The sequence below is a fragment of the Klebsiella sp. M041 genome (genome assembly GCF_059759695.1).
Genome location: NZ_JCAXWU010000009.1, coordinates 1 through 55832, shown reverse-complemented (window position 1 = coordinate 55832; position 55832 = coordinate 1). Strand labels below are relative to the sequence as shown.

Genomic DNA, 55832 nt, shown 5'->3' with positions numbered 1-55832 from the left:
ACGAGGCGGGGAACTCCCTGGCCGGCGTGGCGCTGCTGGAGAAACTGACTCAGCGGATGGGGAGGTCGGTGTTCTGATGGTCGATCAGGATCGATTATTTGCTCGCCTGGCGCGTTCGACGTTTCGTTCACGCTTCCGGCTGGGAATGAAAGAGCGGCAATACTGCCTCGATAAAGGGCCGGAGGTCATCGACCAGCATGCCGCCGATTTTATCCGTCAGCGGCTGGCGTCCGCCGCGCCGGCCAATGATGGCAAGCAGACGCCGATGCGCGGTCACCCGGTGTTTATCGCCCAGCACGCGACCGCCACCTGCTGTCGCGGCTGCCTGGAAAAATGGCACGCCATTCCCCATGGCCGCGCGCTGAGCGAGCAGGAGCAGCGCTATATTGTGCAGGTGATCCACCGCTGGCTGGTGCTGCAGATGAATGGCCCGTCTGTGCGCTAATTTGCATTTGATCGGCGCCGGAGTATGCCTGATAAATATTCTCATGTTATGAGAATCCGCTAACTAACTATTAACATAATAATTGCCTGAAACAATTAGACGGATAATTACTGAATGTCTTCACTGTCGATTCGGTCATTTACGCTGTTTCGTGAAGAACAACCCGTGCGCGATGCACTGGTCTTATTTACGTTAACGCTATTGCTGCATTTTCTGGGCGCGATGCTGCGTCTGGTGCAGGAGCTCTCTTTCTTCTGGCCGCTCAACGCAGTGATGGCCGGGATCTTTGCGCGCTACGTATGGCTTAATCGCAGCTATTTTTATGCCGTCTGCTTTGCGGCAATGCTGGTCTATGACGGATTAACTTCGCGCTGGGGAATGGGCTTTGCCTCATTGCTGATTAACTTCTCCAATATTGTCTTTATTGTGACCCTGGCGCAGCTGGTGCTGTGGGATAAACGACGCGCCGACTCGATGCCCGGCCCGATTAACGCGCTTAATTTATTCTGTTTCTGTCTGTTAGCCGCGCTGCTGTGCGCAGCGGTCGGCGCGTTGGGGTCGGTGGACGTCGAGCGCGCCACCTTTATTCCCCAGCTGGCGGACTGGTTTAGCGAGCAGTTCTCGACGGCGGTGCTTATTCTGCCGTTTATTCTGACCCTGACGCTGCCCTCCGCGTTAAGCGGTTTTCGCTTTCGCCAGCTGCTGCCCGCGCTGGCGCTGGTGCTGTCGATTGCCCTCGGCGTGGCGGTGGGCGGCGCCGGCAGCATTACCTTCCCGTTACCGGCCCTGATCTGGTGCGCCGTGCGCTATCCGCTGCCGCTGACCTGCCTGTTGACCTTTCTCACCGGCATCGGCGAGATACTGCTGGTGGCCAACTCGTTAATTCACTTTGCGCCGGATACGCGAATGCAGCCGTGGCAGCTGTTCTCCACTCGCCTGGGGATCGCGGCGATGCTGATAAGTCCGGTGATCGTCGCCTCCAGCGTCGAGGCGATTAACATGCTGGTGAAACAGCTGGCCCTGCGCGCCGATTTTGATTTCCAGACCCGGGTCTATTCCCGTTCCGGGCTGAGCGAGGCGCTGAAGCGTCAGGCCTTGCCGGCCGATAAACTGCTGACGGTGATGGTGCTGGATATCGATGGCTTCAAAAGGGTGAACGATGCCCTGGGCCATGAGGGCGGAGATTGCGTACTGACTCAGTTTGCCCAGCAGGTCAGGCAACTGGTGGGCGAGCAGGGTATGGTCGCCCGTATCGGCGGCGAGGAGTTTGCGGTCGCCGCCGTGGTCGACAGCACCCAGCAGGGTTACCTGCTGGCGGAGAAGATCCGCCACGGCGTAGAGTCGCAAGCTTTCGGTTGGGGACATAACCCGATCCACCTGACCATCAGTATGGGACTGGAGACACGCGAGGTGGGCCAGGCCCGTATTACCGAGCTGTTTAACCAGCTGCTGCTGGCGGCGGACGATGAAATGGTCAAAGCCAAACAGACAGGCCGTAACCGCATCTGTATGCCGACGCTGACGGAAAGCGCACCATAAGAAAATCCTATAGGTGTTATGCTTGTGTTAATGCTTGGTTAAAATATAGTGATGTGGTCAAAAACAAGGAGCTAGTATGATCACATCATTTTCACTGCGCACGCTATCGCGCGACGATATTCTTCATCACCTTCCGGCATTAAGCGATATCCTGGCGAGCTGCGTGAACGGCGGCGCCTCGGTGAGCTTTATGCTGCCTTTCAGTCAGCAGACGGCGACGACCTTCTGGCAACATGTCGCCAACAGCGTGGCGGCCGGGGAGCGCATCGTGCTGGCCGCCCTTGACGCTGAGGAACGTCCCGTCGGCACCGTGCAACTGATCACCAGCCAACCGGAAAACCAGCCCCATCGTGCGGACGTGGCCAAACTTTTGGTTCACCAAAATGCCCGTCGCCTGGGGATTGCCAACGCGCTGATGGCGGAGCTGGAGCAAACCGCCCGGCGGGTAGGCAAGACGGTGCTGGTGCTGGACACGGCGACCGGCAGCGGGGCGGAACAGTTCTATGTCCGCTGTGGCTGGGAAAAAGTGGGCGAAATTCCGCGCTATGCGCTGATGCCTGACGGTGAGATGACCGCCACTTCACTGTTCTATAAGTTTCTTCCCTGACGGCGGTTATTACAGAATCCTTTGATCAAAACAGGGTTTCACTGGTAGTAAAACCTGATAAGTTATTGGACCAATTACTCAGGTTGTATGACTACTCTTAGAGGGAACCCATTGTGAAAACGTTAAACCGTCGTGATTTCCCCGGCGCGCAGTACCCTGACCGTATCATCCAGTTTGGAGAAGGTAACTTCCTGCGCGCATTCGTTGACTGGCAGATTGACCTGCTCAACACGCATACCGACCTGAATGCTGGCATCGTGGTCGTTCGTCCTATCGCCACCGATTTCCCCCCCTCCCTGAATACCCAGGACGGCCTCTATACCACCATCATTCGCGGTCTCAACGAGCAGGGCGAAGCGGTGAGCGACGCGCGGCTGATCCGCTCGGTCAACCGGGAAATCAGCGCTTACGCTGACTACGACGCTTTTTTACGGCTGGCGCATAACCCCCAGATGCGGTTTGTCTTTTCCAATACCACTGAGGCGGGCATCAGCTACCATGCCGGGGATCGGTTTGATGACGCGCCGCCGGTAAGCTATCCGGCAAAACTGACCCGCCTGCTGTTTGAACGCTACCAGCATTTTGCCGGCGCAGCCGATAAGGGATGGGTGATCATCCCCTGCGAACTGATCGATTATAACGGCGAGGCGTTGCAGACGCTGGTGCTGCGCTATGCCTCCGAGTGGCAGCTGCCGCAGGCCTTTATCAACTGGCTGACGTCGGCAAATACCTTCTGTTCCACGCTGGTGGATCGCATTGTGACCGGCTACCCGCGCGATGAAGTGGCGGCTCTGGAGGCGCAAACCGGCTATCAGGACGCTTTCCTCGATACTGCCGAGCACTTTTATCTGTTCGTTATTCAGGGGCCCGCCTCATTAGCCAGCGAGCTGCGACTCGATAAGCTGCCGCTCAATGTGCGCATCGTGGACGATATCAAGCCCTATAAAGAGCGCAAAGTGGCGATCCTCAACGGGGCGCACACCGCCCTGGTGCCGGTGGCCTTCCTGACCGGGATCGACACCGTCGGCGAGGCGATGAACGATGCGGAAATTTGCGCGTTTGTCGAAAAGGCGATTTATGACGAGATTATTCCGGTGCTGGATCTGCCGCGCGATGAGCTGGTGTCATTCGCCAGCGCCGTGACCGGACGCTTCCGTAATCCCTATATCAAACATCAGCTGCTCTCGATCGCTCTCAACGGCATGACCAAATACCGCACCCGTATTCTGCCGCAGCTGCTGGCAGGGCAGAAGGCGCATGGCGCGCTGCCGCCGCGCCTGACCTTCGCCCTGGCGGCGCTGATCGCCTTCTACCGGGGAGAGCGGGAGGGGACAAGCTATCCGGTACAGGATGATGCGGAATGGCTGACGCGCTACCAGACGCTTTGGGCCCGCCATCGTGACGGCCAGATATGCACCCGCGAGCTGGTTTCCGCTGTGCTCAGCGTGGAGTCCCACTGGGAGCAGGATCTCAGCCAAATCCCCGGCCTGGTGGAGCAGGTCGCCGCTGACCTTGACGCTATCCTGACCCGCGGTATGCGCGACGCCGTCAGGCCGCTCTGCTGATAGCGGAGTCTATTCACCCGGCTGCGGCCGGGTTTAATCGCACTCGAATTAGTTACAACATACTTTTTTATTAACCGGATTAAGCCGGTCGGCAGCCTCGCTGCAAAAGGCTTTTTAGTGCCAAATCGCCCTGCACAGGGGGAGAATTGTGGTTAAGCCGCTTGAACAAATACCTGCGCAGGAAAATAATGGCCTTAACACATATTTCCTGCCAATGTTCGCAGGCTAATTCATTCATCTGTAAGGAAACTCGCATGGTCATCGATATCCGGGAAGTTCGGCCGCATGACAAAGCCGAATGGCTTCAGCTCTGGGAAGACTATACCCGCTTCTACGGCAGCCCGCAGCCGGAAGAGGTGACCGAATGCACCTGGCAGCGGATGCTGGAGGTGAACTCACCCGTGCTGGGCAGAGTCGCGGTGGTGGATGATACCGTGGTGGGGTTCGCTATCTGCATTCTGCACGAAGGCACCTGGGTCACCACGCCGATCTGCTATCTGGAGGATCTATTCGTCGATCCTGCCTTCCGCGGACAAGGCATTGCCAGAACGCTGATTAAGTCGCTGCAAACCGAAGGGGCTGAGAAAGGCTGGTCACGTCTGTACTGGCATACTCGCCGTGATAATCCCGCCCGCCACCTGTATGATGAATTCACCCCGGCTGACGATTATGTGCGCTACAGGATCACCCTCGACTCCTGAAGCGATAAGATGTTGTTAAGCTTTTCCCGCTATAACAGGGGAAACAGGCTCAGGAGAAGCAACGATGGAAAAACGTCTCGAAACAGTGGTCAATCTGATAATGTTTCTTTCGCTATTGGCGACGGCCTGGGATCTGTCACTGGTGCATCATCTCGCCTGGTAGCAACAAAATAGCCTGAATCGCGGCGCCCTGCAGGCGCCGCCTGTCTTATTCACCCGCCATTATGCCGGCGCTGAAACTCCAGTCCTCCAGCTGGTTAAACTGGATCACCACCATCACGTCCTGCGGGCTGACCGCCATCTCATCGGCTAACCGCGCGCACAGCCGACGGTAGAGCCCCTGTTTCTGCGCCCGGCGGCGCGGCTTCCCGGCGAAAATATGAAACAGCACGAAACGGGCGCTGCGCCCGCCGCTGAGATAATGCGGGTCGTAAATGCGCTGTCCGTCGGCGGTCTGCTCGATAAACTGAAATTTGTCCGCCGGCGGCACGTCAAACTCCGCCACCAGGCATTCATGGAATAGCGCCGACAGTTGAGCAAACTCCGCGGGGCGCCAGGCCGCGCCAAGCGAAATACGCGTCAGAGGCATGGCGCCTCCTGCGCGTTCAGGCAGGTCAGGGCGCTGGCCGCCGCCGGCCAGCCGGCGTAGAACGCCAGGTGGGTAAACATTTCGACCATCTCCTCCTGGCTCAGGCCATTTTGATAGCCGTAGGCGATATGCCAGGGCAGTTGCTCCGTTTTGCCCAGCGCCGTCAGGGCGGAGAGGGTGATTAAGCTGCGTTCGCGGAGCGACAGCTCGCTACGCGCCCAGATATCGCCAAACAGCACCGTTTCGGTCAGTTCGGCCAGTTTTGGCGCAATGGCAGCCAGCGTGTGGCGATCGACAGGGGGGGTATGCATTGTGACTCCCGTTACAGGTTGAAGTGGTCGTCACTGTCGCACGCTGAGGAATGTGTTGAATATCGCAATGTTCAGGATAGTTAATCCTGAAAATCAGGATGGTCTGCTGGCCCGCTCTTATTTTTGGGTTGGTTATGTTTTACGATTTACTCCTGCCAACCGTCAGGCGGCTCTTTTTCGCGCCACGATAAACAGACGCGGGAAGCGCAGAAGCACCATTCCGTTACACTGTAACGGATAGTGGTCGGCCAGCAATGCCAAATAGCGGGTCAGAAAGGCGCTCCTGGCCGCTTCATCGAGGCCCGTCAGATAAGGTCGCAGTCCGGTGCCCTGCAGCCAGTCGACGATCGCCTGATGCGAAGCGAGCGGATGAAAATAGGTGGTGCGCCAGATATCAACTGCGCAGCCCTGACGGGTGAGCAGATCGTACCAGGCGTTCGGCGGAAGCAAGGGCTGGCGACCACGGTCCGGTAATCCCAGCTCGCCGGCGACCTGACGCATCAGAGTATGGGAGGGCTCCTGCCAGTTATCCGGCATCTGCACCGCCAGCGTACCGTTCTCCGCCAGCTGGTTAACCAGATGCGGAAACAGCGTCTCATGATCCGCCAGCCACTGCAGCGAGGCGTTGGCATAGATGACGTCTGGCGGTTGCGCAGGCCGCCAGCTGGCGATATCGGCCTCGATAAACTCACAGTCAGGTAAGGCCTGCGTCGCCTGGCCCAGCATGGCCGGGGAGTTATCGATACCGACGATCGCCGCCAGCGGCCAGGCGGCACGCAGCAGGCGGGTACTGTTGCCCGGCCCGCAGCCAAGGTCAACGACGCTCTCGACCTGCAGGTGAGCGATACGGGAAAGCAGGTCAGCCGCCGGGCGGGTGCGCTCAGCGTCAAACTGCAGATACAGCGAAGGGTTCCAGTCGGCCATCGGGCGTTGTCCTGTGTAAGGGAGACAGGGCAAAGCATAGAACGCCCGGGGCCGCCTGTCAGGGGGAAATGATCCACTGCAGCATCTGCCTTGCGTGACAGTGTCACCGATAAAATAACCTCAGCAGGCTATCCCGTGCGTGATGGGCACATTGTCAGGGAGTAAGCGGATTGGGCAGCATCTGCGCCCGCAGCGGGCGCAGTGGCTTATTCGGCGTTCTTGAGCGCTTCGGCGCGGCTGGCGGTGGCGTAAACAAAATCCAGCATCGGCTCGAGATCGGTATCGTAGCCGGCCTGAATAATCTTCCCGCGCAGCCATTCGATTTCACTGGTGATATCGGGAGGGAAAATGTTGTTATCCTGCGCCCGGCGCAGCCATTTCAGCAGAAAGTTGTTCTTTCCTCTGATACCGCCCGACTTTTTCGACTTTCCGTGCATCTTCAGCGCGACCAGGACGCAGTAATAGAAATGAACGCGCTGATTAAAACTTTGGTGCATGTCTGTGTTTCCCGCCAGAATCAGGAATTCACCGTGTGGGTCAGTGATTCGGATTGGACTACGGCGGCGGGCCGGATCGTTGCGCGATCTCTGTTGTTTTCCGCCACCGTCCTTGCATCTGTCGCCAGACGCTGAAGGGGATGTTGGCACGGAAGCCGAATCGTCGTCAATTGCCGATTCGTTTTTTGCCGGTGTCGGCGGCCCGCGGCGTTCCGCGAGCCGGGCCTGGCTACGTCCTGACCGCGGCCCGCTGTTGCAGATATACGCGTAAAATCAGCAGGAAAGCGAACACTACGACGATTGCCGCCAGCAGATACAGGGTGGCGAGATCGTAGTAACCGGCGACCCAGCCGGCCAGCGGCCCGGTCAGCCCCAGCGCGAGATCAAGGAACGCCGAGTAGGTGCCAAGGGCGGTCCCCTGGTTTTGCTCTTCCACCTGTTTTACCGCCTCAACCCCCAACGCCGGGAAGACCAGCGAAAAACCCGAGCCGGTGAGAAAGGCGCCGATCCCCGCCACCCAGGCCGACGGCGCCAGCCAGATAAGCAGCAGGCCGAGACATTCGATGACGAAGCAGGCCAGGGATACCGGGACCCCGCCATAGCGAGTGATGGTGTTCCCCAGCACCAGGCGAACACAGATAAAGCCGACGCTGAACAGCGAGAGGGTAAACGCGGCGCCCTGCCAGCTGTGCGCGGCAAAGTAGAGGGTGATAAAGGTGGCAATAACGCCGAAACCGACGGTGCCAAAGGCCAGCCCCAGCCCATAAGGCCAGATTTTGCGCACCACCGCGTGAAAGGGCGCTCTGACGCCGGCGGTCACGCTGACGTCCTGCCGCGTGCGGGCGAACAGCAGTCCGATGGCGGCGACCAGCACCACCACCGTGGCAAAGCCGCTGATGCCGAAATACTGATTAAGGGTGACCCCCAGCGGCGCGCCGACCGCCATCGCCACATAGGTTGCCACGCCGTTCCAGGAGATCACCCGCGACGTATGGATCGCGCCGACGGTTTTGATCCCCCAGAGCGTGGCGCCGGTGGCGGTAAAGCTTTCGCCGACGCCAAGAAACACCCGGCCCGCCAACAGCGCGGCAATCGCCAGCATCGGCATCGCCTGCAACATTACCGCCAGCAGCGTGAAGGCGCCGCTGAGCAGACAGCAGACGATCCCGAGGCTAACCACTTTTTTCGGGCCCCAGATATCGGTGTAGCGCCCGGCGTGCGGCCGGCTTATCAGCGTCGAGATGTACTGCAGGCTGATCACGATCCCGGCGACAAAGGTGCTGTAGCCTAGCTGATAGTGAATATAACCCGGCAGAACGGCCAGCGGCAGACCAATAGAGAGATAACAGATACAGGTAAAAACAACGATCGAAATGATGCGCAGATTAAGTTGCGTGGTGCTGACGGAAGTGCTCATAGGGATAGAGGGTGAATACATAGGGATGTTTAGCATAACGCGCCGCGAAGAGGCTGGCGAGTGGCGAGGGCGTTTTATCCGTGATCGATGGCCTCGCCGCCGTCATTAACGGTGTTGCCGCTGACGCCGGCTTCGGGGCATGATGACGGTATCTTGCCGCCGCCTTGAGGAGAGAATATGTCCCAGGAATTCGCCGATATTGACGTTATGTTCATTGCGGGCTTCGGCCCTATTACCCAAAGCACCTCGCAAAGCCGTGATTTCTATTGTCAGGCATTGGGATTGCCGCTGAAGCCGATGCCGGGTAACGAGGCGTATCTGCTTAGCGAGCAGGATGCCATCGGCGGGGTGAAGCATTTTGCGCTGTGGCCGCTGGCGCAGGCGGCGCAGTCCTGTTTTGGTCAGGAGCAGTGGCCGGAGACGGAGCCGGTGCCGCAGGCGTGGATTGAATTTGAGGTCCGCGACCTTGCCGCGGCGACGGCGCGGCTGCAGCAGCAGGGGTACCATCTCCTTGTTGCCGCGCGCGACGAGCCGTGGGGGCAGACCGTCACCCGTCTGCTCAGTCCGGAAGGTCTGCTGGCCGGGCTTACCGTGACGCCGTGGCTGCGGGCGGAACAGGCTTAACGTCCCCGCCGGGCGCGGTGCGGGTCACCTCGGGGAGGTTATTGAGGCTCCTCGTGATGTGAAACGTTTCGCACTTCCCCCCAGGCGTGATTTTGCAGCACGGTGCGATAGCCGTCGCGGTCGACGAAAGTGACGCCGTTGACCTCCCAGTAGGGGTTGAATGCCGTGACGCGCAGAAACCCGGCGGCGTCCATAGCGCTGCATTGTGCCTTCCAGGCCTCAGGCTGAGAATAGTACAGCACCAGCAGATCTTCATCTCCTGGCGAGGGGGTAACGGGATGGTGGCGGCAGTGGGTGAATTCCAGATGCCAGCTGGCATCCGGCGAACCGATCATCATCCCGCTGAATCCTTCATGATCGGTAAAGCTTCCAAGTTGCTGCAGCCCCAGCCCGGCGCAATACATGCTGGCGGTGCTCTCCAGTTCGCTGACCGGTCTGGCGATGCGCATGTGGCAGAACGACATATTGACTCCCAAAAGGCGTAGGCCGGGTCAGGCGCAGCCGCCACCCGGCAAAAAAGCGGCATCATGGCCGCGACCCGGTGCCCGGCGGCGCTGCGCTTGCGCGGGCCTACGGAGCGGAGGAACCCTTAGCCGGCTAAGCGCCGCCAGTAGGCCGGGTCAGGCGCAGCCGCCACCCGGCAAAAAAGCGGCATCATGGCCGCGACCTGGCGAAAACGATTTTGTCGCTCGGGTGGATACTGTAGCGGCAAAACGCCTCTGCGTTTGTCGGTAAGAGCTCAGGTTCGCCTCCGGCGAATGCGTCGCGGTTTCCTCTTTTAGCTTAGCCGTTCGCGGCGCTTTGCAACAGGATGCGCCACTCGCTGAGGGCGGAGGTGCTGAACCCCTGGCGCCAGATAAGCTGGGTGGTCGCCTCGCACAGCGGTTCGCTTAGGCTGTTTTCGGGAAGCGTCATCAGCGCCAGCACGCTCTGCGGCAACAGGCAGGCGTAGCGCCCGGAGGCCACGCAGGCCAGCATGCTGTGATAGGAGCTCACCTCATGCACCTCGACGGCCGCCTGTTGTTCCGCCAGCCAGCGCTCTCCCAGCGCCCGATAGCTGCAGCCGCTGGCAAATGCCGCGAACCGCAGCGGGCCAGCGCTCTGCGGACGGACCAGCATCAGGGTTTCCTGAAACACCGGGACAGATCCCAGGCCGGGCGGGCATGCCGGTTGGCCATCCGTCCCTGGCGGCAGGCAGACCAGCGCGGCATCAAGGGCAGCGGTTAATACCCCCTCGGTTAACTGGCGGGTGGGCCGGGTGCTGAGCGTGACATCCACCTGCGGGCACCGCTGTTGGAAGCGGGTGAGCAGCGGCGGCAGACGGCTGGCGGCGGTCGCCTCCATCGCGCCCAGCCGCAGGCTGCCGCCGGGCGTGGTTGGATGCAGACTCTGCTTTGCCTCTTCCGCCAGGCTCAGGATCCGCCGGGCATAGCTGAGAAACTGAACGCCTGCCGGCGACAGCACCATTTTTTTGTTGCCGCGGACGAAGAGTTCCACGGCAAGCTCCTCCTCCAGTTGCTGAATACGGGTGGTGATATTGGACTGGGCGCGGCCAAGCCGTTTTGCTGCCAGAGTGACGCTTTGCGTGTCGGCCACCTGGATAAAAATCTGCAGTGTGCTGTGGTTCATATTTTTATTCTCAATATGATAATGATGTTGATCTTATCATCTTTAAAAGAGATGGTAAGCCTCCGGCATCGCTCATGAACGAGGAACCCATGCAAAATTCACTGCTTTCGCTTCTTGATATTGACTACCCCCTGATCCAGGCCCCGATGGCGGGCGTCTCCACCCCCGCGCTGGCTGCCGCGGTGAGTCATGCCGGGGCGCTGGGTTCGCTGGGGCTGGGCGCTTCAACCGTTGCCCAGGCGGAAGCGATGATCGTCGCCACCCGCCAGCTGACGGACCGGCCGTTCAATGTCAATCTGTTTTGCCATGCGCCGCCCCGGCGCGACGCCCGACGGGAGGCGGACTGGGCTGAGACGCTGCGCCCCCATTTTACCCGCTTTGGCAGTCTCCCTCCGGCGTCGCTTAGGGAGATATACCAGACGTTTATCGGCCACACCGCCATGCTGGAGCTGCTTCTCGATCTCTCACCCGCGGTGGTGAGCTTTCATTTCGGCCTTCCTGAGCGCGAGGCGATCCAGCGCCTGCGACAGCAGGGGATCGTCACCATGGCCACGGCGACGTCGCTTAAGGAGGCGCAGGTCATTGAGGAGCAGGGGATTGACGTGGTGGTCGCTCAGGGCTTTGAGGCGGGCGGGCACCGGGGGATCTTCGACCCGCAGGAGCCAGACGCGCAGATGAGCACCTTTACTCTGGTGCAACATCTGCGGCGTCAGCTGACCATCCCGGTGGTCGCCGCCGGGGGCATCATGGATGGCGCGGGGATCGCCAGCGTGATGCAGCTGGGGGCGCAGGGCGCTCAGCTCGGCACGGCGTTTTTACTCTGTCCGGAATCGGCCGCCGACGCCGGCTACCGCGCGGCGATCGCTAACAGCATTGACGGGCGTACGGTACTGACCTCAGCGATATCCGGGCGTCCGGCACGTTGTCTGGCGAATACCTTCTGCGCAGTGGGGGAAGCCTGTCCGGCGAGCGCTGTGCCGGATTATCCGCTGGCATATGATATCGGCAAAGCGCTGGCCGCCGCCGCGAAAGCCCAGGGCGTCCATGAGTATGGCGCACACTGGGCCGGGCAGGGTGTGGGGTTGATCCGCGAGTGTGACGCCGCCAGTCTGGTCCGCCAGCTGGCGGCTGAGTGCGGCTGGAATTAATATCTGACGGTTAGCGGCGGTGTGCCAGGCGGCGCACCAGCCGATCGCCGGCCATTTGTACGCCCTGAACCATCGCCACCAGGATCAGCACCGTGCCAAACATCACCTCATTATTGAACCGCTGATAGCCGTAGCGGATGGCGAGGTCGCCGAGTCCGCCGCCGCCGATCACCCCGGCCATCGACGAAAAGCCAATCAGCATCACGATGGTCAGCGTAATCCCGGCCAGCAGCGTCGGCAGGGCTTCCGGCAGCAGAGATTTAAAAATCACGTGCCAGACGTTGCCGCCCATCGACAGAATGGCTTCGATTCTCCCGTAATCCACCTCGTCGAGCGCGTTTTCCGTCAGGCGGGCAAAGAACGGAAAGGCGCCGATGGTCACCGGCACGATAGCGGCGGTGCTGCCCAGCGTGGTGCCGACGATCAGGCGGGTAAAAGGGATCAGCGCGATCAGCAGCACGATAAACGGTAACGATCTGCCGATGTTGATCGCCGCCCCCAGCAGCGCGTTCAGTTTCGGCATCGGCGCGAGGCCGTTGGCGCGGGAAATAAATAACAACACACCGGTGGGCAGCCCGATCAGCACGGTAAACAGGGCCGCCAGGCCCACCATATAGAGCGTATCCAGCGTGCCGTCGAGTAATAACGGCCACAAATCTTCCCAGCTCATGCTACTCCGCATAATGGCCTCCCCTGAACGCCGTGACGGGTAAGAAAATCCTGTTCAGCCTGCGGGTCGTGCAGCAGCGACTGACGCAGCCGTGACCACGGGGTCACCAGCAGGTCGGCGAGTTTGCCGCTTTCGACAATTTCGCCCTGTTCCAGCAGCGCCGCGTGGTCACAAATGGTTTTCACCACCTCCAGCTGGTGCGTTATCAGCACAATGGTCAGATTGAGCCGCTGGTTAATATCCGCCAGCAGAGCCAGCACCGAGGCGGTGGTCTCGGGATCCAGCGCGCTGGTCGCCTCATCGCACAGCAGCACCTCCGGTCGGGCGGCCAGCGCCCGGGCGATGCCGACGCGCTGTTTTTGCCCGCCGGAAAGCTGAGACGGGAAGGCGGCGGCCTTGTCGCTGAGATCCACCAGCTCCAGCAGTTCGCGCACCCGCGCTTCGCGAGCGGCCCGCGGCACCCCGGCTATCTCCAGCGGCACCGCGATGTTGTCGGCGACGGTGCGGGCATGCAGCAGATTGAAGTGCTGGAAAATCATCCCGGTACGCAGGCGATAATCCCGCAGCGCCGCCTTGTTCAGCTGTGTAATATCCTGTCCGTTCACCAGAATGCGGCCCGAGGTGGGCCGCTCCAGCAAATTGAGACAGCGGATGAGCGTACTTTTGCCGGCGCCGCTGCGCCCGAGAATGCCGTATATCGCCCCTTTCGGGATCTGTAACGCGATATCGTTCAGCGCCGGTCGGCCGGTTCCGGCGTAGGTTTTGCTCAGCCCTTCGATGGTTATCATGACTGAGGGGCCACCGGGATCACCGAGCCGTTGTAGTTTTTACGGATAAACTCCGCTACCTGCGGCGACGTCAGGTCTTTCGCCAGCGCCTTAATGCGCGGGTCATTGGCCAGGGCTGGGGTGGTCACCAGGATATTGGCGTAGGGGTTATGCTCGGCGCTTTCCAGCCCCAGAGCGTCTTTCGCCGGCACCAGCCCGGCTTCGAGGGCGTAGTTACCGTTAATCACCGCCAGGTCGACATCGTCGAGGGAGCGCGGGATCTGCGGCGATTCAATCTCCAGGATCTTCAGGTGTTTCGGGTTCTCGACAATATCCTTCGGCGTCGCCAGAGTGGTGGCCGGGTCGGTAAATTTAGGGGCCAGCTTGATAAGCTTCTGTGCCTGCAGCAGGAACAGCGCACGGCTCAGGTTGGTGGTGTTATTCGGCACCGCCACCGTGGCGTTGTCGGGCAGCGACGAGAAATTTTTATGTTTATGCGAGTAGATCCCCAGCGGCTCAATGTGCACGGTGGCCGCGACGGCAAAAGTTTTACCCAGCGCTTTTTCCTGATCCTTCAGGTAGGGAACATGCTGGAAGTAGTTGGCATCTACGTCGCCACTGGCCAGCAGTTCATTGGCGTTGACCCCGCTGGTCAGCTCCACCACCTTCAGATCGAGGCTGGGATCGATTTTTTTGATGTAGTTGAGGATCTCCGCGTGGGGAACCGGGTCCGCGGCGACGCGCAGCGCGGCGGCCTGGGCAGACGTCCATGCCAGAGAAAGAGACAGTGCGACCCCTGCCAGTTTAAAAGCGGCATATTTCATGGTGTGTTCCTTTTTAGTTATGGTTAAACGATCAATTGCTCGGCGCGTTCGCGAAACACGTCCTGATAGTAGCGTTCCGCCACGTCCGGATGGGAACGCAGACGGCCCTTGAGATAATTCCAGCCGACATCGCGCAGCAGCGGATTGTGCGGGTCGCTGTCCGGACCGCGCGCCTCACGCGCCAGCTCGGGCGGCAGGGTATAAACCGGCACCACCGCGTCAAGCTGGGCGCCAAGGAAGAAAGCGATGGAGAGGCGCTGCTGCTGCGCCGGCGGCGACACCACCCGGTGAACGGTAGCGCGCAGATAGCCGTTGGTGGCCAGCTCCAGCAGTTCGCCAATATTGACCACAAAGCTGCCGGCCAGCGGCACAGCGTCGATCCACTGCCCGGGCGCCACCTCAACCTGCAGCCCTTTCTGTTCGTCCTGCAGCAGGAAGCTGAGAAAACCGGAATCTTTATGGGCGCCGACGCCCTGGCTGCTTTGCGTCTCCTGCTGGCCGGGATAGCGGATCAGTTTGATATGCTCGTTGGGTTTGTCGCCATAGAGCCGGTCAAAGGCATTCTCCGGGAGCTGCAGCGCTTCGGCAAAGGCGCGCAGCAGGCGGATCCCCACCTGAGTCATCTGCTGTTGCCAGTGAAGTAATACCGGTTTAAGCGACGGCAGGGCGGCAGGCCACAGATTCGGACCCTGCAGGCGCTGCCAGCGCGGGGCGTCATCGCTGAGGGTCAGCGCCGGACGTTCGGCGCCGATATCAAACTGCTCTCGCCAGTCAGGCTGGCCGCGCGTCAGCTCAGAGGCCGCGCGGTTATAGCCGCGAAAATGGGGGGAGTGGATCATCGCCACCTGCTGTTTTTGCGCCTCATCGAGGGCAAAAAAGCGTTGGGACTGGCGCTGAACTTCATATTGAAGCGCGTCGTCGACACCGTGGTTGATCAGATAAAAGAAGCCGATGTCGCGGGCGGCGTGGCGCAGGTCGGCCAGGAAGGCCGCTTTATCCGCGGGGTCCGCGTAGCGGGCCAGATCGAGAATCGGCAGGGTTGTCGCGTTCATTGTGTTCTCCGAAAACGGGATAATATGTTATGGGTCGATTCAGGTTCAGGGTTCGGGCACAACAGCAGCGCATGGTGATTTCCTCTGTTCGGGGCTGAGCACAGCTTGCCTCAGGGCCAGATAATCAACCAATAACGTTATTTTCTAATTTATGTTCGCGCGGGGTTCAGTGCTTTTGCGTTAAATAGATAAAGGCGTAAGGGCGAACTGAAGCCGTTGCGCCCGTCACCGAGAGTCAGTAAGGTGGGCGCACTTTTTTAATGCGGAACGGATGTATCCTCATGCACAGTTCAAAAGATCCCCTGCACGGCGTGACGCTGGAAGCGCTGCTCAATGCCCTGGTCGCGCGCTACGGCTGGGCGGAAATGGCCCGCCAGGTCAACATTAACTGCTTTAAAAGCGATCCCAGCATCAAGTCCAGCCTGAAATTTCTCCGCCGGACGCCGTGGGCGCGCAAAGAGGTGGAGGCGATGTATCTGGCTTCGCTCGACGACGATGCGCCGGCAGAGAAAGCGGATCCATGGGCAAACTGGCAGAAAAAATAACCCTTACCACAGGACATCATTATGCAGAGCTGGAGCAGTAAAGATTTCACCGCCGACCGCGCGTGGGGCGCGCTGGATATCGCCAATTTTTCCGGCACCACCGTGCGCCTGCACTGGACCGACCAACCCTATATCTGGCACATCAACGACGGTCAGGAGGTGTTTGCCGTCATGGATGGTCAGGTGGCGATGCATGTGAAAGTCAACGGCGAGGAGCAGGTGATCGTGCTGAACGCCGGCGATATCTTCTACGCCGAGGTGGGATGCGAGCATGTCGCTCATCCCCAGGGGGCGGCGCGTATTCTGGTGATTGAGAAAGAAGGGTCGGTTTGATCCCGCCGGCGGGCCATTCGTTAGTCCGCCGTTTCATCGCCTTTCAGACTCCATATACCGCGTTGATATAAATCACGTATCCAGCTTTCGATATACTTAATTCTTGTTTGCCATTCCCTTCACCCCGGCACTATCTTTTGCCGCAGACGCCTGAACAGGCACAACCGCGGGAGAGATCATGGCAACCTTGCAGTGGGACCACGCAGTACAGTTTGTGAATCAGCCGGAAGCGGCAATTGAAACCTTTGCCGGACAGCAGCTGCGGGCGGTGGCCGGTGGGCGCCATCCGGGGTGGGGAACCCGCAATGCGCTGAGCTATTTTGGTCTGACCTATATCGAATTCCTCGCCATTTCCGACCCGGACGAACTGCGCGCCGCGACGGACAGGTTTCTGCTCTCGCGGGATGCCGCGCGGTTGCTGCCGGAGAACGAAGCGCTGTTTCGCGTCGCGCTGCGCAGCGACGACATCGACGCCACCCATGACCACTTGCGGCGCAAGGGGCTGGCGGTGTCACCGATCGTCGATGGCCAGCGCCACGATCCGCAGGGCAATGTCATCCGCTGGCGGATCTTCACCATCGATGGCGACACCGACGGGCTGGTCTATCCTTTTGTGCTGCAGTGGGGAGAAGACGACGAGACCCGGCTGGCGCGGCTGCGCGCCCAGGGGCTGGACGTGCCTCATCCGCTGGGCGACATTGTGCTCGAGCAGGCGGTGTTCGAGGTGGACAATCCGCAGGCGGTGCGCGATCGCTGGCAGGCGCTGCTGGGCTTCCCGCCACAGGGGGAGCAGGGGCTGGACGTGGGCGGCCAGTGGTTTACTTTCCGCGAAGGAGCCGCCAACCAGCTGACCGAACTGGTGTTTCGCGTCGCCAACCCGGCGCTTAAGGGGCAACGCTTTCGCGTTGGCAACGGCGTGTATCGCTTTATATGAAGGCTGACTCTAGCGTGTCGTGGCGCGCAGGGCCCCCGGCGGCTGGCCGGTGATGCGTTTGAAAGCCCGGCTGAAGGCCGCCAGCGACTGATACCCGAGGCGGAAGGCCACCTTTTCCAGCGCCTGGCCTTCGTGGGTGATGTACTGCACCGCCAGCCGCATACGCAGCTCGGTCAGATAGCGGGCGGGGGTGGTGCCGGTGGCGGCAAGAAAACGCTCGGCGAAGAGAGAGCGCGACAGCCCCGCCTCCCGCGCCAGATCTTCCACTTTCCAGTTCACGCCCGGACGCTGATGCATGGCGTAGATCGCTTTCGCCAGCCGGGGATCGCGCAGGACCTGCACCCAGCCGGTGGCGTTACCGCACCCGCATGCCACCCAGCCGCGGACAATCAGCGCGGCCACCACGTCCGCCAGCCTGGCGAGGATCCCGGCATAGCCCGCCTGGCGGGTGAGGGATTCCCGCTCCATTGCGGCCAGCAGCGGCTGGATCTCCGGCCAGGTGTGGAGCAGACAACTCACCCGCATCACCTCGGGCATGGCCTTCACCAGTGGCTGCATGCCGCCGAGCTCAAAGTCCATGCAACCGCTGAAAATCACGGCGCGCTCCGGGCAGTCAGGCTGGCCGCCAGCGTTGATGCAACTTACCGTGCTGCACACCGTTTCGCTGTTCAACTGCGCCACATTCACCACCGCGGCCTGCGGATCGGAGAGCAGGGCATGTCCGTCGCCGTTGGGAATAAACAGCGCGTCGCCGCTCTCCAGGGTGAACTGTTCTCCGCTGGCCATGCGCAGCAGCACCGGTCCGCGGCTGATGAAATGGAACTGGGCTTTGCCCGCCACGGCGCTAAAGCCGACGCCAAACGGGCGGGAGGTTTCGATGCGCCGGTAATTCACGCCGGAGAGGCGCATACCGCGCAGCAGTTCGCTGGTCAGGTCGATAGTAGGCTGGCTCATGGTAATTCCGGACGAATAATCAATAACTGAAGAGTATGTATCATATATCGTCCAGGGGTAAGCCCCTAAGATGACCAGGATGTTAATAAACCTGGAGAGATGTATATGACTTCCTGCATAGCTGCTGACGCAAGCCTGACACCCGTCAGGCCTGCCTGGCGTGCCGTCTATGCCCTGGCCCTCGGGGTGTTCGGCCTGATCGTGGCCGAGTTTCTGCCCGCCAGCCTGTTAACGCCGATGGCCAGCAGCCTCGGCGTCAGCGAAGGGATGGCCGGGCAGGCGGTGACCGCCACGGCGCTGGTGGCGTTAGTCACCGGCCTGCTGATCGCCACCGCCACCCGCAATATCGACCGCCGCTGGGTGCTGATGTTTTTTTCCGTGCTGCAGATTGTCTCCAGCCTGATGGTCGCTTTTGCCGGTTCGCTGGCGTTTCTCCTGCTCGGTCGTCTGCTGCTGGGGATCGCCATCGGCGGTTTCTGGGCGATGTCCACCGCCACGGCGATGCGTCTGGTGCCGGCGGCCCATGTGCCGAAGGCGCTGGCGATCATCTTTTCCGCGGTATCTGTCGCCACGGTGGTGGCCGCGCCGCTCGGCAGCTACCTCGGGGAGCTGATCGGCTGGCGCAACGTGTTTATTCTCTGCGCGATACCCAGCCTGCTGGCGCTGCTCTGGCAGCTGTGGGTGCTGCCCTCCATGCGCCCGGAAAGCGTTGGCACCTTCTCCACGCTGTTCAGGGTGCTGCGCCGTCCCGGTATGCTGGGCGGCATGCTGGCGTCGATCCTGATTTTCAGCGGCCATTTCGCCTTCTTCACCTACCTGCGTCCGTTCCTTGAGACCGTCGCGCAGACCAGCGTTGAAGGCGTTTCACTGATTTTGCTCGGCTTCGGTATCGCTAACTTTATCGGCACCTCGGTAGCGAGCTATCTGCTGAGCCGCAGCCTGCGTCTGACCCTGGCGCTGGTGCCGCTGATGATGAGCGTCCTGGCGCTGCTGATGGTGACGTTTGGCCATCTGAGCGTGCTCGACGGGCTGCTAGTCGCCCTGTGGGGGTTTGCCTTCGGTCTGGTGCCGGTGGCCTGGTCCACCTGGCTGGCCACCACCGTGCCGGATGAGGCGGAAAGCGCGGGCGGTCTGCTGGTGGCCTCTATTCAGCTGGCCATCAGCGCCGGCGCCGCCGGCGGCGGGGCGGTGTTCGATCTGCACGGCGCCAGCGGCGTCTTCACCGGCAGCGGTGTGCTGCTGTTGACCGCGATGGTCGTGGTCTTCACCGCCGTGCGGGTGAAACCGGTCGCCCGCGCCGAACAGCCGGAGACCGGTCGCTTATCCCGCGAGATCGATAACTAAATTGGCCGACAGGCTGCGGGAGCAGCACAGCGCAATATGCTGCTCCGCTGCCTGTTTTTCCGCCTCCGACTGCACGGTATCCCGGTGGTCGACCGTTCCCTCCCGCACCGGCGTCAGGCAGGCGCCGCAGATCCCCATTTCGCAGGAGAGCGGCACATCGACGCCATGCTCCTGCAGCACCCGGGCGATGGTTTTGTTCCCCGGTACCGGCCAGCGCTCCCCGGTGGAGGCGAGGGTGATGGTGAAGGTTCCGTCCGCCGCCGAGGCCGCCGTCGTGGCGGGCGGCTGGAACGCTTCGCTGTGCAGTTGCGCCTCCGCCCAGCCGGCCGCCAGCGCGGTGTCGCGCACCTGGTTCATAAACCCTGCCGGTCCGCAGAAATAGACCCGGGTGTCGGCGTCCGGCGCGCCCAGATCCTGCGCCAGCCGCAGGCGCGGACTCTCTCCGTCGGCAGAGCAGTGGATCAGGCAGGTTCCGCCGGTGAGCTGGCTGGCGATCTCGGTGGCGAAGGCGGCCTCCTGCGCGCGGCTGACGTAGTAGTGCAGCGTAAAGCTGGCGCCGGACGCCGCCCGGGCGTGGGCCATCGCCAGCAGCGGCGTAATGCCGATCCCGGCGGCGAGGAGCACCACGTGGCCGCCCCCGCGCAGGGGAAAGTGGTTGCGCGGGGCAGAGATCAGCAAGGGCTGCCCCGGACGCAGGGTGTCATGAATATAACGGGAGCCGCCTCGCGACTGCGCCTCGCGGGCGACGCAGAGCAGATAGTGATCCCGCCCGGCCGGGCTGCCGGTCAGCGAATACTGACGGATCAGCCCGCAGGGGAGATGGAGGTCGATATGGGCGCCGGGCGTCCACGCCGGCAGCGGTTGCCCATCGGCGCTCACCAGACGAACGGCCAGATTTTTCGCGCCCTGGCGCCACAGGCCATCGACCACCACCGGGAGTATGTCGCGCATAAGACCTCCACTCATACCAGAAAGAAATCGCCAAAGCCCATCTTCTTCAGCCCGCGCCGGTAGGCGATAGAGCTGCGGTCTGCCGGAATATGCGCCTCCAGGGTCAGATCCAGCGGCAGCCGCTCCGGGCGCTGGGTCTCAACCATCAGGCGATCCTCCTCAAACACCCGCAGGTTGAACGCATGAACGTCTTCCACCGGCACATGCAGGTCAAAATTGCGGGCGATAGGGGCGAACATCCGCGTCACGCGCGACGACACCGGCGAGGCGGCGTTCATGATCACCAGCTTCGCATCGGCAGGGAAATGGATGGTCAGCGTGGCGGTGAAGGGCAGATGCATTTCAAAGTGACGCAGCCACTGGAACCCTTCCGGCGCGCGGAAATCGGAGCTGGCCGGATAATTGCCCACCGAGCTCCAGTAGTCGGCAACAAAACCGAACGGTGTCTCCTGCGGGGTGTAGTCCGGCACCTGCTGATTGTCCGGGTCGGCAAAGGTATCAGTGTGGATCCACGCAAAGTGGGCGACATCGAGAAAGCCTTCGACCTGGCGGCCGGCAAAGCCCTTCACCTCGAAGGCCGGGCAGTTGATTTGCTGAAAGCCGGCGTCGTCCCAGTGCGGCATGGTCGGTAACGGCGGCGGATTGTCCGGATCGCAGGCCAGACAGGTCCAGATCAGCCCGTAGCGCTCCTCCACGGCGAAGCTGGTGAGATGCAGTTTGGCTGGAATGGGTTGCCCCGGACTGGAGGGGATGCGGTTGCAGCGGCCATCCTCGCCAAAGCGCAGGCCATGATAGGGGCAGACGATGCCTTCTTCTTCATGAAACCCCAGGGTCAGCGGGACGCCGCGGTGCGGGCAGACGTCGCGGGCGACCACCACCTGACCTTTAATGCGATAGATAACCAGCTGTTCGTCCAGCAGGGTGGCTTTCACCGGGGCGCCGCCAATATCGCAGGCGCGGGCCACCGGGTGCCAGCAGCGGGCCAGCCGCAGCCAGTCCTCTGGATCAAAGGTGCAATGGGCGGGGGGCGTCGGGATGGTTGTCTTCATGATTTCTCTTCCTGCTCACATCGGTGATTGTTTTATTGTTGTGAGATTATTGTTGTCATATTAGGGTGTTCACATCCATCACCATTAATTCACTCTGCTGTTGCAAAAAAGAGTACAGGGTCGCCATGAGTCCATTTTCCCGTTTCGCCCACTATTTCATCGCCGTGGCCCGCTGCGGCAGCCTGCGCCGGGCCGCCGAGCAGCTGCATATCTCCGCCTCGGCGATTAACCGCCAGATCCTGCAGGCCGAGGAGGCCTTCGGGACACCGCTGTTCGAGCGGCTGCCGGAGGGACTGCGGATGACCACCGCGGGCGAACTGCTGTATGACAATCTGCTGCGCTGGCAGAAGGAGTTTCGCCAGACCCGGCAGAAATTTGATGAGCTGCAGGGGATGAAGCGCGGGAGCGTCAGCGTCGGTATGGTGCAGGCGCTGGCGGAAGGTGGCTTCGCCGCCGCGCTGGCGGAGATTATCGCCAGCTGGCCGTGGCTGGAGCTGGATCTGCAGGTGGCCGACAGCCACACCGTCAGCCAGAAAGTGCGTCAGGCGGATCTGGACGTCGGTCTGATCCTCGATCCGCAGGGGCAGGCCGGACTCAGCGTGCTGGCCTTTGCCGAACTGGAGGTGGGGATTGTGATGCGCCCGGACCACCCCCTGGCGGGGGCGAGGGCCCTGTCTTTGGGCGAGCTCAGCCTCGAGCGGCACATCGTGCCCGGCGCGCCGCTGATCGTTCATGAGCGGGTGGCGCTTCTCTATCGCCACCATGACTTTGCGCCTGAGAATACCATCAGCTGCAATGATATCCGGCTCATTAAGTCGCTGGTGCTGCGCGGCAGCGGCGTGACGCTCCTCAGCCTGCTCGACGTGCTGGACGAGGTTCAGCGCGGCCAGCTGGCCTTTGTCCCGCTGCGCAGTACGCTGCTGCGGCCGCTGACCCTGGCGCTGTGCACCGCGCCTTCGCGTCAGCTATCGCGTCCTGCGCAGATGGCCATTCAGACGCTAAGCGCGGTGATTGAATCCATGGCGACCGTCAGCCCAGCGGCCCGCTGAGGATGGTATCGCACATGCCGTTGATAATCCGTTCGCCGGTCTCCTCCCGCAGCTCCTGGTACCAGGCTTCGGTGAGCTGCATATCCTTTCCGTGGGTGATATCGCAGCGCTTGCGCGCCTTCAGTACCAGATCGCGGACCCGGTCGCAGCGCTGGGCTTCATACTCGCGCAGGGCGGTCGCAATATCGCGGGTCTGGCGGAAAACGGCGCCCAGCACCACCGCATCTTCCATCGCCGCGCATCCCCCCTGGCCAATATCCGGGGTGGTGCTGTGTCCGGCGTCGCCCAGCAGCGCGACGCGACCGCGCACCAGGCGGCTGAACGGTTCGATATCGTGGATTTCAATACGGTTGGTGGTCTGCGGGTCAAGGGCGGCGATCAGCTTCTGCACCGGCGGCGCCCAGCCGGCAAAGTAGCGGCTGAGGTCAGCGCGCAGGGTGTCACGATCCTCCGCCAGACCCGCCGGCAGCGGCACATCAAAGAAAAAGTAGAACCGGCCGGCGGAGACCGGCATCAGCGAGACGCGCTTGCCTTCGCCGACAAAGGTGGTCCACTGATCGCCGGGCGCCAGCGCTTCATCTATTTCCACCAGACCGTTCCAGTTGACGTAGCCGGCGTAGCGGCGCTGCGGGGTAAAGCCGAGCACCCACGGACGCAGCGCGGAATGGCTGCCGTCGGCGGCAATCAGCAGATCGCCGCTGGCGCTGCTGCCGTCGGTAAACCACACCGTCACGCCGTCGGCGTTTTCTTCACAGCGGGTGACGCGTTTGCCGAACTGCACGCTTTCCCGTCCCCAGTAATCCAGCATTTCTCGCTGCAGCTCTGCGCGGGAGACCGGGCAGGGGCGGCTGCCGGTACGTTCGATCAGCGGCGCGAGGCTGAACTGGGTCATGTTCTCGCCGCTGCGGAAATCGCGATACGCCATACGGCGCAGCGGTCCGCCGAAGGTTTCCATGATATCGCCCATGCCGAGGTGGGCCATGCACTTCACGCCGTTGGGCCACACGGAAATCGCCGCGCCGACCGGTTTGATCTCTTTCACCGCTTCATAGACTTCGCAGTCGATCCCCGACTGTTTGAGCGCCACTGCCGCACTTAAGCCGCCGATGCCGGCGCCAATCACGATTGCTTTCATTTTTTTCTCCTTCTCCCGATGTTGTGACTGACTACAGCAATTTGCGTACCAGTTCGCCGGAGGGAGGAAAACCGCCGGCCTGAGGCACAGCGATAGGTCATGACGCACCAGGTCGGTGCAATGTGACGCATTGGTTGCCTTTTTATGAATCAAAAGTTTCTGTATGTTGCATTAAGAATCTATCGTTTCAGCATCCTTGTTCAGCAGCGGTGGGGAGCGAGGCATGGCTGGAGTGATTTAACTTAATGATTTTAAAGTATTAATAAATTTATTCGTTCGCTTTGGTCGTCTCTGGCCTGCTTTGTGCAGAAGCTCTTGCACTTCTCTTTGCTACGGGATAACACCATGTCTGACGAACATCACAGCGGCCTGCTTTACGGCCTTGAACAGCGGATCCCACCGCTTGCGGCCTTTTTTAGCGCTCTCCAGCATGTGCTGGCGGGTCTGGTGGGGATCATCACGCCGCCGCTGATTATCGGCGCCACCCTCGGACTTGGCGACTGGCTGCCGTATCTCATCAGTATGTCGCTGCTGGCCTCGGGTATCGGTACCTTTCTGCAGTCCAACCGGGTCTGGGGCATTGGCGCCGGGATGATCTGCATGCAGGGCACCAGCTTCGCCTTTCTTGGCGTGGCGGTAGCCGGAGGGATGTGGGTGAAAGCGCAGGGCGGCGGGCCGCAGGATATTATGGCGATGCTGTTTGGCGTTAACTTTGTCGCCGCCCTGGTGCCGGTGATTGTCAGCCGCTTTATTGAACCGCTGAAGAAAATCTTTACTCCCATCATTACCGGCAGCGTGATTGCGCTGATCGGCATCAGCCTGATCAAGGTCAGCGTTATTAACTGGTGCGGTGGCGAAAAGGCGCAGGATTTCGCCAGCATGAGCAATATCGCGCTCGGGGCGGGTACCCTTGGCGTTATCGTTCTGCTGAGCTGCGCCAAAAACCGCTGGCTGCGGCTCTCCTCGGTGGTGGTGGGCATTGCCGTGGGCTGTGTGGCGGCAGGGCTGAGCGGTCAGTTCCACCTTCACAGCCTGGGCGACACCCTGTTTCGCCTGCCGACGCTGTTTCCGTTCGGCTTTCAGTTCAACAGCGCGATTTTTCTGCCGGTGGCGCTGGTGTCGCTGGTCTGTATTCTGGAGGCGGTGGGCGATCTGACGGCCAACTCGCTGATTTCGCAACAGTCTGTTGACGATCGCGCTTTCCGCAACCGTTTGAAGGGCGGTATCCTGGCGGACGGCGTCAGCTGCATGGTGGCCGCGATGCTCAGCGCCTTTCCGAACACGACTTTCGCGCAGAACAACGGCGTGATCCAGATGACCGGGGTGGCCAGCCGCTATGTCGGGCGCTACATTGGCGTGATTCTGATCCTGCTTGGGCTGTTCCCGCCGGTGGGCGAACTGCTGCGGCAGATCCCGGCGCCGGTGCTGGGGGGCGCCACGATGGTGATGTTTGGCTGTGTGGTAGCGGCCGGGATCCGGATCATTACCCAGAACCCGCTCACCCGACGCGATGTGCTGATCGTTGGTCTGGCGTTTGGCGCGGGCCTTGGCGTGGAGTCGGTGCCGGCGTTTCTCAGCCATTTTCCGCCGATGGTCGGCGATCTGTTCGGTTCGGCGGCCACCAGCGGTGGGCTGGTGGCGATAGCGCTGAACCTTGTTCTGCCGCAGGAGCAGGCGGCGACGAAAACGATAAGGAGTCAGAATGATCGCGCTGAGACAGTTTAACCGTCTGAGTCATGATGAGGCAGTGGCGCTGCTGGCCCCCTGCGTGGCGATCCCGGCCTGGAGCGATACGCTGGTGAGCTTGCGACCCTTCGCCTGCCGTGAAGCGCTGCTGCAGGTCGCCCGGGAAGCGATGGGTGACTGGGGGGAGAACGATCTGAACGCGGCGCTCAGCGCCCATCCGCGGATCGGCGAAAAACCGACCGGCAGCCAGGCGCACGCGACGATGTCGCGCCAGGAGCAGTCGGCGGTGGACAGCGATAATGAAAAGCTGGCGCAGGCCCTGCGGGAGGGGAATGCCCGCTACGAGGCTCGTTTTGGCCGGGTGTTTTTAATCCGCGCCAAAGGGCGCAGCGGCGAAGAGATGCTGCAGGCGCTGACGCGCCGGCTGCAGCATACCGCCGACGAAGAAGTGGCTGAGGCGCTTGCCCAGCTGCGGGAAATTACGATGTTAAGACTGGAAGGAGCGATTGGCGAATGAGTACCCTGAGCACCCATATTCTGGATATTTCCACCGGCACGCCGGCGGAAGGCGTGACGGTCAGCCTGAGCCGGGAGGGCGAGACGCTGGCGAACCTGGTGACGAACGCCCAGGGGCGTATAGCCGCCTTCAGCGCCGCACCGCTGCCGGCGGGGCGCTACTGCTTAACCGCGGAAACGGGGGCGTGGTTTGCCCGCGTCGGGCGCGAGAGCGTTTTTACCCGGGCGCAGATTGATTTTGTCATTGGCGAGGCGACAGATGACCATTTCCATCTGCCGTTTCTGATAGCCCCGGGCGGGTGGTCGACCTACCGCGGCAGCTAAGCCCGGCTGCCCATTGCCGGGCAGCGCTGCGCTTGCCCGGCCTGGATCGTTGCGGAGCAGGCAGAGACAGCCCGTAGGCCCGGTAAGGCGCAGCCGCCACCGGGCATGTAAAGGTGTCTCCGGCCACCATTCTTCCTGTTTTATCCCTACACAAGGATAATTATACTCCTATCCCCACCAGGGGATAACCTTGACATTATCCCCTGTAGGGTATAAAAGCAGATTTATCCCGATAGGGGGATAAACAATGGTGAGGAACAAGCGATGCATTCCCCGCAGATATACAGTCCCGTTCAGCTGGCCAATTACCTGAAACTGCTGCGCCAGCAAAATCACTGGACTCAGGAGGCGCTGGCCAGCCGGATCGGCATTAAACAGGCGACGCTGTCCAATTTTGAAAATCATCCGGACAAAACCACCTTGACCACCCTGTTCAAGATCCTCCAGTCGCTGGGGGTGGTGATGACCCTGAACGCCAAACCGGCCGAGACGGCGACGGCCCCCGATAACACCACGGATCTGGACTGGTAATGGCGACGCTCACCACCTGGATGAACAATGTGCGCGTGGGAACCTTAACCCGCCAGGCCAACGGGGCGCACAGTTTCCGCTATGATGACGAGTGGCTGCGCAGCCCGCGCGCCAGGCCGCTCTCCCTCTCGCTGCCGCTGCAGTATGGCAATATCACCGCCGACGCGGTGTATCACTATTTTGATAACCTGCTGCCCGACAGCCCCCAGGTCCGCGACCGGATCGTCAGGCGCTATCAGGCGCGCTCGAAACAGCCGTTCGAGCTGCTGGCCGAGGTCGGCCGGGATAGCGTAGGGGCGGTGACTCTGCTGCCGCCGGGGGAAGAGGCGCATCTTGCAGCGTTGCGCTGGCAGACGCTGGATGAGGCGCAACTGACCGCGTTGCTGACTGCCTACCAGTCGGATATTCCGCTCGGGATGGTGACCGGCCAGGACGATTTTCGTATCTCGGTGGCCGGCGCTCAGGAGAAAACCGCGCTGCTGCGAATGGGCGAGCACTGGTGTATTCCGCAGGGCACCACCCCGACCACCCATATCATTAAACTGCCCATTGGCGAGATAAAACAGCCCAATGCGACGCTGGATCTGCGTGAAAGCGTGGATAACGAATATCTGTGCCTGGCGCTGGCCAGGGCGTTGGGCCTGGCGGTGCCGGAGGCGGAGATTATCACCACCCCGCGGATCCGTGCGCTGGCGGTGACCCGCTTCGACCGGCGCTGGGCGCAGGAGGGGCGCGTGCTGCTGCGGCTGCCACAAGAGGATCTGTGTCAGGCATTTGGCATCCCGTCGTCGATGAAATACGAGTCTGACGGCGGGCCGGGTATCGCCGCGATCATGACCTTTCTGCTGGGCTCCAGTGAAGCCCTGAAAGATCGCTATGACTTTATGAAGTTCATGGTGTTCCAGTGGCTGACCGGGGCAACGGACGGGCATGCGAAGAATTTCTCGCTCTTTTTGCTGCCCGGCGGCAGCTACCGGCTCACGCCGTTCTACGACATTATTTCGGCATTTCCGGTGCTGGGAGGGACGGGACTGCATCTGCGCGACCTGAAGCTGTCGATGGGGCTCAACGCCACCCGAGGGCGGAAAACGGAGATTAACGCCATCTATCCGCGTCATTTTCTGGCGACCGCCAAAGCGGTTAACTTTCCCCGGGATCAGATGCTGGCGATCCTTGACGAGTTTGCCGACCGCGTGCCACAGGCCATCGAAAGCGCCCGCCGAACGCTGCCGGCGGACTTTTCCGCCCACGTCTGGCGGGCGATCACGGAGAACATGCTGAAACTGCACGCCCGCCTGCAGCAAGGGCTGCAGGCGCGATAGCGAAGCCGAGTGGCGGTTAGCTCTGCGGCTGCCCCCAGCGGCTGCGCAGGTAGTTAACCGCCTGGCGGGTCTGCGGCTGATTGAGGTTGTTTTCGCGGAACAGGATGGTGCCCTGGATCTGCGGCAGGGACTCATTGAGATCGAGCTGCTTTTTCAGCTCCGGCACGCCGCCATCCACCGTCCAGTCAGGCTCATTTTTGGACGGCTCACCCACCTTATACAGCGCCACGCCAATATACAGCCGGGTATGGGTGGGCTTAACCACCTCGGCCCACCAGTTGGCCAGCACATCATAGCGCGCCGCATCGCGGGCAAATGGCCAGTAGATCTGCGGGGCGATGTAGTCGAGCAGTCCCTGCTGCACCCAGCTGCGGGTATCGGCATAGGATTCATCATAGGCGGCCGCGCCACGGGTATCAGACCCCGCTGGATCGTGGGAGCGGTTGCGCCACACCCCGGCCGGGCTTACGCCAAACTCGACGTTCGGATTGAGTTTTTTAATGGTCGCGGAGACCTGGGCAATAAGCTGTTGAGTGTTATGCCGCCGCCAGTCGCCCTTCGAGGCATAGCCCTGCCCGTAACGGCGGAAGGTCTCGTTGTCGTTAAGCGGGGAAGCGGCGGTTTCGGTGTAGAAATAGTCATCGAACTGCACGCCGTCAATCGGGTAGTTCTGCACCACTTCAGCGACGATGCTGGTGATCCAGTCACGCGCTTCGGGAATACCCGGGTCGAGAACAAAGCGATCGCTGGCGGTGCGGATCCAGTTACGGTGCAGGACAAACACGCTGGCCGGCACCTGAGTGAGGGTGTTATTCAGCTCGGCAATAGTCGACGGTTTGGTGTTGACCGAGACGCGGTAAGGGTTAAACCACGCGTGAACCTTCATGCCGCGCTTGTGCGCTTCATCCAGCATAAACTGCAGCGGATCGTAGCCGGGATATTCGCCGATTTTGCCGGTCAGCATATCGGACCACGGTAGAATATCCGACCGCCAGAGCGCCGTACCGTCCGGTTTTACCTGGAAAAAGACGGTGTTGATCCCCAGGCGCTGCAGATTATCGAGTTTGGCGATCAGCGCCAGCTTCTGCTGCGTGATGCGGCTTTCCGGCGTACTGGCGATAATCGACCCGACCGGCGGCCAGTCAAGGCGCGAGACGGTGGTGAGCCAGACACCGCGTACCGGCTCCCGGTGCGTCTGACTGGCTTTAACGGCCGCGCTCTTCGGCGGCGTGACGAGGGATTTCGGGGCCTTACTGGTGCAGCTGAACAGCATGCCGGCGGCGATGAGCGCCGCGCCTGCCAGCGCCACTTTGCTGGCTAAGGGGAATCGACGAGAATGGCTGATGATGAACTCCCGTGTAATCAGATCGTCGCGTGTAGGCGCTATTCTCTTACGATTCGCCGGTCAGAGCAATTCCTTGTTCGGACTGCGGCCATCAAGAGAGAGGCGTCAGTCGGGCTGCCCCGCCAGAAGGTAACTCAGCGGATCCGCGACTGCTCGTCGTCGCGCAGCGTCAATACCTCAAAACCGTTGGCGGTCACCGCCACGGTGTGCTCCCACTGCGCGGAGAGTTTTTTATCGCGGGTGACCACCGTCCAGCCATCCTTTTTGGTCTTGATACGACTGTCGCCCTGGTTCACCATCGGTTCAATAGTGAATACCATGCCTTCCTGCAGCATGGCGCCTTCCCCGGGCCTGCCGTAGTGCAGCACCTGCGGCTCTTCATGCATTTCCTGACCGACGCCGTGACCGCAGTATTCTCTGACCACGCTGTAGCCATGGTCCTCGACCCAGCGCTGAATGGCATGGCCGATGTCGCCCAGCGTCGCGCCAGGTTTCACCACCTCAATGCCTTTCCACATCGCTTCATAGGTGGTTTTTACCAGCCGGCGCGCCAGCGGGGAAACGTCGCCTATCAGGTACATCTTACTGGAGTCAGCGATCATGCCCGCTTTCTCGAGGGTAATATCGACGTTAACGATCATCCCGGAGCGCAGATGCTCGGTCGCCTTTGGGATGCCATGGCAGACCACGTCGTTAATCGAGGTGTTCAACACATAGGGAAAGTCGTATTGCCCCTTGCTGGCCGGGCGAGCGTGCAGCTGGTTGACGATAAAATCTTCCACTCGATCGTTGATTTCCATCGTCGTCACGCCGGGAACGATAAAGGTATCCAGCATGGCAAACACCGATGCCAGCAGCTGGCCGGCATGACGCTGGCGCGCGAGCTCATCGGCGGTTTTAATGATTATTGATGGCATTGATCACCTCCAGCAGACGGTCAGAGCCGGATTTCAGCATCAGCAGTTTGATCTGCTGGTGGTTAAGCTCGGGGTAGAGTTCGCTCATCATGCCCAGACGGATCCAGTATTCCGCCTGCGCATTGACGGAGCGGGACATGGCTTTGCTGGCATCACGAATGTCATCGTGCAGCAGATCGGAGATTTTGACGATTCCCATAGCAAAAACCCATATATGATTCGTATATGTATCGTATACCATCCAGCGCGGATTGTCCCTGGCATTTTGTGGCCTGGGTGGCGGACACCATGCAAAAAAGCCCGACCGGCGGGCTTATTTTTCAGCATGTGTTCGGGTTAAAAATTCGCGCTGTTTACCATGGCGAAAATTACCCATTAGGTTATCAGTATGCGGAATGAAAATAACATGATGGCGACGCATCAATATATTTTATGCAGGTGTTAATTTTGCGTATGAATATTCTCCCGTCAGGCCGGGAATCCGGGGGATTTACAGCGCGTCAGTGAGTTTATCCACCACCACTTTACCCGCATTATCAAACTGCGTAATGCGGAAGCTGTCGCTCCAGGAGCGGCGGGTGGTGAAGCGGTCAAACAGGGATACCCGACCTTTACGCTGGCCATCTTTACTTAAAATAACCCATTCGGTCACCGAAGAATAATGCTGACTATTGTCATGACGACTCTGTTGTTCAACCAGGCGATCTTCTTTTTCCACTTTTAAATAATCACGCAACATATTTAACCTCCATAGAAAGTATTATTAACATTACTCCTTTTATTTATTCTTTCAATCAAACTTTTTAATCAATAAAAGTAACTATTAGTGGGCGACCTAAGTGTGAAAATCGCCGAGTTTGTCACTCCCGAAGATGGCCAGGTCCACTACGCTTAACAGGCGTGTGCGCCGCGCGGTCGGCGCATGCCCGGGCCGGAAAGGCGACCATAAAACACCTTAACCTTGTATTCATTATGGGCGTGATTCTGTTATATCTAATGCGTTTTGCCACGACCGAGCCACAGAGAGCGCTGTACCATGAGTAACGATCACCTGACGGACATTGCCTATCGCCACTTTATTGAAAGTGTTAAAGATTATGCCATCTATATGTTGAGCGCCGACGGGACGGTCATCAGCTGGAACGAGGGCGCCCGCCGGGCAAAAGGATACCTGAGCGACGAGATCGTCGGTCGCTACTTCGGTCTCTTCTATAGCGAAGCCGAACAGCTCTCCAGGGTGCCGGCAAAAAATCTGCAAATTGCCCTGCGTAGCGGCCAGTTTGAAGGCGAAGGCTGGCGGTATCGTAAAGATGGCTCCCGGTTCTGGGCGCATGTCATGATCGATGCCATCCGCGATGAACAACATAACCTGCTGGGCTTTGCCAAAATTACCCGCGACATCAGCGAACAGAAGGCGATCAATGACCGCATCGCGTGGATGGCGCGCTACGATGCGCTGACCGGTTTACCCAATCGGGTGGAGTTCTTTGAGCGGGTGGAAAAGCTGATCACCGGTAATGACGCCCGCCGCTTTGCCGTTTTCACCATCGATTTAGATAAGTTTAAAGAGATTAACGATCTGCAGGGCCATCTTATTGGCGATCAGCTGCTGCAGCGCGTGGCAGGCGCCGTGCTGAAAACGCTGCAGAAGGAGGAGATGGTCGCCCGCTTCGGCGGCGATGAGTTTGTGGCCGTCAAACCTTTTGCCGATGAAAGCGAAGTGGACGCCTTTGCCACCCGTCTCTGGCACTGCTTCAGCGGTAAGCAGACGTTTGCCGCGACGGAAGTGATCCTCTCCGCCAGCATAGGTATCTCCGTCTACCCGGAGGACGGGACGGATATTAATACGGTACTGAGCAATTCCGATCTGGCCATGTATCGGGCAAAGAGCAGTCTCGACCACAAGATTTGCTGGTACGAACGTGAGATGGACGACAAGACGCGGCAGCGGAATATGATGGCCGCCGACATCCGCCGCGGTATTCAGGCGGGGAAGTTTTCGCTTCACTATCAGGCGATCCGCAACATTAAAGATCGTCGCATCACCGGTTATGAAGCGCTGTTGCGCTGGCAGCATCCGCAGCTGGGGGCTATCCCGCCGGAGGTGTTTATTCCCATCGCCGAAGAGAGTGGCGCTATTGTGCCATTAGGCTACTGGGTACTGGAGCAGGTGTGCAGCGAATCACTGGATAATCGGCTGAATAAAAAAATCTCAGTCAATATCTCACCGGTACAGTTACGTCACCGCAGCTTTATCGAAAAAGTCCGCGAGATCCTGATGCGAACCGCTTATCCGGTTAGCCTGCTGGAATTTGAAGTGACGGAGACGGCGTTTATCATCAATAAACAGCTGGCGTTCAGCGTGCTGCATCATCTGCAAAAGATGGGCATCAGTATTGCGCTGGATGATTTCGGCACCGGTTACTCCTCCCTGAGCATGCTGCGCGATTTTCATTTCGACGTCATCAAACTCGACCGTAGCTTTATGCAGGATGTGGAGAGCAATCCTCAGGTTCGCTCGTTCGTGCGGGCGATTATCTCGCTGGGCAACTCAATCAATACCCCGCTTATCGCCGAAGGGGTAGAAACCGAGGGGCAACGGCAGATCCTCGAAGAAGAGGGATGCGACGAAATGCAGGGCTTTCTGTTCGGCGAGCCGGTCGATGTTAAACATCTGCCACGGCAGAATTAACGCACCCGCCGTTGGCTGGTGGGCGCGGGATCGTTACTGATGCGCTAACGTAGGCTGCCCGGAAAGGTGTAGCAGCGCCGCGCGCAGGGAGACCTCGAACATCTGACCGTGCGTCAGGCCAGGGTAGCGCCAGAATTGCACCGTCAGACCGTTGCTGGCCAGCTGCTGCTGGGTCTGACGCAGTACGCCCAGGGAGGCTTCATGCCCGGAGGGCTCGCCAGCGGCTTTTCCGTCGCCTTCCAGCAGATACAGTGACGTCCCGATAAACGCGGTGGCATCAAGGGTCTGGGTGTCCTTCAGGGGAGACGTCTGCGCCTGGCCAAGCGACGGGCTGGCAGAATAGTAAATCCTGAAAAGGGAGTGGTTTCGCCACGCGTCGAGTACAAACAGACCGCCGTAAGAGTGGCCCCAGATAGCGCGCTGGCGGGGATCGATTTCCAGGTTAGCTTCTGTTAGCGGAACCATCGTTTCGCTCAGCAGCTGACGAAACAGATAGTTGCCTCCGGTTTTTCGCGGCGGCAGCGCGGTTTTCCCGGGGCGAGGTTCATGCGTCTTTAGCGGCGGAGTGTAATCCCAGGCCCGGGCGGCGGTATCGAAGGGCAGCGCCGTCTGGTAACCAATAGCGACGATGACCGGCGGGGAACCGGCGGAGAGCTGTTGCAGAAACGCGTCGTTGAGTTTATCCATCACCGCGTTGCCGTCCAGCATATACAGCACCGGGTAACCGGCGGCCGGCGGCGCTTTATCCGGCACCGCGGTCCACACCCGGTAATGGCGTTCGCCATCGGCAGAGTCGTACTGGCGCTGGGTAAAATGATAGAAAGCTGACCCTTTATCCGCAATATTCGGTCCCAGCGGCTGCAGATCCGGCCGGGCGAAACTGCCGCTGCTGTAGAAGAGCGCGCCTATCGCCAGCGTCAGCAATCCGTGCGTCTGCCGCGCTGTGATGATCCCTGAATCCTGCTTCACCTCGTCTGTCCTCCTGTTCTCTGTCATCTGGCTTTTTGCCTGGGCTGACACGTTAGCATAGCTTCATTGATAATGGTTCTCATTTCTTTTTATGCGCGCAGTAGCAGGTGGCATGCCGCTGAGGCTGGTGGCGGAATCAGACCAATAAATGGAGGGGCCGGGGGCAGCGCCCCGGCCGGTGGCGCACTTAATGGGGCAGTGCGTTATGCTGGAGGATCTTCAGGAAGTCATTTTTGTCAGAGATTAATGACAGCGCATTCGCGATCAGCTCATCGCTGAATATCGAGGCAATTTCTTTGAGCACGTCAATATGCTCTTTCTCTTTCGCAATCACGCCAATGGCAATAAACATCACGTTGCCGCGATCCCAGATAACGCCATCAGGAAACTGAAAGATCTCAATCCCGGTTTTAAGGATGATATCCGTCGCTGATTTCGGCAGATGCGGCAGGGTGATGCCATTGCCCAAAAAAGTGGAAACCTGATGTTCACGCTCCAGCAGAAAGTGAACGCACTCCTGATTGACATAGCCTTTGGCTTTACACTCCGCGCCAATCATGGCGATGACTTCCGCTTTATTACTGGCCTTGCAGCCGATGTGCAGATTATCCAGCGTGATGTTATCGATCATAGCCAACCTCCCTGGTGAGACGAGTGGATTTTTTATCCTCATGATTCGCTGACAGCTCTGCTTCTAACTGCTCCAGCGATTTATTGGAGGTCTCCGGCAGGGCGAACACCACGAACAGAATCGCCAAATAGTTGATGGCCGCGAAGATGAAGAAGACCGGCCCCAGGCCCAGTTTCGCCTGCAGCAGCGGGAACAGGTAGCTGACTACCGCGTTCATGATCCACATGAAAAATACCGAGATCCCCATCGACAGTCCGCGGAATTTCAGCGGGAACAGCTCGGCTAATACCACCCAGGTGATAAAGCCCATCGAGCCCTGCATCACGCCGACGAACAGCGCGCCCAGCAGCCAGATAGCGGTGGCTTTCAGATCGCCCACCAGGGTGTAGTCGACCGCGGCGATAATCAGATGCAGCGTGGCCATAATGGCGAAGCCGTAGATGATGATCGTCTTACGTTTGAAGCGGTCGACAAGGAACAGCACGCCAACCAGCATACCGCCGACGGAGAAGACACCGTTCAGCACGTTACAGATCAACGAGGTACGCTCTGAGAAGCCGGCGGTACTCAGGATTTCCGTACCGTAATACATAATGACGTTCACCCCGGTGGTTTGCTGCAGTGCGGCCCAGGTAATGCCCACCAGCAAAATTTTGAGGATCCATGGCGTTTTGAGGATAGTGGTGAAGGTGTTCTGAGTGCTGTACTTATTGCCGGCTTCAATTTTGATCAGGGTGGAGATGTCGTCATACTCTTTCTGTGCGCGTTCCGCCGGGCGGATCTGTTTGAGAATATGCAGCGCTTCTTCGTGGCGGTTTTTGCTGATCAGCCAGCGCGGACTTTCCGGCGCGCGCCACATACCAACAAACAGGCAGATAGCGGGGATCGCCTGCACCAACAGCATATAGCGCCAGACGTCCGGCAGATGGCCCCAGATGATGCCAATGATCGCGTTAATGGCAAACGCCGCCAGCTGGCCGATAACGATGGCGACTTCATTCAGGCCGGTCAGCTTGCCGCGCATCTCGGTGGGCGCCACTTCAGAAATAAAGGTCGGAGCGGTAACCGAGGCGCCGCCGACGGCGTACCCCAGCAGGGCGCGGGCAATCAGCAGGGTGGTGATATCGGGAGCCGCAGCGGAAAGCAGGGCGCCGATGAGAAAGATAAAGGAGAGGAAGAGTAAGTATTTGCGCCGGCCGAAGTAGTCGGCAAACTTGCCGCCAAACACGCTGCCCAGCGCGGCGCCGACCAGCAGGACGCTCATCACCAGCCCTTCGGTGGTCGGGGTCAGCGCCATGTACTGCTTCAGTGAGGAAAAGGCGCCGTTGATAACGCCAGTGTCGTAACCGAAAAGCAGGCCGCCGAAGGTGGCCACTAAGGTGATCTGATGAAGTCGTTTTCTCTGTTGCTGGTTCAGGTTTGTTATAAATGACATGGTAGTCCCTTTATTTTGTTGAACGACACAAGATAAAAATACATCTCCCCAGTCAGGATTTATCACGCCTGTGTTGTCGTATCTAACTGAATTAAATGATTTTCTTCTTTGTGTAATTGCTCAGCACATGGCAGGGTACGCTAAGCAATGGCGGTCAAAGAGGTTTACGGCTTGGTGGTGATATGGATGTTGTCGATATCCGTTCTCCTTTTCGGGGTTAGCGGTCTTCAGTGCGTCGGCAGGACAGCGCCCTGGTGCGGCATGTTGCTGTCGTTCCGGCGATTTACTGTGATAAGAATATGGCACAAAGAAATGGAACGAGCATGCTACAAGATCACATTATGAAAATTTAATTTCAAATCAGTGTTGCAGGAAGGTAAATACATGAAGCCAATCACAATGGCATGCAGCGCGATATCCCCATGAAAAGGGGGTTAATTTTGCGATTGAGTAATAATGATGTTGTTTTCAGTGGGTTAATGTAACTCAAAGAATACAACGCAGATCACATTTTTACGCCATAATATCGAAGAATAGAATTTATATTTCATTACTCCGATCAGGGAAAAGCGTGGCTGGCGACTCTGGGTCGTCGGTCTGGAGGGGGGAGCGCAGGCCATCGACGCGTCTGTGCGGAGGGAGGTTATGGGGCAGGCATTGCGGGACGGGTGCCGCTGATAACCCTGCGGAGAGAAGGTCTCCCGGCAGGGTTGCGGCAAAAAATCAGTGCAGCGCGGGCCAGTAACCTTCGTTGGCGACGATCAGCTCATCGAGGATCGCTTTCGCCACCGCGGCGCTGGGCACCGTTTTCGACAGGGTGATGGCCTGCCACAGTTTCTGGTAGCTGCCCTCGATCCAGGCGTCAACCACCAGCTTCTCCACCGCCACCTGCTGCTCCATCAGTCCTTTCTGGAACGAAGGGATTTTTCCCATCGCCAGCGGTTCCGGGCCGTTGACGCCCACCAGGCAGGGGACTTCCACCATCGCCGTCTCGTCAAAGTTGGCGATCGCCCCGTTGTTTTCCACGATCAACAGCATCCGCTCCTGGGTGTTAAAGGCGATGGCGCAGGCGAGGTCGACGATGAAGGTGGCATGGGCCCCGGCATGGAAATGCGCGCCTTCCGCGGTGCCGCGACGGGTGATCTCCCGGGCCATATCGAAGACCTCTTTTTCACGCCCGGCCATCACCTCGTTGGCCCGCGTAAAGTCCGGGTCAGAGTGCGCCACCTCGTAGTCAGGGTAGAGGTAGTATTTCAGGTAAGTGTTAGGCAGGGTCAGGGGATCAAGGGCAAACACATCCTTCACCTTTTTAAAGGTCTCGATCCAGCTCGGCGCCTTATGCTGAAAATCCTCTTTTGGGCTACTGTAACCCTGCTCCGCCACGTGACGCTTCAGCGCCGGCATCAGGTCGTTACCGGCTTTATCGGTGATGCTGGTCCACCAGCCAAAATGATTCAGGCCGTAGTAACGGACGTTCAGTGCCTTGCGGGACGGCAGACCGAGGATGTCGGCAAACAGCCCCTCGATGGCCACCGGCATATCGCAGATGTTGATAATGCGCGCGTCGGGACGCAGGCGACGGGTCGCTTCCGCGACGATGGCCGCCGGGTTGGAGTAGTTGAGCATCCACGCCCCCGGGGCGTACTGCTGCATATAATCGACCAGCTCCAGTACGCCGGCAATCGAGCGCATACCGTAGGCGATCCCCCCCGGCCCACAGGTTTCCTGGCCCGGCACGCCATATTTCAGCGGGATCTTCTCATCCTTTTCCCGCATCTCATACAGGCCAACGCGAATATGCGCCATCACAAAATCAACGTCGGTGAAGGCCGCCTGCGGATCGGTGGTATAGCTGAATTTTACCTGCGGGAAGCGTTCCGCCACCAGAATGGCGCAGGCGTCGCCAATGGTCTTCTGACGCTCGTAATGGTTATCGTACAGACGGATCTCCCGCAGGGGAAAGCGCGCCATATTTTCCAGCAGCATCATGACAATCCCTGGCGTATAGGTACTCCCGCCGCCGGCAATCGTGACCACAAAGTTATCTTTCATTTACCACCTCGTTATTCAGTTACACCCAGACTGGCGTTGACCGCCGTTCGAATTTTGTTAACCCCCAGGCCATAGATCACCTGGACATGATTGCCTTTAATCAGCACGCTGTTCCCGCCGCTCTCTTTCAACAGCGTCTGCTGGATGAGCGCGGGGTCGCGCACATCGACCCGCAGACGGGTAAAACAGTTTTCCACCGTACAAACATTCTCTTTACCGCCCAGCCCCGCAATCACCAGCGCGCCTTTGTCAGACTCGCCATGCGCCTGATCCATCTGTGGGGAAGACGCCGCATCGGCAGCGGCTTCGCGCCCCGGGGTAAGCATTCGCAGGCGGGTAATGCAGAAGGTGCCGACCAGGTACATGGTGGCGGTTTCCAGCAGGCCGAGCAGGACAAATACCGGCCAGCGCGTCACGCTGGCGCCGGCGGGCAGGTTATAGACGACAAAATCGATAAGACCGTTAGTGGCGCATACCCGCACGTGAAGCAGCCAGGCCAGCATCTGGAAGAAACCGTCCAGCAGGGAGTAGATAAGCCACAGCAGCGGGGCGGTGAAGATAAAGAGAAACTCAAACGGTTCGGTGATCCCCACCAGCACTGAGGTGACAATTAAGGGGATCAGCGTGACTTTGAGTCGCTGTTTATTCTCCGGTTTCGCCGTGCGGTAGAAGGCGAGCGCCATACCGGCGGTGCCAAAAATCTTCACCATCCCATAGGTTAAAAAGCGGGCGGAATCACTGAGCGCGTCAACGGGATGACGGGCGATTTCGGCGAGGAAAATAGGCTTGGCGCCAATGACGGTCTGGCCATCAATCAGCAGCTGACCGCCGATAGAGGTAAAGACAAACGGCGACCAGATCAGATGATGCAGCCCGGTGGGGATCAGGAACCGGTTGAGAAAGCCGTACAGGAAGACCCCGATGGCGCCAAACGATTTCATAAAGCCGGTCAGCGCCGAGATGCCCAGCTCCACCACCGGCCAGAGATAGACGGTGGCGATAGCAAACAGGCCCACCAGCGGCAGCATCACGATCAGCACCAGCTTGCTGTTGCCGTAGATCGACAGCGCGCCGCGAAATTCGATGCCGACCACGCGATTGTGAACAAAGGCGACAGCGCAGCCAAGGATAATACCGAGGAACACGCCCATATCGATGACCTGAAAACCGAAGATATAGGTTTGTCCGCTGCCATACAGTTGCGCGTTGGTGGCCCCGGTCGCCAGGCGATGGGTCAGGGTCAGCCAGCTGTTGTTCGCCGCCAGGTAGACCAGCCAGGTCATGGCCGCCACGAAAGCGGCTTCGGCTTTGCGGGTTTTCGCCAGACCGCTTGCCAGCCCGAGGCAGAACAGAAACCCGAGATTGTTCATCAGCGCCCAGAGCATGCTGGAGACGAATTTCCCTAACAAATAGATCCCGCTGCTTTCCTCCACCCACAGCCGGTTGGTGGTCATGCTGAACAGGGCGATCAACAGGCCGATAGCCGGCAGATACAGCACCGGCCCGATCATCGCCTTGGAAAAGTCCTGAAGCTTTTTCACGCCAATCATGGTTGTCCTCTCGTCTTCATAGCCTGCTGTCATCACCTGATCAATAGGCTTATCAGACTAGGAGCAGACCACCGGGATCCCGAGCAGGAAAATGGCCATCTGTGACGAAAGTCATATATATTGTTGCAGGAGAGATATATAAATATAGCCATTTTTATAGATGAGTTAACGTCTGATTTTTCGCATAAAAGTTAAACTTTATCTATAAATACAATGCGTTATTTGTGGTTTCTTTCTACGCCCTCCATCTCACCGAGACATCTAAAAGTGATTTATAAAAAGATTGCCACCGAACTGAAGGCCCGTATCAACAGCGACGACTACGCCGTCGGGGATATGCTGCCCAGCGAAAAAGCGCTGGCTGCGGAGCTGCAGGTCTCAGTGATGACGCTGCGCAAAGCGCTGGCGCTACTGGAGGAGGAAAAGCTGATCGCCCGGCGGCACGGCAGCGGAACCTGCATTGTGCGTAAGAGTAACTATCATGGCGGCGAGCTGGAGGGGTTTAACTACCAGATGCAGGTGGTGGGGGTCACCAACTACCGTAATAAGGTCATTGAGTTCACGTTGCTTGACGCCCCGCCGGCCATTGCCCAGCAGTTAAAGATCCAGCCGGGAGAGAAAGTCTACTACGTCAGGCGGCTGCGCCTGATTGATGAGGTCCCGATCCTGGTGGAGAACAGCTACATTCCGTACGCCGCTTTTCCGTGGCTCAGCGTGGGTAACCTTGAGCAGTCTAAGTTCAACTATTTCAAAAAAGAGTGCCATATCACCATTATCGAGAGCCACCGCAGCTATACGCCGGTGCTGGCGACCCGCGAGCAGGCGGAGCTGCTGCAGGTGGCGCCTAACAGCCTCCTGCTACGGGTGCAGTCTGTCAGCTACGCCCAGAACCGGGCGATCGTTGATTTCTCAGAGATCTACCAGAACACCAGTAAATACAATGTGAAGCACATTACCCGCCGCTAGGCCGATCCCCCCAGCAGCCCCCGGAGGACAAGCTCCAGCCCCAGCGCCAGCAGGAACAACAGAAAGCCCTGACGAAAGCGCTGCGGGCTGAGACGCGAGCGGATCCGCTGTCCCAGCCACATACCGAGCAGCGCGGGCAACAGCGCCAGCGCCGACAGCAGCAGCGACTCTGCGCGCCAGCCAGCGTGCAGGGAGAGGCCGGCCGCCATCGCCAGAGTGGAGAGGGTGAACGACAGTCCCAGGGCCTGTACCAGCTCGTCGCGACGAAAGCCCAGCGCCTGCAGCCAGGGCACCGCCGGAATAACGAATACCCCGGTCGCCCCGGTGATCAGTCCGGTCAGTCCGCCCATCAGCGGCGACAGGCGCTTTTCCACGCGGGCTGAAACCTGCACCGCCGGACCACGGAGCGCGTATCCGGCATAAGCTATCAGCACGGCGCCCAGCGCCAGCGCCGACCACCGCGGGTTCAGGTGGATGAGCAGTGACGACCCCGCCAGCGTGCCGATAATCATCCCGGTCATCATTAACCAGAGGCGACGCACAATCTGCGCCAGCGCGGGGCCTGCCAGCAGCTGCCAGAGATTGGTTAACAGCGAGGGGAGCACCAGCAGGGCCGCCGCGGCCGGTGGCGGCATCAGCAGTCCAAGCAGGCCCATCGCCACGGTGGGCAGTCCCATGCCGGTCACCCCTTTGACCAGCCCGGCGGCGATAAAGATCAGCAGTAAACAGAGAGTGTGAAGATCAAACATCATGGCTCACTTATCGGCTCAGAGAAGGCCATTGAAACAACTGGTCGCCGGGTGGACAATGCGGTATGTTGCCCGCAGGCTACGGTAAAACCGAAGGGAAAGGAGGGCGTTATGCGACTGGATCTCGCCGATCTGCGACTGTTTATCGCCATCGTGGATAGCGGCAGCATTACCGGCGGGGCGGCGGCGGCCCATCTGGCGCTGGCCTCCGCCAGCGAAAGGCTGCGCAAAATGGAGGCGGAGGTCGGTGTGCCGCTGCTGCACCGTCATGCCCGGGGGGTGACAACGACCGAGGCCGGGGAGGTGCTGGCGCGCCATGCTCGTCCGTTGTTAGAGCAGCAGCGGCGTCTGCGCCAGGCGATGCACGCCTTCGCCCGCGGTCAGCAGGGCACGCTGCGCCTGTTTGCCAATACCTCGGCGATGTCGGCTTTTCTGCCGGGCAAGCTCGCCACGTGGATGGCCGCGCATCCCGGGATACAGATCGACACCGAAGAGCGCACCAGCGCAGATATTGTCAGCAGCATTCTGGCTGGCGTGGCGCAGGTCGGGGTGGTGTCCGATGCGGTCGCCCCCGGGCCGTTGCGCCTGGAGCCCGTCGCGGAGGATCCCCTGGTGCTGATCGTGCCGCCGGCCCATGCCTTGAGTGACGCCGCCGAGGTGGCTTTCGCAACGATCATCCATGAGCCGCTGGTCGCGCTCTATCAGACCAGCGCGCTGCAGCAGCATATCGAAGAGCAGGCCGCCGGAGTCGGCCAGGCGCTGAACGTCCGCATCAGGATGAGCCATTTTGAAGGGCTTTGCGAGATGGTGGCTCACGGCGCCGGCGCGGCGATCCTGCCGCGCGTTATTGCCGAACGCTACCAGCCGCGCTACCGGTTCGCCGTTATCACATTGCAGGATCGCTGGGCGCTGCGTCGGCTGTGCCTGTGCTATCAGGATGACGAACGCCTGTCGCCAGCGATACGCCGCTTGCTGGAGTGGCTCCGCCAGCCCTGAGCCGCGATAAATGTGGCTATCATATAGTGACAGTGTCACTTTATATGGCGGTTATTGCTACTGACATCCGTGCCAGAGATGCGATAGTAGACGTCCGCCATTTATTAACACGCGAATCAGGACAGACAAGATGAGTACATTACCAAAAGTCGCGGTGCTGGGACTCGGCGCCATGGGACACGCTTTTGCCAGCAATCTGCTGAAGAAGGGCTTTACCGTCGCGGGCTGGAACCGTTCGCCAGCGCGCGGCGAGGATTTACAGGCGCAGGGATTATCCCTGCACGCCACGCCGCAGCAGGCGGTGGCCGATGCCGAGGTGATCATCAGTATGCTCGCCGATGGTCAGGCTACCCTGCAGGTACTGGCGCAAATAGCGCCTGCCTGTCAGCCGCAGGCGATCTATTGCCAGATGGGCACCATCGGCCTGGCGGAGACCCAGGAGGCTATCGCTTTGTTGCGGGAGCGTCAGCCGGCGATGACCTTCGTCGATGCCCCGGTTTCAGGGACCAAAGCCCCGGCGGAGAAGGCGCAGATCCTGGTGCTCGCCAGCGGAGATCGTGAAAAGTGTGGCCCGGCGGAACAGGTATTTGCCGCTATCTCACGTGGGACGCAGTGGTTTGGCGAGGCGGGCAACAGCCAGAAAATGAAGCTGGTCCTCAATGCCTGGCTGATTGCGATGATGCAGGGCATCGCGGAAAGCGCACAGCTGGCGAAGACGCTGGGCTTTACCCCCGACCAGCTGTGGAGCGCCCTGGAGGGCGGCCCGCTGGCGGCGCCGTATGTCAAAGTCAAACTGGACGCCATCGCCAATGAGCAATTCGCGCCGCAGATGCAGCTGGCGCATGCGCTGAAAGATGCCCGGCTGGCCTTGTCCCTGTCCGAGCCGCACACCATGCCGGGACTGGATAACATCGCCGAACTGTGGCAGCAGGCGGCGGATGCGGGATTTGCCGGGCAGGACCTGTCCTCGATATATCAGTGGCTGTCGACGTCGGCGAAAGCATAGTGTAGCGCCCTCAGGAAAAAGTGGCCTCGGCGGCCACTTATCCAGAGGGGAGTTATTTTCCGGAGAGCGCCGGGGGAGTGTCGATCCCTTCGTCAATGCGCTTGATCATATAGGGAAAGAACGGATTGGAAGACTGGCGCATCAGCGAGTCCAGACCCACAACCAGCACAGAACGCTCGCCGCGAGCTGCAAACGTGCCAAGGCTGATCCCGTATTGATTCAGCGGATGGGGATAGCGCCCGTACAGCGAATCGCTCAAGGGGAAGGGGAGCGCGACATGCGAAAGAGAGTAGACGTCCGGTAAATAGTGCATTCCCTGCAGCTTTTCCACCGTGGTGTCTGTTTTCCCGGCGCGGGTGGTGCGAATTTCCATCTCTGTACTGGCGGAATTGGCGTTAGTGATGATCGTGGTTTGATAAGCCCGCGGCGCCGCGGGCAGCAACCGCGCCAGCGCGGTGTAAGACGTCCGGCGTAATAATGAATTAAACCTGACCGCATGATTTAAATCGAACAAGACAATTTCACTGCCATTATCCGGTAAGCGGTTATACAGCGCTGTCACGATCGCCCGCGTACTGACCGTTGAATCCACCACGGACTGAAAGGTCAATACCGGCGGTAAGCTGTTAAGCCTATGATTTCTCGAATCCGTCACTATCTGCTTTTGCAGCGCTTTGGTCAGCAGAAACGACTGACGGGCGGCGTTCGTCGGGAAGGAGTTATATTTGAACGGATTAAACTCAGGCATGATGTTTAACCATGCGGCTTTCGAGAAGGCGGGAAGAAACGCGGGCCAGCCCGCGAGGCCGGAAAAGCGCGCGAAGCGGGTAATACCGACCATTGGAGAAATCAGGATCACCCGCTGGGGTTTTGCCAGTTCGGCATTATCCAGCGCGTCCAGCGAATACTTCATTGCCAGCGCGCCGCCGTTGGAAAATCCGACGATATGCAGGGGCGCATCATGCCCCGTCAGTCGTTTCGCTTCTCTCACCGCCAGGCGCGTGGCGGCCAGCCAGTCCTGCCAGTCCACGTCGGTCAGCCCGGCGGGTACCGTCCCGTGGCCCGGTAATCTGATACCGATGGCGACATAACCCTGTTGCCGGTAATTTTCGGCGATATGCCGCAGACTGTAGGGTGTATCCGTCAGGCCATGCAGCAACACCACAGCGCCTTGCGGTTTGCCATCCGGCATCATGATATATGACCGATTCCAGTTGGTGGGAAACGAGTCCGGATAGATGGGGCTGTGACTGTAGTAACGATTCAGTTCGGTTTGCTGTTCAGCGTCCAGCTTATCGGAAACCTGGCGTTTTACCTCACCGAAGAGCGCATTCTCTTTGTTGAGGTAATCGTTCCAGTCAGCATTGTCGATTTCATCCGCGCCCATTTCATGCGGAACCCAGGTATGCCAGGGCTGCAGTTCGGGCCCGCGCTGAATGTCATAAACGCGTAGTCCCAGAGCGCCAACAATCAACAGCAGCAGGGACAACACGATACGTTTTAACCAGGTTACCCATTTCAACGCGTGGCTTCCCTTCTTAATGACCTGTTTTCTGAGTATAAATAATCATAGTCAGGGAAGGTTTACTTTTTATTAGGTTTCCTGTTACCCAAGCGTTGCAGCAGCAGGTGAGCAAGTTCTTTATCTTGCAGCGAATAACCTGGCAGAACCCTGAGACGAGGATACGACGGCACGCCACTCATTTTTCATGAATCTCGCCGGAGGAAGTCATTCTCAGCTGTAGCAACAGGCTAAACGATGCAGGTAAAACGGTCAGTGTAACCAGCGTGGCAACCAGTACTCCCCCGATAATCGCATAGGCCATCGGTCCCCAGAATACCTGATGAGAAATGGGGATCATTCCCAGAATGGCTGCACAGGCAGTCAGGCAGATGGGGCGCGCACGATGCTCTGCGGCCGCAATAATGGCGGCATCGCTTGCCATCCCCTGAGCAAGATTGCTATCCACCTCGCTAATCAGTATGACGGCGTTACGAATGATCATGCCAGCGAGCGCAATCACGCCAAGCAGAGCGACAAATCCCATTGGTGTTCCGCCAGGTAACATAGCCAGCACGATACCCGGTAAACCAAACGGGGCCATCAGTATAGCCAACACAATACGGGAATAGTTGCGCAACTGGAGCATCAACAGCAAGAGCATGATGACCAGTGTCACCGGTAGAACCGCATAGACCGAACTATTACCTTTTTCAGATTCAGCAACCGCGCCCCCTTCTTCAATGCTGTAGCCTTCAGGCAGTTCCGCGCGCAACCTGTCTACCGCTGGTCGCAACGCTGCGGATACTGCTTCGGCGCGAAGTCCCGGGGCGAGGTCAGTTTGCACGGTGATGAAAGGCAAACGCTGTCGACGCCAGATAACCGGATCATCCACGCCCCAGACTGGCGTGGCAAAGGCGCTGAGGGGGATTTGTTTACCGTCATTCCCCTGAATAGTCAGCGAAAAGAAGGTGGCGAGGTTAAGACGCTCATTGTCCCTGGCCCGGAGCACCACATCGACAAGGCGGTCATTATCGCGAACCGACGTGACTATACTGCCGGACCAGACGGTATTGAGCATCCGGGCCAGACTTTCTGACGACACGCCCGCAGCCCGGGCGGCGGTCTGATTGACCTTGAGGGTAATGACTCTCTCCGGTTCGCCTGCCGTCTGATTAACCTCGCGGGAGGAGGGTGACCGGCCAATGACTTCGCTCAGGCGGTTCGCGATCGACCTGACCTTCAGATAATCTGGCCCACTCACCCGGTATTTGACTGGCCAGCCGACGGGGGGCCCAAGTTCCAGGGGCGATACGCGAGTGATGATGTCGCTAAAGCGCGTAGCCAGTATCCTGTTTAACTGTCGATGAAGACGATCCCGCGCTTTAAGATCTTTAGCCACCACCACCATCTGGGCGATATTTTCATTTGCCAGAAGCACATCCATAGGCAGGTAAAAACGGATCGCTCCCGACCCAACGTATGTCGAAAAGCGCTCAACGTTGCGGTTGCCTGCCAGGGCCTTCTCCAGCTGTTCAGCCCTATTTTGCGTTTCCGACTGCGAGGCATTGGCCGGTAGCGTCAGGCTGACCAGCAATTCTGGCCTGTCGGAGGCGGGGAAAAACTCCCCCTGCATAAAGGTTGTTCCGTAAACGGACAGACCAAGCGCAATGAGAGCAATACACACGGTGGCGAAGCGGTAACGTAACGCCTTGCGCAGTAGCCACTGGTATCCGCGGGCCATCCGTCCAGGACCTTTCGACTTCTGTCTGATGTTGTCAGATAACAGCCACGTCCCGGTTAACGGTGAAAACAGGATCGCGACACCCCATGAGCACAGCAGGGCGATGAGCACCACGGCAAACAGGGAAAAGCAATATTGACCGGCGCTGGACGCAGCAAATCCCACGGGAATAAACCCGGCAATCATCACAAGGGTGCCCGTCAGCATCGGAAATGCGGTCGTTTTAAAAGCCCGGGTAGCCGCCTGCCGGCGGGAATCCCCGGCTTCCAGACCAGAGACCATGGTTTCCACGGTGATCATGGCGTCATCGACGAGCAGACCCAGCGCGATAATCAATGCGCCGAGAGAAATACGCTGCAGACCTATTCCTGCCAGCATCATTCCCGTAAAGGTCATGGCCAGAACCAGTGGGATGGCCGCAGCCACGACCAGCCCAGCTCGTAAACCCAGCGAGACAAACGAAACGGCCAGGACGATCGCCACGGCTTCGATAAGCACCCGGATAAACCCGCTTACGGCATCGCTGACCACCGCTGATTGATCGGCAACCTTGACCATCTCAATACCGTGCGGCAGCGTGACGCTGATGGCATGCATTTTGGCATTCAGCGCGGCGCCGAAACGCAGCATATTACCCGTCGGCGCCATCGAGATAGCCAGCCCGATGGCGGGTTTGCCGTTGACCCGGTAAACCGGCTGGGGAGGCTCGGCGTTTTCCCGGCTAACGGTGGCAATATCCGTCAGCGGAAGGTAACGATCGTTAATACGCAGCGTGACGGCACGTAAGCTCGCTTCAGAAGTCAGTTCCCCGCTGACCTTTATCGCCATATTTTCCTGTCCGGTGCGGATCATACCTGCCGGGACAATCGCATTTTGTGCTCTGAGGGCATCCGCTACCTGCTGGATGTTCAACCCCATACCTGCCAGACGCGCCGGGGAAAAAGAGAGAACTATCTGTTCCTGCTGCTCACCCAGCAGGCTGGTTTTTCCGATATCCGGTAACGACATGAGTTCCCGGCGAATGGTCTCAACACGGTCCCGGACCTCCCGCAGGGTATAGCCCTCAGGTATAAATCCATAAATCGTACCGAACGTGTCATCAAATTCGTCGTCGACGGCGGGGCCCTGAACGCCTTCTGGCAACGATGGGGCAATGTCCTGCATTTTCTTACGTACCTGATACCAGATATCCGGCACCTTTTCCGGCGGGGTATCGTCACGGAGATTGACATAAATAACGGATCTTCCGGCACGAGTTTCACTTTCGAGATAATCAAGCCAGGGGGTTTCCTGCAGCTTTTTTTCCAGCGTATCGGTCAGCAGTCGGGTGGTATCCGTCACGGATGCCCCGGGCCATTGCGCAGAAACAACGGCCGTTTTAATCGTAAACGCCGGATCTTCGTTACGTGGCAGCTTCTCATAACAGAACGCGCCCATAGCCATGATCAGCAGCATGAAGAAACTGACCATCTGTTGATTATTTAGCGCCCAGGCGGACAGGTTAAATTTCTCATTCAATACGGGTTTCATGATTCGCGCTCCCCGGCAATCACCGGCTCGCCGGAGCGTAATTTACTCACGCCGGCGGTAATCACCCGGTCGCCTGGTTCAAGGCCGCCGGAGATAATAACCGCGGTGGCGGTATAGTATACTGGCACCACCACGCGAAGCTGGGCCTGCGACCGTGGGTTAATTACATAAACCGCCGGTTTGTCGCCGACGCGGCTCAGCGCTGAAGCGGGAAGGGCGTATCCATGCGGGCCGGTTGCGGGTAACGTGACGGTAACGCTGGCGCCCAGCGCCATCGCCAGCGGTGGGTTTTGTAGGGTAGCCCTGACGCGCCACGTGCGGGTCTGAGGATTGGCCTGCGGGCTAATATCTCTTACCGCGGCGGACGCTTGCACCGACGGGTCGCTGAGGAGAGAAACTCGCAAGCCAGCATGCTCCTGTGGCGGGATCGCCTCGGGTTTAGCGATATCAAACACCACATCGCTGGCTTCACCGGTCGCCAGCGTCAACACCGACTGACCACCACTGACCACCTGACCCGCAGAGGCGCTGACTTCGGTGATCACGCCGCTTTGCGGCGCCATCAGACGCGTCCAGCCAAGGCTTTCGCGGGCATTACGCAACGCGGACTCGCTGTTTTTTAAACGCGCGCGGGCGACAAGCCAGTCTGCGCGGGCGGTATCGAGCTGCGTGCGGGCAATCGCGCCAGTAGGCATGAGCTTTTGCATTCGGTTGACGTTAAGTGCAGCAACCTGAGCAGCGGCTTTGGCTCCTTCATAGTCAGCCTGTGCGCCATCGAGCTGATTCTGATTGGTTGTATTTTCAAGCGTGGCCAGCAGTTGCCCTGCATTGACCCGATCGCCAATATCGACGCTACGCGTCACTATCCGGCCGCTGGTACGAAAGCTGAGAATCGTTTCATCGTGCGCATGGATCTCTCCGGTTCTTTCCAGGGCGGGAAGGGTTTGCGCTGAGCCAACAACAACGTAGCGCACCGTTCGCACAGGATCAGTCGTATTACCCTGGTTGTCCCCGCATCCGGGCAGCAGAAAAATCACCACCGAAAGAAGGGTCAGGGGAAGAAAGTGCAGCCAGGAAAGGGTGCGCGCCACGTCGTACAAATGGTGCAGACTGTGGCGGAGGGAGAGTAAAAATTCATCTGACATAACGCCGCTCCATAAAGGTTATGGCGTTATTAAATGTGCGCTTAGTCGAGAAAGATTCGACGTTTTGTCAAGGTATTATCAAGAGCGGCTATTTTCCATCTCAGACGACGTCCAGGGTAACAAAATGTTGACTGCGAGTCCGCCGGTTTCAGGTAACGACGCGCTGATACTGCCTCCATGAGCCTGACAGATCGCGCTAGCGATGGATAAGCCGAGACCGCTGCCGCCGGAGTGGCGGGCACGCGACTGCTCCTCCCGGCTAAAACGGTTGAACATTTCCGGCAGGAACCGGGGGGATACCCCCGGGCCGTCATCGCGAAATTCGAGGTAATATTGCCCGCTGGCGTAGTGCAGCGTGACATCAAGATGGCCGCCATCACGCCCGTAACGGAGGGCATTTTCCATAAGGATAGTAAACACCTGGCCCATACGGAACGTATCGCCTTTGAAGGGACACGCCTGAGAATGATGAAGCCTGATGGTAAAACGATGTGCATCAGCCTGGGGCATGATCCATGTCGCCCGTTCCTTAAGCAGCTCATCCAGACGAAAGGGTTCGTTTTCCAGAACCAGATTCCCGGCATCAGACAGTGAGAGCAGATGAAGTTCATCGGTCAGGCGATTCAGGTGCTGAAGCTGTTTCATTACCATTGCCAGTTGTTCCGGGCTGGCATCAAACACGCCATCCAGCATACCCTGCAAACGTCCGATAGCGGCAGTCAGGGGGGAGCGAAGCTCATGCGCCATGGCCACATGAGAGGTACGTAACTCTTTTTCATAGCGGGCCAGTTTCCCCGTCATGGTATTAAAGTCACTGGCAAAGCTGACCATTTCAGCCGGCGCATTCCTGATGAGCTCTGCCTGGCGGCCAAATTGCCCTTCGGCGACGTCCTTTGCCGCATCACGCAACCGGCTGAACTGCAGCGCCAGTGGCCTGGCATATCTCAACCCCATCACCACAATAAAAGGGATCATGACCAGGACCAGTAACGCCACGGTGACCCAGTCCGCCGAGGCGATGGAGGGTGTTGAATAACTCAACCCCCACCAGGTATCGACGATTTGATGGAAGCGCGCCGGGTCCGCCTGCGGGTTCTGGCTGAGCGCAAGAAACTCTTGTCGGACCGATGCCGGCATTCTGCCCATGATCCAGTAATTCTGCACCGCATAACGTAGCCACATACAGGTCGCTATGACAATTACGCTTCCGATGGCCAGCGCTAATATACGTGCGCAAATCCAGCGCCACAGGGAGGAGTAGCGGTTTTTTGTCATGGTTGTCTGAACCTGTAGCCTACGCCGCGAACGTTAACCAGCACGCCGGAAATACCCGCCGCTTCGAGTTTTTTACGCAGGTTATAAATATGGGTATCCACCACGCGCTCCAGGGCTTCACTTTCCGGCAAACAGTGTTCCAGTAAATGCTGGCGGGAAAAAGGTCGTGAAGGAGAGCGCATAAGCGTGGTCAGTAGCGAAAATTCGGTTGGGGTGAGGTCCAACGTCCGCGGTGTGCTGTTCCCGGCGACAATACTCGCCACGATGGCCGTAACATCCACTTCAAGTGATTGCCAGCGAAGGATCTCTTCCTTTGTTTCCGTTTTATTGCTGCGACGCAATACCGCCTGCACCCGGGCCACAACTTCTCCCGGATGGTAAGGCTTAACAACATAATCATCAGCGCCATAGCGCAGAGCGCCAATACGATCGGGAGTATCTCCCATGGCGGTGACCATGATCACCGGAACATCATTTTTACGACGCAGGCCAGCCAGGACTTCGGTGCCGTTAAGCCCCGGAAGCATCACATCCAGCAGGATCAGATCGGGTTTCCACCGGTGCGCCATATCCAGCCCGGAAAGCCCATCTCCGGTAATGACGACATCGTAATTTTCACGGCGTAAGTAGGCTTCGAGCACGCCAGCCGCATCGGCGTCATCTTCAATAATCAGCACTCTTCTGGACAACATCCGTTCACCTTGACCGATTCTTAACACTATCCCGACGATTCATTGATTTTGCCAAATCATACTGCGCCAACATTTTGTGGCAGCTCCTGCCTCAGGAGAAACCAGCATCCGTGAGGAGAACAGTATGATAGCGATAAAAAAAGCCCTGTATATGACCGTACCGCTTTTGACGGCCATCACATCCTGTGTACAGGCAAATGATGACGCCTCTTCCGGCTCTTTCACTATCGGGCTGGGAGGACGCTACGCTCCGCGATACTCAGGTTCAGACAAGCAGGTATGGCAGGTGGTTCCGGTGCTTCAGGGTCGTAACGGCGCTTTCTTTATTGATACGCAGAAAGGGGTAGGGTATGACCTGCAGAACGCCAGCGGCTGGTACGTCGAACATACGCTGGGATACGATCTGGGAAGGAGGGATAAAAACGCCAGCTGGCGGGCAGGGGCAAATAATCTGAAAGGGATGGGAGACATTGACGTCTCACTGAATACGGCCCTTGCCGTTGGCTGGCAGGCGCTTTCGTGGCTCAGTGTTGAAGGCAAAGCGACGCTGCCTTTAACGGACAGCCAGGGGGTAAGCTACCAGGCATCCTTGACGTTGCTCCCTGTACAAACTGACCAGGACACGGTCGCTTTTCAGACGGCGGCCCTGTTTGGCGACAACCGTTACCTGAATACCTGGTATGGGGTGGATCCGCAGCAGAGCCAGCGCTCAGGTTATAGCCGCTATTCAGCACCGGGGGGATTTTATGGCATAGACAACAGTCTGACCTGGAGTCACCAGTTTGATGCCCACTGGGGCACGCTCCTGAGCGCTGACTATACCTGGCTTGGGGAGCATGCCAATCAAAGCCCGATCGTGTTACGACGTAACGAGGCGGCACTGACAGCAGCAGTGACATGGACATTTTAGGGCGGAGAAAGTGCGGCGTGCGGTTTGCCGGGAACGGTTAAAATTGAGTGAGTCGGCATTATCTGGCAGATAGGCAACCAGAAGCGAAACATGTTGTTAACCGCGCCGGAAGACCTGGTGCGGTCCTCGTGTCGCCGACGTACGTTCGGTTATTGATCCCAACGACGATCGAGAGCGACGCAAACGTGCCGGAGGAGTTTTATGAACAACGCCATAGCTGTTCCGTCGGGAAGTTTTTGGACACGTCGTTCGTCGGCATGAGAATACCGAATCCACCAATAACAACACCAATCCGCTTTGTAAGGTTATCATCTTTATTACTCCAGCCGTCATCAACTGTCACCCGCCCTTGCTGAAGTTATCTCGATATTACGCTACCGTAATGCCTCTTAGCTTTATTTCGAAGCGGCCACTCCGGGCGGAAGTAATATAATTCACTACCGATTTCACTTGTGGCTGTGGAGAATTTATTGAAGCTTACCAGCTGACTTTCTCAGCACAGTAATATCCCTCTTGGGTGACTCCCCGAACATCCGCGTATATTCCCGGCTGAAATGGGATAAGCTTTCGTAACCGACAGCATAGGCTGCTGTGGTGACATCGTAATGTTCATTCAGCATCAGTCGCCTGGCTTCATTGAGGCGCAGCCATTTCTGATACCGGAGCGGGCTCATTCCCGCAAGCTGCCTGAAGTGTTGGTGAAAAGAGGGCGTGCTCATTTGCACCCGACTTGCCAGTTCCTCTACGCGTAAAGGTGACGCAATATTGGTTTTTAACCAGTCGATAGCTTTACCGATACGGTAGCCATGGCCGTCTACTGCTGCAATCTGTCTGAGATGATCGGACTGATCGCTCATCAAAAGCCGGTAATGTATCTCCCTTTGAATCAGCGGCCCGAGAACAGGAATGGCTTCAGGCTCGTCAAGCAAAGAAAGCAGACGGCAGAAAGGTTCCAGCAAAACATTAGTAACCGTTCCTATACCGACACCCGTTCCCGCGTCTCGTTTTTTGACCGGCGGCAGGCTTCCCTGGGCAATTAATTCCATCAGCACACGCTGGTCAAGTTTATAGGCTACGCCGACGCAGGGCCGGGATGTCGAAGCCTGTAAAACCTCCGAGCTGGCTGGCAGGTCAAGGGAGGTGATCAGGAATTTTTCCGCATTGTATTCGTAAGGTTCACCACCAACCCACATGATCTTCGCGCCATCGGCCACCAGAACGATACTGGGAGGGACCAGGCAGCTCACCGGAGGAGCGGGTTCGTTTCGGCGGAACAGTTCGAGTCCTTCTACCGCTGTTGGGAAATCACCGGTGCCCGGAGTGCGCTGAGCAATATCGCGGGAAAGCACGCCGAGTCGTTTTTCAACCGTCTTGTCAGAAATCATTCTGTAATACCTCACGTTTATTGCGGCTTTTGACGTTAACAACTTAGCAGCGATGAAAATTGAAATATACGCTTTGAGATCAGGTTCAGAGGATCAGGCAAATAATGCAGAGTATTTTAATAACACCTTTCATTAAAGACACTCAAAATAACAACACTGAAATGAGGCAGTGTCCTGTAAGTCAGGGTTCACCGCGAGCCAATTTAAACCGTTCAGGTTAAAGCCATTTTTAACTGTCAGACAGGTTATCCGGAGGAGACATACGTGAAAGAGTTTACTTTCTACAACCCAACCCGAATCGAATTCGGTTCCGGAAAAGAGAGTTGTAACTGAAATACTCATGCATGCTGTCTGAAACTATCCCTCAACATCCAATGAAAGGTTTTAATATCATGACGCTAAAATCTTCAACGCGCTTTTTTAATCGCGCACTCATCGCCGGAGCGATGGCTCTGATTTCAACAGAAGCTGCGGTCGCCCAGCCGGCACCAGGCACAGCAGATTCTTCTGTCCGTCTGGTTCAGACGTGGGATAAAACTTTCCCAAGGAGCGATAAAGTGGATCATCAAAAAGTTACTTTTAAAAACCGTTACGGCATTACACTGGCCGCAGATATGTATCTACCTAAAGATCGCGGAAACAAGAAGCTTGCTGCGCTTGTGATTTCCGGGCCTTTTGGCGCGGTAAAAGAGCAGGCCTCAGGTCTCTATGCTCAGACCTTAGCCGAGCGCGGATTCGTGACGCTGGCATTTGATTCGTCTTATACCGGTGAAAGCAGTGGTGAACCCCGCAATATCGCCTCACCTGATATCAATACCGAAGACTTTATGGCCGCAGTCGATTTCATTGGACTGCAACCTTATGTGGATCGTGAACGTATCGGTGTCATTGGTATCTGCGGCATGGGTGGGATTGCCCTCAACGCTGTTGCCGTGGATAAACGCGTAAAAGCTGTAGTTGCCAGCACCATGTATGATATGAGCCGCGTGATGTCGAAAGGCTACAATGACAGCGTAACGCCGGAGCAACGCGAACAGGCGCTTGAGAAGATGAGCCAACAGCGCTGGGAAGATGCGGCAAACGGCAAGCCTGCATACCAGCCAGCCTATAATAAACTGAAGGGCGGGGAAGCACAGTTCCTCGTGGACTATGCGGATTACTACATGACCAAACGCGGTTATCATCCACGAGCCGTCAACTCTGGCAATTCATGGTCGGTGACAACGCCGATGGCCTTCATGAATTTCCCGCTCATGACCTATATCAAGGAAATTTCTCCGCGTCCGATCCTGTTCATCCATGGCGAAAAAGCGCATTCGCTTTACTTCTCTAAAACGGCTTATGAAGCGGCAAATCAACCAAAAGAGCTTCTGATTGTTAAAGATGCCACACATGTCGATTTATATGATCGTATGGATAAGATCCCGTTCGATAACATCACTGCATTTTTTAACAAAAATCTTAATAAGTAAGCCATAGCACCGTCCGGTGCTTTCAGATGCAGTGTCTGTGCGACAAACGACAGACACTGCTCTTGAAAGAGGAGAAGTTTATGTTCTGGAACCCTGAATTATTAACAAGAATAGATGCGGCCGACGACCTGAAAATCGCTCCGTATCATCCCGATATGAATACGACCGGTACGCCGACGTGGATTTGGGAAGTGAAGGTGGAGAACAGACTTTTCGTCCGAGCCTATAGTGGTACCCGTTCAAAATGGTATCAGGCTGCATTGTCCCAGCAGGCGGGTAAGATACTGGCTATTGGACAGGAGTTCGACGTCCTGTTCGCAAAACCATCAGACCCTGAGCTTGAAAGTAAAATTGATCAGGCTTATCAGAAAAAGTACTCCAGCAGCAGCTATGTTTCAGCAATGACAGGGACACGCGCCAGAGCGGCCACGATTGAGATTTTACCTTCGTGATTTCCTGTCAAAGTGATACTGGGTGTTCTGTGAGACAAAATCTGCCTGTGTAGCTTTAATTTCCCTGAAACTGGAGGAAAGTATGAAACATACATAACCGCCAGTTTCTGGTCCGGTGAAAGTTCATCTTCAGGAAGCATTGTCCATTAAGGTAGGAGTTTGAATATCTGATGATAGGGCGAACATGTACTATGAACATAACGCAAGAAAAGGGATGTCAGTCATAAATAAGTACCGTGTTGATTTGTTAAGAGGCCGCTGTCAAATATGAAGTTATTGGGCACTATACGCAATTTAACATAATATACATTATGCGCACTTTGATTGTAATGGCTCAATAGTAATGTCCGCCTGTGGCTCAATTCAGATGTCCGCGCTATGGTAAGCTTCACTGGTCCGTTTAAACTACCGGGAGGCATATCATGAGCGCAGAAAG

The 55832-nt window shown here is 58.5% G+C and carries 56 protein-coding genes (1 of these 56 running past the window's edge); 25 read left to right on the top strand and 31 right to left on the bottom strand.

From position 1 onward, the window contains the following. The 6 genes from glsB to AC6CWS_RS13420 form a co-directional block, all read left to right on the top strand. Positions 1-77, top strand: the end of a protein-coding gene (glsB, locus tag AC6CWS_RS13445) for a glutaminase B (protein ID WP_050534214.1). It extends 850 nt beyond the left edge of the window; the window shows 77 of its 927 coding nt (coding positions 851-927); its start codon lies off the left edge, out of view; it ends in the stop codon at positions 75-77. Beyond that, positions 77-445 (top strand): DUF4186 domain-containing protein, encoded by a 369-nt coding sequence (locus tag AC6CWS_RS13440; RefSeq protein WP_023289638.1) that lies wholly within the window; start codon positions 77-79, stop codon positions 443-445. The genes glsB and AC6CWS_RS13440 overlap by 1 nt, the downstream gene beginning before the upstream one ends. 114 nt (positions 446-559) lie before the next feature. After that, complete coding sequence (locus AC6CWS_RS13435; RefSeq protein ID WP_023289639.1) at positions 560-1984, top strand: GGDEF domain-containing protein; 1425 nt, start codon at positions 560-562, stop codon at positions 1982-1984. 76 nt (positions 1985-2060) lie between these two features. Continuing rightward, the gene (locus AC6CWS_RS13430; protein ID WP_065882383.1) at positions 2061-2591 is read left to right on the top strand and encodes a GNAT family N-acetyltransferase; all 531 of its coding nucleotides are present in this window, start codon (positions 2061-2063) and stop codon (positions 2589-2591) included. Between the two features lie 113 nt (positions 2592-2704). Further along, entirely contained in the window at positions 2705-4156 is a 1452-nt protein-coding gene (locus AC6CWS_RS13425) for a tagaturonate reductase (protein ID WP_065882386.1), read from the top strand. A 254-nt stretch (positions 4157-4410) separates the two neighbouring features. After that, positions 4411-4857, top strand: a complete 447-nt coding sequence (locus tag AC6CWS_RS13420) for a GNAT family N-acetyltransferase (protein WP_140599568.1) — start codon at positions 4411-4413, stop codon at positions 4855-4857. 208 nt (positions 4858-5065) lie between these two features. On the opposite strand, the gene AC6CWS_RS13415 is transcribed toward AC6CWS_RS13420, so the two are convergent. From AC6CWS_RS13415 to AC6CWS_RS13395, 5 genes are all read right to left on the bottom strand, one after another. After that, positions 5066-5446, bottom strand: a complete 381-nt coding sequence (locus tag AC6CWS_RS13415) for a tautomerase family protein (protein ID WP_023289643.1) — start codon at positions 5444-5446, stop codon at positions 5066-5068. After that, positions 5437-5757, bottom strand: coding sequence for a carboxymuconolactone decarboxylase family protein (locus tag AC6CWS_RS13410; RefSeq protein WP_023289644.1), 321 nt, complete (start codon positions 5755-5757; stop codon positions 5437-5439). The genes AC6CWS_RS13415 and AC6CWS_RS13410 overlap by 10 nt, the downstream gene beginning before the upstream one ends. 162 nt (positions 5758-5919) lie before the next feature. Next, on the bottom strand, positions 5920-6681 hold the full coding sequence (gene tam, locus AC6CWS_RS13405; protein ID WP_065882387.1) for a trans-aconitate 2-methyltransferase: 762 nt from the start codon (positions 6679-6681) through the stop codon (positions 5920-5922). Between the two features lie 206 nt (positions 6682-6887). Beyond that, positions 6888-7178: a hypothetical protein gene (locus AC6CWS_RS13400; RefSeq protein WP_008804940.1), complete on the bottom strand. Its 291-nt coding sequence runs from the start codon at positions 7176-7178 to the stop codon at positions 6888-6890. Between the two features lie 229 nt (positions 7179-7407). Next, the gene (locus AC6CWS_RS13395) at positions 7408-8595 is read right to left on the bottom strand and encodes an MFS transporter (protein ID WP_023289646.1); all 1188 of its coding nucleotides are present in this window, start codon (positions 8593-8595) and stop codon (positions 7408-7410) included. A 177-nt stretch (positions 8596-8772) separates the two neighbouring features. Between AC6CWS_RS13395 and AC6CWS_RS13390 the strand changes: the two genes are divergently transcribed. Beyond that, positions 8773-9219, top strand: coding sequence for a VOC family protein (locus AC6CWS_RS13390; protein ID WP_032452804.1), 447 nt, complete (start codon positions 8773-8775; stop codon positions 9217-9219). Between the two features lie 38 nt (positions 9220-9257). Here AC6CWS_RS13390 and AC6CWS_RS13385 read toward each other — a convergent pair whose 3' ends face one another. Further along, the gene (locus AC6CWS_RS13385; protein ID WP_498256405.1) at positions 9258-9683 is read right to left on the bottom strand and encodes a VOC family protein; all 426 of its coding nucleotides are present in this window, start codon (positions 9681-9683) and stop codon (positions 9258-9260) included. 319 nt (positions 9684-10002) lie between these two features. After that, the gene (locus AC6CWS_RS13380) at positions 10003-10848 is read right to left on the bottom strand and encodes a LysR substrate-binding domain-containing protein (RefSeq protein ID WP_049014133.1); all 846 of its coding nucleotides are present in this window, start codon (positions 10846-10848) and stop codon (positions 10003-10005) included. 89 nt (positions 10849-10937) lie between these two features. On the opposite strand from AC6CWS_RS13380, the gene AC6CWS_RS13375 reads away from it, so the two are divergent. After that, entirely contained in the window at positions 10938-11996 is a 1059-nt protein-coding gene (locus AC6CWS_RS13375) for an NAD(P)H-dependent flavin oxidoreductase (protein ID WP_065882450.1), read from the top strand. Between the two features lie 10 nt (positions 11997-12006). Here AC6CWS_RS13375 and AC6CWS_RS13370 read toward each other — a convergent pair whose 3' ends face one another. The 4 genes from AC6CWS_RS13370 to AC6CWS_RS13355 are packed head-to-tail and all read right to left on the bottom strand — an operon-like array spanning position 12007 to position 15309. Continuing rightward, positions 12007-12666, bottom strand: coding sequence for a methionine ABC transporter permease (locus AC6CWS_RS13370; RefSeq protein ID WP_072096700.1), 660 nt, complete (start codon positions 12664-12666; stop codon positions 12007-12009). After that, a complete protein-coding gene (locus AC6CWS_RS13365) occupies positions 12663-13454 on the bottom strand; it encodes a methionine ABC transporter ATP-binding protein (protein ID WP_023289653.1) in 792 nt (263 codons plus the stop codon). Before AC6CWS_RS13365 ends, AC6CWS_RS13370 begins: the two co-directional genes overlap by 4 nt. Beyond that, a complete protein-coding gene (locus AC6CWS_RS13360; protein WP_065882391.1) occupies positions 13451-14257 on the bottom strand; it encodes a MetQ/NlpA family ABC transporter substrate-binding protein in 807 nt (268 codons plus the stop codon). The genes AC6CWS_RS13365 and AC6CWS_RS13360 overlap by 4 nt, the downstream gene beginning before the upstream one ends. 23 nt (positions 14258-14280) lie before the next feature. After that, positions 14281-15309, bottom strand: a complete 1029-nt coding sequence (locus AC6CWS_RS13355) for an isopenicillin N synthase family dioxygenase (protein ID WP_049014130.1) — start codon at positions 15307-15309, stop codon at positions 14281-14283. A 281-nt stretch (positions 15310-15590) separates the two neighbouring features. Between AC6CWS_RS13355 and AC6CWS_RS13350 the strand changes: the two genes are divergently transcribed. The 3 genes from AC6CWS_RS13350 (at position 15591) to AC6CWS_RS13340 (ending at position 17121) form a co-directional block, all read left to right on the top strand. Further along, on the top strand, positions 15591-15854 hold the full coding sequence (locus AC6CWS_RS13350; RefSeq protein ID WP_004205937.1) for a VF530 family protein: 264 nt from the start codon (positions 15591-15593) through the stop codon (positions 15852-15854). A gap of 21 nt (positions 15855-15875) precedes the next feature. Further along, positions 15876-16187 (top strand): cupin domain-containing protein, encoded by a 312-nt coding sequence (locus AC6CWS_RS13345; protein ID WP_023289656.1) that lies wholly within the window; start codon positions 15876-15878, stop codon positions 16185-16187. A gap of 178 nt (positions 16188-16365) precedes the next feature. After that, complete coding sequence (locus AC6CWS_RS13340) at positions 16366-17121, top strand: VOC family protein (protein WP_048297496.1); 756 nt, start codon at positions 16366-16368, stop codon at positions 17119-17121. 9 nt (positions 17122-17130) lie between these two features. Here the strand turns inward: AC6CWS_RS13340 and AC6CWS_RS13335 are convergent, their stop codons facing one another. Further along, a complete protein-coding gene (locus tag AC6CWS_RS13335; protein ID WP_065882393.1) occupies positions 17131-18075 on the bottom strand; it encodes an AraC family transcriptional regulator in 945 nt (314 codons plus the stop codon). A 105-nt stretch (positions 18076-18180) separates the two neighbouring features. Between AC6CWS_RS13335 and AC6CWS_RS13330 the strand changes: the two genes are divergently transcribed. Then, complete coding sequence (locus AC6CWS_RS13330; protein ID WP_065882452.1) at positions 18181-19419, top strand: MFS transporter; 1239 nt, start codon at positions 18181-18183, stop codon at positions 19417-19419. On the opposite strand, the gene hpxE is transcribed toward AC6CWS_RS13330, so the two are convergent. Together hpxE and hpxD are read right to left on the bottom strand one after the other, a co-directional pair. Continuing rightward, a complete protein-coding gene (gene hpxE, locus AC6CWS_RS13325; protein ID WP_065882394.1) occupies positions 19396-20370 on the bottom strand; it encodes a molybdenum cofactor-independent xanthine hydroxylase subunit HpxE in 975 nt (324 codons plus the stop codon). The genes AC6CWS_RS13330 and hpxE overlap by 24 nt on opposite strands. Positions 20371-20381: 11 nt before the next feature. Next, a complete protein-coding gene (hpxD, locus tag AC6CWS_RS13320) occupies positions 20382-21419 on the bottom strand; it encodes a molybdenum cofactor-independent xanthine hydroxylase subunit HpxD (protein WP_048297498.1) in 1038 nt (345 codons plus the stop codon). A gap of 125 nt (positions 21420-21544) precedes the next feature. Here hpxD and hpxR point away from each other — a divergent pair, with 125 nt between their 5' ends. Then, the gene (hpxR, locus tag AC6CWS_RS13315; RefSeq protein WP_023289662.1) at positions 21545-22468 is read left to right on the top strand and encodes a LysR family hpxDE operon transcriptional regulator HpxR; all 924 of its coding nucleotides are present in this window, start codon (positions 21545-21547) and stop codon (positions 22466-22468) included. Here the strand turns inward: hpxR and hpxO are convergent. Further along, the gene (hpxO, locus tag AC6CWS_RS13310; protein ID WP_023289663.1) at positions 22449-23603 is read right to left on the bottom strand and encodes an FAD-dependent urate hydroxylase HpxO; all 1155 of its coding nucleotides are present in this window, start codon (positions 23601-23603) and stop codon (positions 22449-22451) included. The genes hpxR and hpxO overlap by 20 nt on opposite strands. A 345-nt stretch (positions 23604-23948) precedes the next feature. Here hpxO and AC6CWS_RS13305 point away from each other — a divergent pair, with 345 nt between their 5' ends. From AC6CWS_RS13305 to AC6CWS_RS13285, 5 genes are all read left to right on the top strand, one after another. Beyond that, the gene (locus AC6CWS_RS13305) at positions 23949-25328 is read left to right on the top strand and encodes a nucleobase:cation symporter-2 family protein (protein ID WP_065882396.1); all 1380 of its coding nucleotides are present in this window, start codon (positions 23949-23951) and stop codon (positions 25326-25328) included. Next, a complete protein-coding gene (uraD, locus tag AC6CWS_RS13300; RefSeq protein WP_065882398.1) occupies positions 25306-25806 on the top strand; it encodes a 2-oxo-4-hydroxy-4-carboxy-5-ureidoimidazoline decarboxylase in 501 nt (166 codons plus the stop codon). The genes AC6CWS_RS13305 and uraD overlap by 23 nt, the downstream gene beginning before the upstream one ends. Further along, entirely contained in the window at positions 25803-26129 is a 327-nt protein-coding gene (gene uraH / locus AC6CWS_RS13295) for a hydroxyisourate hydrolase (protein WP_065882401.1), read from the top strand. Before uraD ends, uraH begins: the two co-directional genes overlap by 4 nt. A gap of 264 nt (positions 26130-26393) precedes the next feature. Then, positions 26394-26660, top strand: a complete 267-nt coding sequence (gene hipB / locus AC6CWS_RS13290; protein WP_023289667.1) for a type II toxin-antitoxin system antitoxin HipB — start codon at positions 26394-26396, stop codon at positions 26658-26660. Then, the gene (locus tag AC6CWS_RS13285; protein ID WP_101995004.1) at positions 26660-27982 is read left to right on the top strand and encodes a type II toxin-antitoxin system HipA family toxin; all 1323 of its coding nucleotides are present in this window, start codon (positions 26660-26662) and stop codon (positions 27980-27982) included. Before hipB ends, AC6CWS_RS13285 begins: the two co-directional genes overlap by 1 nt. A gap of 16 nt (positions 27983-27998) precedes the next feature. On the opposite strand, the gene AC6CWS_RS13280 is transcribed toward AC6CWS_RS13285, so the two are convergent. The 4 genes from AC6CWS_RS13280 to AC6CWS_RS13265 form a co-directional block, all read right to left on the bottom strand. Continuing rightward, on the bottom strand, positions 27999-29291 hold the full coding sequence (locus tag AC6CWS_RS13280) for a glycoside hydrolase family 10-like protein (protein WP_065882402.1): 1293 nt from the start codon (positions 29289-29291) through the stop codon (positions 27999-28001). Positions 29292-29461: 170 nt separating this feature from the next. Beyond that, the gene (gene map / locus AC6CWS_RS13275) at positions 29462-30244 is read right to left on the bottom strand and encodes a type I methionyl aminopeptidase (protein ID WP_065882404.1); all 783 of its coding nucleotides are present in this window, start codon (positions 30242-30244) and stop codon (positions 29462-29464) included. Beyond that, complete coding sequence (locus AC6CWS_RS13270; RefSeq protein ID WP_002904808.1) at positions 30225-30443, bottom strand: ParD-like family protein; 219 nt, start codon at positions 30441-30443, stop codon at positions 30225-30227. The genes map and AC6CWS_RS13270 overlap by 20 nt, the downstream gene beginning before the upstream one ends. Positions 30444-30734: 291 nt before the next feature. Beyond that, a complete protein-coding gene (locus AC6CWS_RS13265) occupies positions 30735-30983 on the bottom strand; it encodes a hypothetical protein (protein WP_004205912.1) in 249 nt (82 codons plus the stop codon). A gap of 297 nt (positions 30984-31280) precedes the next feature. On the opposite strand from AC6CWS_RS13265, the gene AC6CWS_RS13260 reads away from it, so the two are divergent. Further along, a complete protein-coding gene (locus AC6CWS_RS13260) occupies positions 31281-32936 on the top strand; it encodes a putative bifunctional diguanylate cyclase/phosphodiesterase (RefSeq protein ID WP_140599567.1) in 1656 nt (551 codons plus the stop codon). 33 nt (positions 32937-32969) lie between these two features. Here the strand turns inward: AC6CWS_RS13260 and AC6CWS_RS13255 are convergent, their stop codons facing one another. From AC6CWS_RS13255 to AC6CWS_RS13235, 5 genes are all read right to left on the bottom strand, one after another. Further along, a complete protein-coding gene (locus tag AC6CWS_RS13255) occupies positions 32970-33905 on the bottom strand; it encodes an alpha/beta hydrolase (RefSeq protein ID WP_065882406.1) in 936 nt (311 codons plus the stop codon). Between the two features lie 187 nt (positions 33906-34092). Beyond that, positions 34093-34536, bottom strand: coding sequence for a PTS mannitol transporter subunit IIA (locus AC6CWS_RS13250; RefSeq protein ID WP_032452832.1), 444 nt, complete (start codon positions 34534-34536; stop codon positions 34093-34095). Next, positions 34526-35971, bottom strand: a complete 1446-nt coding sequence (locus tag AC6CWS_RS13245) for a sugar porter family MFS transporter (protein ID WP_102004482.1) — start codon at positions 35969-35971, stop codon at positions 34526-34528. Before AC6CWS_RS13245 ends, AC6CWS_RS13250 begins: the two co-directional genes overlap by 11 nt. 723 nt (positions 35972-36694) lie before the next feature. Then, on the bottom strand, positions 36695-38023 hold the full coding sequence (locus AC6CWS_RS13240) for a 6-phospho-alpha-glucosidase (protein WP_065882411.1): 1329 nt from the start codon (positions 38021-38023) through the stop codon (positions 36695-36697). An 11-nt stretch (positions 38024-38034) separates the two neighbouring features. Then, entirely contained in the window at positions 38035-39573 is a 1539-nt protein-coding gene (locus AC6CWS_RS13235) for a PTS transporter subunit EIIC (protein ID WP_065882413.1), read from the bottom strand. A 267-nt stretch (positions 39574-39840) separates the two neighbouring features. On the opposite strand from AC6CWS_RS13235, the gene AC6CWS_RS13230 reads away from it, so the two are divergent. Beyond that, complete coding sequence (locus AC6CWS_RS13230; RefSeq protein ID WP_004205898.1) at positions 39841-40539, top strand: GntR family transcriptional regulator; 699 nt, start codon at positions 39841-39843, stop codon at positions 40537-40539. Here AC6CWS_RS13230 and AC6CWS_RS13225 read toward each other — a convergent pair. Beyond that, the gene (locus tag AC6CWS_RS13225) at positions 40536-41288 is read right to left on the bottom strand and encodes a sulfite exporter TauE/SafE family protein (protein WP_032452855.1); all 753 of its coding nucleotides are present in this window, start codon (positions 41286-41288) and stop codon (positions 40536-40538) included. The genes AC6CWS_RS13230 and AC6CWS_RS13225 overlap by 4 nt on opposite strands. Before the next feature lie 111 nt (positions 41289-41399). Here AC6CWS_RS13225 and AC6CWS_RS13220 point away from each other — a divergent pair, with 111 nt between their 5' ends. Next, complete coding sequence (locus tag AC6CWS_RS13220) at positions 41400-42284, top strand: LysR substrate-binding domain-containing protein (protein ID WP_498256404.1); 885 nt, start codon at positions 41400-41402, stop codon at positions 42282-42284. A 130-nt stretch (positions 42285-42414) separates the two neighbouring features. Beyond that, a complete protein-coding gene (locus tag AC6CWS_RS13215; RefSeq protein ID WP_044523052.1) occupies positions 42415-43290 on the top strand; it encodes an NAD(P)-dependent oxidoreductase in 876 nt (291 codons plus the stop codon). A 52-nt stretch (positions 43291-43342) separates the two neighbouring features. Here the strand turns inward: AC6CWS_RS13215 and AC6CWS_RS13210 are convergent, their stop codons facing one another. From AC6CWS_RS13210 to AC6CWS_RS13190, 5 genes are all read right to left on the bottom strand, one after another. Next, positions 43343-44812 (bottom strand): alpha/beta hydrolase, encoded by a 1470-nt coding sequence (locus AC6CWS_RS13210; protein ID WP_065882421.1) that lies wholly within the window; start codon positions 44810-44812, stop codon positions 43343-43345. 178 nt (positions 44813-44990) lie between these two features. Beyond that, positions 44991-48065 carry an efflux RND transporter permease subunit gene (locus AC6CWS_RS13205; protein WP_065882423.1) on the bottom strand — a complete coding sequence of 1025 codons (3075 nt, stop codon included), beginning with the start codon at positions 48063-48065 and terminating at the stop codon, positions 44991-44993. Beyond that, on the bottom strand, positions 48062-49210 hold the full coding sequence (locus tag AC6CWS_RS13200; RefSeq protein ID WP_065882426.1) for an efflux RND transporter periplasmic adaptor subunit: 1149 nt from the start codon (positions 49208-49210) through the stop codon (positions 48062-48064). The genes AC6CWS_RS13205 and AC6CWS_RS13200 overlap by 4 nt, the downstream gene beginning before the upstream one ends. Positions 49211-49288: 78 nt before the next feature. Beyond that, the gene (locus AC6CWS_RS13195) at positions 49289-50485 is read right to left on the bottom strand and encodes a sensor histidine kinase (protein WP_065882431.1); all 1197 of its coding nucleotides are present in this window, start codon (positions 50483-50485) and stop codon (positions 49289-49291) included. Then, positions 50482-51177 (bottom strand): response regulator, encoded by a 696-nt coding sequence (locus AC6CWS_RS13190; RefSeq protein WP_065882433.1) that lies wholly within the window; start codon positions 51175-51177, stop codon positions 50482-50484. Before AC6CWS_RS13190 ends, AC6CWS_RS13195 begins: the two co-directional genes overlap by 4 nt. A gap of 124 nt (positions 51178-51301) precedes the next feature. On the opposite strand from AC6CWS_RS13190, the gene AC6CWS_RS13185 reads away from it, so the two are divergent. After that, the gene (locus AC6CWS_RS13185) at positions 51302-52087 is read left to right on the top strand and encodes a MipA/OmpV family protein (RefSeq protein WP_065882435.1); all 786 of its coding nucleotides are present in this window, start codon (positions 51302-51304) and stop codon (positions 52085-52087) included. 467 nt (positions 52088-52554) lie between these two features. Here the strand turns inward: AC6CWS_RS13185 and AC6CWS_RS13180 are convergent, their stop codons facing one another. Further along, on the bottom strand, positions 52555-53472 hold the full coding sequence (locus AC6CWS_RS13180) for an AraC family transcriptional regulator (protein WP_065882438.1): 918 nt from the start codon (positions 53470-53472) through the stop codon (positions 52555-52557). Between the two features lie 374 nt (positions 53473-53846). Here AC6CWS_RS13180 and AC6CWS_RS13175 point away from each other — a divergent pair, with 374 nt between their 5' ends. Beyond that, the gene (locus AC6CWS_RS13175) at positions 53847-54944 is read left to right on the top strand and encodes an alpha/beta hydrolase (RefSeq protein ID WP_087776218.1); all 1098 of its coding nucleotides are present in this window, start codon (positions 53847-53849) and stop codon (positions 54942-54944) included. Between the two features lie 80 nt (positions 54945-55024). Beyond that, complete coding sequence (locus tag AC6CWS_RS13170; protein ID WP_025999258.1) at positions 55025-55396, top strand: DUF2255 family protein; 372 nt, start codon at positions 55025-55027, stop codon at positions 55394-55396. Positions 55397-55832 lie beyond the last annotated feature (436 nt).

Bases quoted from the DNA above. Each gene is read 5' to 3' on its own strand.
- AC6CWS_RS13440 (WP_023289638.1), top strand. From the start codon at position 77: ATGGTCGATCAGGATCGATTATTTGCTCGCCTGGCGCGTTCGACGTTT.
- AC6CWS_RS13435 (WP_023289639.1), top strand. From the start codon at position 560: ATGTCTTCACTGTCGATTCGGTCATTTACGCTGTTTCGTGAAGAACAA.
- AC6CWS_RS13430 (WP_065882383.1), top strand. From the start codon at position 2,061: ATGATCACATCATTTTCACTGCGCACGCTATCGCGCGACGATATTCTT.
- AC6CWS_RS13420 (WP_140599568.1), top strand. From the start codon at position 4,411: ATGGTCATCGATATCCGGGAAGTTCGGCCGCATGACAAAGCCGAATGG.
- AC6CWS_RS13415 (WP_023289643.1), bottom strand. From the start codon at position 5,446: ATGCCTCTGACGCGTATTTCGCTTGGCGCGGCCTGGCGCCCCGCGGAG.
- AC6CWS_RS13410 (WP_023289644.1), bottom strand. From the start codon at position 5,757: ATGCATACCCCCCCTGTCGATCGCCACACGCTGGCTGCCATTGCGCCA.
- tam (WP_065882387.1), bottom strand. From the start codon at position 6,681: ATGGCCGACTGGAACCCTTCGCTGTATCTGCAGTTTGACGCTGAGCGC.
- AC6CWS_RS13400 (WP_008804940.1), bottom strand. From the start codon at position 7,178: ATGCACCAAAGTTTTAATCAGCGCGTTCATTTCTATTACTGCGTCCTG.
- AC6CWS_RS13395 (WP_023289646.1), bottom strand. From the start codon at position 8,595: ATGAGCACTTCCGTCAGCACCACGCAACTTAATCTGCGCATCATTTCG.
- AC6CWS_RS13390 (WP_032452804.1), top strand. From the start codon at position 8,773: ATGTCCCAGGAATTCGCCGATATTGACGTTATGTTCATTGCGGGCTTC.
- AC6CWS_RS13385 (WP_498256405.1), bottom strand. From the start codon at position 9,683: ATGTCGTTCTGCCACATGCGCATCGCCAGACCGGTCAGCGAACTGGAG.
- AC6CWS_RS13380 (WP_049014133.1), bottom strand. From the start codon at position 10,848: ATGAACCACAGCACACTGCAGATTTTTATCCAGGTGGCCGACACGCAA.
- AC6CWS_RS13375 (WP_065882450.1), top strand. From the start codon at position 10,938: ATGCAAAATTCACTGCTTTCGCTTCTTGATATTGACTACCCCCTGATC.
- AC6CWS_RS13370 (WP_072096700.1), bottom strand. From the start codon at position 12,666: ATGAGCTGGGAAGATTTGTGGCCGTTATTACTCGACGGCACGCTGGAT.
- AC6CWS_RS13365 (WP_023289653.1), bottom strand. From the start codon at position 13,454: ATGATAACCATCGAAGGGCTGAGCAAAACCTACGCCGGAACCGGCCGA.
- AC6CWS_RS13360 (WP_065882391.1), bottom strand. From the start codon at position 14,257: ATGAAATATGCCGCTTTTAAACTGGCAGGGGTCGCACTGTCTCTTTCT.
- AC6CWS_RS13355 (WP_049014130.1), bottom strand. From the start codon at position 15,309: ATGAACGCGACAACCCTGCCGATTCTCGATCTGGCCCGCTACGCGGAC.
- AC6CWS_RS13350 (WP_004205937.1), top strand. From the start codon at position 15,591: ATGCACAGTTCAAAAGATCCCCTGCACGGCGTGACGCTGGAAGCGCTG.
- AC6CWS_RS13345 (WP_023289656.1), top strand. From the start codon at position 15,876: ATGCAGAGCTGGAGCAGTAAAGATTTCACCGCCGACCGCGCGTGGGGC.
- AC6CWS_RS13340 (WP_048297496.1), top strand. From the start codon at position 16,366: ATGGCAACCTTGCAGTGGGACCACGCAGTACAGTTTGTGAATCAGCCG.
- AC6CWS_RS13335 (WP_065882393.1), bottom strand. From the start codon at position 18,075: ATGAGCCAGCCTACTATCGACCTGACCAGCGAACTGCTGCGCGGTATG.
- AC6CWS_RS13330 (WP_065882452.1), top strand. From the start codon at position 18,181: ATGACTTCCTGCATAGCTGCTGACGCAAGCCTGACACCCGTCAGGCCT.
- hpxE (WP_065882394.1), bottom strand. From the start codon at position 20,370: ATGCGCGACATACTCCCGGTGGTGGTCGATGGCCTGTGGCGCCAGGGC.
- hpxD (WP_048297498.1), bottom strand. From the start codon at position 21,419: ATGAAGACAACCATCCCGACGCCCCCCGCCCATTGCACCTTTGATCCA.
- hpxR (WP_023289662.1), top strand. From the start codon at position 21,545: ATGAGTCCATTTTCCCGTTTCGCCCACTATTTCATCGCCGTGGCCCGC.
- hpxO (WP_023289663.1), bottom strand. From the start codon at position 23,603: ATGAAAGCAATCGTGATTGGCGCCGGCATCGGCGGCTTAAGTGCGGCA.
- AC6CWS_RS13305 (WP_065882396.1), top strand. From the start codon at position 23,949: ATGTCTGACGAACATCACAGCGGCCTGCTTTACGGCCTTGAACAGCGG.
- uraD (WP_065882398.1), top strand. From the start codon at position 25,306: ATGATCGCGCTGAGACAGTTTAACCGTCTGAGTCATGATGAGGCAGTG.
- uraH (WP_065882401.1), top strand. From the start codon at position 25,803: ATGAGTACCCTGAGCACCCATATTCTGGATATTTCCACCGGCACGCCG.
- hipB (WP_023289667.1), top strand. From the start codon at position 26,394: ATGCATTCCCCGCAGATATACAGTCCCGTTCAGCTGGCCAATTACCTG.
- AC6CWS_RS13285 (WP_101995004.1), top strand. From the start codon at position 26,660: ATGGCGACGCTCACCACCTGGATGAACAATGTGCGCGTGGGAACCTTA.
- map (WP_065882404.1), bottom strand. From the start codon at position 30,244: ATGCCATCAATAATCATTAAAACCGCCGATGAGCTCGCGCGCCAGCGT.
- AC6CWS_RS13270 (WP_002904808.1), bottom strand. From the start codon at position 30,443: ATGGGAATCGTCAAAATCTCCGATCTGCTGCACGATGACATTCGTGAT.
- AC6CWS_RS13265 (WP_004205912.1), bottom strand. From the start codon at position 30,983: ATGTTGCGTGATTATTTAAAAGTGGAAAAAGAAGATCGCCTGGTTGAA.
- AC6CWS_RS13260 (WP_140599567.1), top strand. From the start codon at position 31,281: ATGAGTAACGATCACCTGACGGACATTGCCTATCGCCACTTTATTGAA.
- AC6CWS_RS13250 (WP_032452832.1), bottom strand. From the start codon at position 34,536: ATGATCGATAACATCACGCTGGATAATCTGCACATCGGCTGCAAGGCC.
- AC6CWS_RS13245 (WP_102004482.1), bottom strand. From the start codon at position 35,971: ATGTCATTTATAACAAACCTGAACCAGCAACAGAGAAAACGACTTCAT.
- AC6CWS_RS13240 (WP_065882411.1), bottom strand. From the start codon at position 38,023: ATGAAAGATAACTTTGTGGTCACGATTGCCGGCGGCGGGAGTACCTAT.
- AC6CWS_RS13235 (WP_065882413.1), bottom strand. From the start codon at position 39,573: ATGATTGGCGTGAAAAAGCTTCAGGACTTTTCCAAGGCGATGATCGGG.
- AC6CWS_RS13225 (WP_032452855.1), bottom strand. From the start codon at position 41,288: ATGTTTGATCTTCACACTCTCTGTTTACTGCTGATCTTTATCGCCGCC.
- AC6CWS_RS13220 (WP_498256404.1), top strand. From the start codon at position 41,400: ATGCGACTGGATCTCGCCGATCTGCGACTGTTTATCGCCATCGTGGAT.
- AC6CWS_RS13215 (WP_044523052.1), top strand. From the start codon at position 42,415: ATGAGTACATTACCAAAAGTCGCGGTGCTGGGACTCGGCGCCATGGGA.
- AC6CWS_RS13205 (WP_065882423.1), bottom strand. From the start codon at position 48,065: ATGAAACCCGTATTGAATGAGAAATTTAACCTGTCCGCCTGGGCGCTA.
- AC6CWS_RS13200 (WP_065882426.1), bottom strand. From the start codon at position 49,210: ATGTCAGATGAATTTTTACTCTCCCTCCGCCACAGTCTGCACCATTTG.
- AC6CWS_RS13195 (WP_065882431.1), bottom strand. From the start codon at position 50,485: ATGACAAAAAACCGCTACTCCTCCCTGTGGCGCTGGATTTGCGCACGT.
- AC6CWS_RS13190 (WP_065882433.1), bottom strand. From the start codon at position 51,177: ATGTTGTCCAGAAGAGTGCTGATTATTGAAGATGACGCCGATGCGGCT.
- AC6CWS_RS13185 (WP_065882435.1), top strand. From the start codon at position 51,302: ATGATAGCGATAAAAAAAGCCCTGTATATGACCGTACCGCTTTTGACG.
- AC6CWS_RS13180 (WP_065882438.1), bottom strand. From the start codon at position 53,472: ATGATTTCTGACAAGACGGTTGAAAAACGACTCGGCGTGCTTTCCCGC.
- AC6CWS_RS13175 (WP_087776218.1), top strand. From the start codon at position 53,847: ATGAAAGGTTTTAATATCATGACGCTAAAATCTTCAACGCGCTTTTTT.
- AC6CWS_RS13170 (WP_025999258.1), top strand. From the start codon at position 55,025: ATGTTCTGGAACCCTGAATTATTAACAAGAATAGATGCGGCCGACGAC.